50 protein-coding genes (2 of these 50 cut by a window edge) are annotated in these 57,384 nt (G+C 65.8%); 19 read left to right on the top strand and 31 right to left on the bottom strand.

Features of this window, described 5'->3' with window-relative positions; translation table 11 throughout:
• Positions 1 to 108 carry the 5' end (the start) of an LLM class flavin-dependent oxidoreductase gene (locus RBT42_RS04095; RefSeq protein WP_320362585.1) on the bottom strand. Its footprint begins 942 nt before the window's first position, so the window shows 108 of its 1,050 coding nt (coding positions 1-108); the start codon lies at positions 106 to 108; the stop codon falls past the left edge of the window.
• Positions 109 to 244: 136 nt separating this feature from the next.
• Here RBT42_RS04095 and RBT42_RS04090 point away from each other — a divergent pair, with 136 nt between their 5' ends.
• The 7 genes from RBT42_RS04090 to RBT42_RS04060 all read left to right on the top strand — a co-directional run bounded on the left by RBT42_RS04090 (position 245) and on the right by RBT42_RS04060 (position 8,471).
• Positions 245 to 1,054, top strand: coding sequence for a class III extradiol ring-cleavage dioxygenase (locus tag RBT42_RS04090; RefSeq protein WP_320362584.1), 810 nt, complete (start codon positions 245 to 247; stop codon positions 1,052 to 1,054).
• 70 nt (positions 1,055 to 1,124) lie between these two features.
• Positions 1,125 to 1,880, top strand: coding sequence for a TetR/AcrR family transcriptional regulator (locus RBT42_RS04085; RefSeq protein WP_413785848.1), 756 nt, complete (start codon positions 1,125 to 1,127; stop codon positions 1,878 to 1,880).
• A 6-nt stretch (positions 1,881 to 1,886) separates the two neighbouring features.
• Positions 1,887 to 3,494, top strand: a complete 1,608-nt coding sequence (locus RBT42_RS04080; RefSeq protein ID WP_320362582.1) for a carboxyl transferase domain-containing protein — start codon at positions 1,887 to 1,889, stop codon at positions 3,492 to 3,494.
• A gap of 11 nt (positions 3,495 to 3,505) precedes the next feature.
• The gene (locus RBT42_RS04075; RefSeq protein ID WP_320362581.1) at positions 3,506 to 4,288 is read left to right on the top strand and encodes an enoyl-CoA hydratase/isomerase family protein; all 783 of its coding nucleotides are present in this window, start codon (positions 3,506 to 3,508) and stop codon (positions 4,286 to 4,288) included.
• A 4-nt stretch (positions 4,289 to 4,292) separates the two neighbouring features.
• Complete coding sequence (locus tag RBT42_RS04070; protein ID WP_320362580.1) at positions 4,293 to 6,287, top strand: acetyl/propionyl/methylcrotonyl-CoA carboxylase subunit alpha; 1,995 nt, start codon at positions 4,293 to 4,295, stop codon at positions 6,285 to 6,287.
• A gap of 23 nt (positions 6,288 to 6,310) precedes the next feature.
• Positions 6,311 to 7,231, top strand: coding sequence for a hydroxymethylglutaryl-CoA lyase (locus RBT42_RS04065; RefSeq protein ID WP_320362579.1), 921 nt, complete (start codon positions 6,311 to 6,313; stop codon positions 7,229 to 7,231).
• Positions 7,232 to 7,292: 61 nt separating this feature from the next.
• The gene (locus RBT42_RS04060) at positions 7,293 to 8,471 is read left to right on the top strand and encodes an isovaleryl-CoA dehydrogenase (protein ID WP_320362578.1); all 1,179 of its coding nucleotides are present in this window, start codon (positions 7,293 to 7,295) and stop codon (positions 8,469 to 8,471) included.
• 72 nt (positions 8,472 to 8,543) lie between these two features.
• Here the strand turns inward: RBT42_RS04060 and RBT42_RS04055 are convergent, their stop codons facing one another.
• From RBT42_RS04055 to RBT42_RS04040, 4 genes are all read right to left on the bottom strand, one after another.
• On the bottom strand, positions 8,544 to 9,875 hold the full coding sequence (locus RBT42_RS04055) for a diguanylate cyclase (RefSeq protein ID WP_320362577.1): 1,332 nt from the start codon (positions 9,873 to 9,875) through the stop codon (positions 8,544 to 8,546).
• Positions 9,872 to 10,756, bottom strand: a complete 885-nt coding sequence (locus tag RBT42_RS04050; protein WP_320362576.1) for an ABC transporter substrate-binding protein — start codon at positions 10,754 to 10,756, stop codon at positions 9,872 to 9,874. The genes RBT42_RS04055 and RBT42_RS04050 overlap by 4 nt, the downstream gene beginning before the upstream one ends.
• 67 nt (positions 10,757 to 10,823) lie before the next feature.
• Entirely contained in the window at positions 10,824 to 12,812 is a 1,989-nt protein-coding gene (locus tag RBT42_RS04045) for a TonB-dependent receptor plug domain-containing protein (RefSeq protein ID WP_320362575.1), read from the bottom strand.
• 79 nt (positions 12,813 to 12,891) lie between these two features.
• Positions 12,892 to 14,853 (bottom strand): TonB-dependent receptor plug domain-containing protein, encoded by a 1,962-nt coding sequence (locus tag RBT42_RS04040; protein WP_320362574.1) that lies wholly within the window; start codon positions 14,851 to 14,853, stop codon positions 12,892 to 12,894.
• A gap of 281 nt (positions 14,854 to 15,134) precedes the next feature.
• On the opposite strand from RBT42_RS04040, the gene RBT42_RS04035 reads away from it, so the two are divergent.
• Positions 15,135 to 16,718 (top strand): methyl-accepting chemotaxis protein, encoded by a 1,584-nt coding sequence (locus RBT42_RS04035; protein WP_320362573.1) that lies wholly within the window; start codon positions 15,135 to 15,137, stop codon positions 16,716 to 16,718.
• A gap of 22 nt (positions 16,719 to 16,740) precedes the next feature.
• Here RBT42_RS04035 and RBT42_RS04030 read toward each other — a convergent pair whose 3' ends face one another.
• Entirely contained in the window at positions 16,741 to 17,190 is a 450-nt protein-coding gene (locus RBT42_RS04030) for an SH3 domain-containing protein (protein WP_320362572.1), read from the bottom strand.
• Positions 17,191 to 17,338: 148 nt separating this feature from the next.
• On the opposite strand from RBT42_RS04030, the gene rpoH reads away from it, so the two are divergent.
• Positions 17,339 to 18,265 carry an RNA polymerase sigma factor RpoH gene (rpoH, locus tag RBT42_RS04025; protein ID WP_320362571.1) on the top strand — a complete coding sequence of 309 codons (927 nt, stop codon included), beginning with the start codon at positions 17,339 to 17,341 and terminating at the stop codon, positions 18,263 to 18,265.
• 64 nt (positions 18,266 to 18,329) lie between these two features.
• On the opposite strand, the gene pgi is transcribed toward rpoH, so the two are convergent.
• Together pgi and tal are read right to left on the bottom strand one after the other, a co-directional pair.
• The gene (pgi, locus tag RBT42_RS04020) at positions 18,330 to 19,976 is read right to left on the bottom strand and encodes a glucose-6-phosphate isomerase (protein WP_320362653.1); all 1,647 of its coding nucleotides are present in this window, start codon (positions 19,974 to 19,976) and stop codon (positions 18,330 to 18,332) included.
• A 13-nt stretch (positions 19,977 to 19,989) separates the two neighbouring features.
• The gene (gene tal, locus RBT42_RS04015; RefSeq protein ID WP_320362570.1) at positions 19,990 to 20,937 is read right to left on the bottom strand and encodes a transaldolase; all 948 of its coding nucleotides are present in this window, start codon (positions 20,935 to 20,937) and stop codon (positions 19,990 to 19,992) included.
• Positions 20,938 to 21,102: 165 nt separating this feature from the next.
• Between tal and zwf the strand changes: the two genes are divergently transcribed.
• Positions 21,103 to 22,575 carry a glucose-6-phosphate dehydrogenase gene (gene zwf, locus RBT42_RS04010; protein WP_320362569.1) on the top strand — a complete coding sequence of 491 codons (1,473 nt, stop codon included), beginning with the start codon at positions 21,103 to 21,105 and terminating at the stop codon, positions 22,573 to 22,575.
• Positions 22,576 to 22,635: 60 nt separating this feature from the next.
• On the opposite strand, the gene RBT42_RS04005 is transcribed toward zwf, so the two are convergent.
• The 9 genes from RBT42_RS04005 to RBT42_RS03965 all read right to left on the bottom strand — a co-directional run bounded on the left by RBT42_RS04005 (position 22,636) and on the right by RBT42_RS03965 (position 33,867).
• Complete coding sequence (locus RBT42_RS04005) at positions 22,636 to 22,923, bottom strand: STAS domain-containing protein (RefSeq protein ID WP_320362568.1); 288 nt, start codon at positions 22,921 to 22,923, stop codon at positions 22,636 to 22,638.
• A gap of 3 nt (positions 22,924 to 22,926) precedes the next feature.
• A complete protein-coding gene (locus RBT42_RS04000; protein WP_413785847.1) occupies positions 22,927 to 23,562 on the bottom strand; it encodes a phospholipid-binding protein MlaC in 636 nt (211 codons plus the stop codon).
• A 140-nt stretch (positions 23,563 to 23,702) separates the two neighbouring features.
• Positions 23,703 to 24,530, bottom strand: a complete 828-nt coding sequence (locus tag RBT42_RS03995; RefSeq protein WP_320362566.1) for a VacJ family lipoprotein — start codon at positions 24,528 to 24,530, stop codon at positions 23,703 to 23,705.
• On the bottom strand, positions 24,527 to 25,003 hold the full coding sequence (mlaD, locus tag RBT42_RS03990) for an outer membrane lipid asymmetry maintenance protein MlaD (protein WP_320362565.1): 477 nt from the start codon (positions 25,001 to 25,003) through the stop codon (positions 24,527 to 24,529). The genes RBT42_RS03995 and mlaD overlap by 4 nt, the downstream gene beginning before the upstream one ends.
• Before the next feature lie 27 nt (positions 25,004 to 25,030).
• Positions 25,031 to 25,813 carry a lipid asymmetry maintenance ABC transporter permease subunit MlaE gene (gene mlaE, locus RBT42_RS03985; protein WP_320362652.1) on the bottom strand — a complete coding sequence of 261 codons (783 nt, stop codon included), beginning with the start codon at positions 25,811 to 25,813 and terminating at the stop codon, positions 25,031 to 25,033.
• Positions 25,813 to 26,658 (bottom strand): ABC transporter ATP-binding protein, encoded by an 846-nt coding sequence (locus tag RBT42_RS03980; protein ID WP_320362651.1) that lies wholly within the window; start codon positions 26,656 to 26,658, stop codon positions 25,813 to 25,815. Before RBT42_RS03980 ends, mlaE begins: the two co-directional genes overlap by 1 nt.
• Before the next feature lie 104 nt (positions 26,659 to 26,762).
• On the bottom strand, positions 26,763 to 28,226 hold the full coding sequence (locus RBT42_RS03975; protein ID WP_320362564.1) for a glutamate synthase subunit beta: 1,464 nt from the start codon (positions 28,224 to 28,226) through the stop codon (positions 26,763 to 26,765).
• Positions 28,227 to 28,248: 22 nt separating this feature from the next.
• Entirely contained in the window at positions 28,249 to 32,907 is a 4,659-nt protein-coding gene (locus RBT42_RS03970) for a glutamate synthase-related protein (protein ID WP_320362650.1), read from the bottom strand.
• A gap of 255 nt (positions 32,908 to 33,162) precedes the next feature.
• The gene (locus RBT42_RS03965) at positions 33,163 to 33,867 is read right to left on the bottom strand and encodes a transposase (protein WP_320362563.1); all 705 of its coding nucleotides are present in this window, start codon (positions 33,865 to 33,867) and stop codon (positions 33,163 to 33,165) included.
• Positions 33,868 to 34,113: 246 nt separating this feature from the next.
• Here RBT42_RS03965 and motA point away from each other — a divergent pair, with 246 nt between their 5' ends.
• The 4 genes from motA to RBT42_RS03945 are packed head-to-tail and all read left to right on the top strand — an operon-like array spanning position 34,114 to position 37,067.
• The gene (gene motA, locus RBT42_RS03960; protein ID WP_320362562.1) at positions 34,114 to 34,971 is read left to right on the top strand and encodes a flagellar motor stator protein MotA; all 858 of its coding nucleotides are present in this window, start codon (positions 34,114 to 34,116) and stop codon (positions 34,969 to 34,971) included.
• A gap of 3 nt (positions 34,972 to 34,974) precedes the next feature.
• Positions 34,975 to 35,940 (top strand): flagellar motor protein MotB, encoded by a 966-nt coding sequence (gene motB, locus RBT42_RS03955; RefSeq protein ID WP_320362561.1) that lies wholly within the window; start codon positions 34,975 to 34,977, stop codon positions 35,938 to 35,940.
• 57 nt (positions 35,941 to 35,997) lie between these two features.
• Complete coding sequence (cheY, locus tag RBT42_RS03950; protein ID WP_320362560.1) at positions 35,998 to 36,396, top strand: chemotaxis response regulator CheY; 399 nt, start codon at positions 35,998 to 36,000, stop codon at positions 36,394 to 36,396.
• A 38-nt stretch (positions 36,397 to 36,434) separates the two neighbouring features.
• The gene (locus tag RBT42_RS03945; RefSeq protein ID WP_320362649.1) at positions 36,435 to 37,067 is read left to right on the top strand and encodes a protein phosphatase CheZ; all 633 of its coding nucleotides are present in this window, start codon (positions 36,435 to 36,437) and stop codon (positions 37,065 to 37,067) included.
• Between the two features lie 18 nt (positions 37,068 to 37,085).
• On the opposite strand, the gene RBT42_RS03940 is transcribed toward RBT42_RS03945, so the two are convergent.
• A complete protein-coding gene (locus tag RBT42_RS03940; protein ID WP_320362559.1) occupies positions 37,086 to 37,853 on the bottom strand; it encodes a LytTR family DNA-binding domain-containing protein in 768 nt (255 codons plus the stop codon).
• Entirely contained in the window at positions 37,850 to 38,935 is a 1,086-nt protein-coding gene (locus RBT42_RS03935) for a sensor histidine kinase (RefSeq protein ID WP_320362558.1), read from the bottom strand. The genes RBT42_RS03940 and RBT42_RS03935 overlap by 4 nt, the downstream gene beginning before the upstream one ends.
• Positions 38,936 to 38,978: 43 nt before the next feature.
• Between RBT42_RS03935 and argH the strand changes: the two genes are divergently transcribed.
• Both argH and RBT42_RS03925 read left to right on the top strand, forming a co-directional pair.
• Positions 38,979 to 40,376 carry an argininosuccinate lyase gene (argH, locus tag RBT42_RS03930; RefSeq protein WP_320362557.1) on the top strand — a complete coding sequence of 466 codons (1,398 nt, stop codon included), beginning with the start codon at positions 38,979 to 38,981 and terminating at the stop codon, positions 40,374 to 40,376.
• A 157-nt stretch (positions 40,377 to 40,533) separates the two neighbouring features.
• The gene (locus RBT42_RS03925) at positions 40,534 to 41,013 is read left to right on the top strand and encodes a hemerythrin domain-containing protein (protein ID WP_320362556.1); all 480 of its coding nucleotides are present in this window, start codon (positions 40,534 to 40,536) and stop codon (positions 41,011 to 41,013) included.
• Positions 41,014 to 41,037: 24 nt separating this feature from the next.
• Here the strand turns inward: RBT42_RS03925 and RBT42_RS03920 are convergent, their stop codons facing one another.
• From RBT42_RS03920 to RBT42_RS03900, 5 genes are all read right to left on the bottom strand, one after another.
• Positions 41,038 to 41,967 carry a cytochrome-c peroxidase gene (locus RBT42_RS03920; protein WP_320362555.1) on the bottom strand — a complete coding sequence of 310 codons (930 nt, stop codon included), beginning with the start codon at positions 41,965 to 41,967 and terminating at the stop codon, positions 41,038 to 41,040.
• A 245-nt stretch (positions 41,968 to 42,212) separates the two neighbouring features.
• Positions 42,213 to 44,804 carry a TonB-dependent receptor plug domain-containing protein gene (locus RBT42_RS03915; protein WP_320362554.1) on the bottom strand — a complete coding sequence of 864 codons (2,592 nt, stop codon included), beginning with the start codon at positions 44,802 to 44,804 and terminating at the stop codon, positions 42,213 to 42,215.
• A 118-nt stretch (positions 44,805 to 44,922) separates the two neighbouring features.
• Complete coding sequence (dxs, locus tag RBT42_RS03910; protein ID WP_320362553.1) at positions 44,923 to 46,821, bottom strand: 1-deoxy-D-xylulose-5-phosphate synthase; 1,899 nt, start codon at positions 46,819 to 46,821, stop codon at positions 44,923 to 44,925.
• Between the two features lie 35 nt (positions 46,822 to 46,856).
• Positions 46,857 to 47,783, bottom strand: a complete 927-nt coding sequence (locus tag RBT42_RS03905; RefSeq protein WP_320362552.1) for a farnesyl diphosphate synthase — start codon at positions 47,781 to 47,783, stop codon at positions 46,857 to 46,859.
• Entirely contained in the window at positions 47,780 to 48,034 is a 255-nt protein-coding gene (locus tag RBT42_RS03900) for an exodeoxyribonuclease VII small subunit (RefSeq protein ID WP_320362551.1), read from the bottom strand. The genes RBT42_RS03905 and RBT42_RS03900 overlap by 4 nt, the downstream gene beginning before the upstream one ends.
• 400 nt (positions 48,035 to 48,434) lie before the next feature.
• Here RBT42_RS03900 and RBT42_RS03895 point away from each other — a divergent pair, with 400 nt between their 5' ends.
• Positions 48,435 to 49,559 carry an aromatic ring-hydroxylating dioxygenase subunit alpha gene (locus RBT42_RS03895; RefSeq protein ID WP_320362550.1) on the top strand — a complete coding sequence of 375 codons (1,125 nt, stop codon included), beginning with the start codon at positions 48,435 to 48,437 and terminating at the stop codon, positions 49,557 to 49,559.
• A 52-nt stretch (positions 49,560 to 49,611) separates the two neighbouring features.
• Positions 49,612 to 50,535, top strand: coding sequence for a DMT family transporter (locus RBT42_RS03890; protein ID WP_320362549.1), 924 nt, complete (start codon positions 49,612 to 49,614; stop codon positions 50,533 to 50,535).
• A gap of 71 nt (positions 50,536 to 50,606) precedes the next feature.
• On the opposite strand, the gene RBT42_RS03885 is transcribed toward RBT42_RS03890, so the two are convergent.
• Positions 50,607 to 51,470 (bottom strand): ZIP family metal transporter, encoded by an 864-nt coding sequence (locus tag RBT42_RS03885; protein WP_320362548.1) that lies wholly within the window; start codon positions 51,468 to 51,470, stop codon positions 50,607 to 50,609.
• Between the two features lie 79 nt (positions 51,471 to 51,549).
• Here RBT42_RS03885 and RBT42_RS03880 point away from each other — a divergent pair, with 79 nt between their 5' ends.
• Positions 51,550 to 53,112 (top strand): Ppx/GppA phosphatase family protein, encoded by a 1,563-nt coding sequence (locus tag RBT42_RS03880; RefSeq protein ID WP_320362547.1) that lies wholly within the window; start codon positions 51,550 to 51,552, stop codon positions 53,110 to 53,112.
• Between the two features lie 19 nt (positions 53,113 to 53,131).
• On the opposite strand, the gene RBT42_RS03875 is transcribed toward RBT42_RS03880, so the two are convergent.
• From RBT42_RS03875 to ribD, 6 genes are all read right to left on the bottom strand, one after another.
• Entirely contained in the window at positions 53,132 to 54,280 is a 1,149-nt protein-coding gene (locus RBT42_RS03875; protein ID WP_320362546.1) for a serine/threonine-protein kinase, read from the bottom strand.
• A gap of 23 nt (positions 54,281 to 54,303) precedes the next feature.
• Complete coding sequence (gene nusB / locus RBT42_RS03870) at positions 54,304 to 54,828, bottom strand: transcription antitermination factor NusB (RefSeq protein WP_413785844.1); 525 nt, start codon at positions 54,826 to 54,828, stop codon at positions 54,304 to 54,306.
• Complete coding sequence (ribH, locus tag RBT42_RS03865) at positions 54,825 to 55,289, bottom strand: 6,7-dimethyl-8-ribityllumazine synthase (RefSeq protein ID WP_320362545.1); 465 nt, start codon at positions 55,287 to 55,289, stop codon at positions 54,825 to 54,827. The genes nusB and ribH overlap by 4 nt, the downstream gene beginning before the upstream one ends.
• A gap of 84 nt (positions 55,290 to 55,373) precedes the next feature.
• Positions 55,374 to 56,489, bottom strand: a complete 1,116-nt coding sequence (gene ribBA / locus RBT42_RS03860; RefSeq protein WP_320362544.1) for a bifunctional 3,4-dihydroxy-2-butanone-4-phosphate synthase/GTP cyclohydrolase II — start codon at positions 56,487 to 56,489, stop codon at positions 55,374 to 55,376.
• Between the two features lie 115 nt (positions 56,490 to 56,604).
• Positions 56,605 to 57,240, bottom strand: a complete 636-nt coding sequence (locus RBT42_RS03855) for a riboflavin synthase (RefSeq protein WP_320362543.1) — start codon at positions 57,238 to 57,240, stop codon at positions 56,605 to 56,607.
• A 38-nt stretch (positions 57,241 to 57,278) separates the two neighbouring features.
• A protein-coding gene (ribD, locus tag RBT42_RS03850; RefSeq protein ID WP_320362542.1) for a bifunctional diaminohydroxyphosphoribosylaminopyrimidine deaminase/5-amino-6-(5-phosphoribosylamino)uracil reductase RibD crosses the window boundary here: on the bottom strand, positions 57,279 to 57,384 show its 3' portion. The gene runs 1,046 nt beyond the window's last position; the window shows 106 of its 1,152 coding nt (coding positions 1,047-1,152); its start codon lies off the right edge, out of view; it ends in the stop codon at positions 57,279 to 57,281.

Below are 57,384 nucleotides of genomic sequence, written 5' to 3'. Positions count from 1 at the left end.
CTGCTGGGCGGTGCGCAGGGCGATCGCGAGGGCCTCGGCCACCGTGCCGCCTTCGCGCACGGCCACCAGGTCCAGCATGGACAGGGCAATGTCTTGGAGCGCTTTCATCAAACCATTCTGCGGCACCTGGGTTTCCCCCTGCAGCCCTCGGTCTATTCGCCCTTGGCCGATACTGAATGACTGACACCCCAGACAGTGGCCGTGTCCACCGTCTCGACCTCCAAGCCGTCACGAAAGACCCGCCATGTCCACGCCCTCCCGCATGCCCACCTACTTCATCCCACATGGCGCTGGGCCCTGTTTCTTCATGGACTGGAACCCGCCCACCACCTGGCACCACATGCGCGACTTCCTGATGGGCATCGCCGCCACCCTGCCTGCGCGCCCCACGGCCATCGTGCTGGTGTCGGGGCACTGGCTCACGGGCGGCTTCAACGTCACCAGCGGCGCCCAGCCCGAGCTGATCTACGACTACGGCGGCTTCCCGCCCCACACCTACGAGCTGCGCTACCCGGCGCCGGGCCAGCCCCAACTGGCCGAGCGCATGACGCAACTGCTGCACGCCGCCGGCCAACCCTCGCAGGCCGACGCGCAACGGGGCTTCGACCACGGCATGTTCATCCCGCTGAAACTGATGTTCCCCGACGCCGACGTGCCCGTGGTGCAGCTGTCCCTGCGGCACGACTTGGACGCACAGGCCCACCTGCAAGCCGGCCAGGCGCTGACATCCCTGCGGGACGAGGGCGTGCTGATCGTGGGCAGCGGCATGAGCTTTCACAACATGCGCGGCTATGGCGACCCACGCTTTGGCCCGATCTCCGACACCTTCGACGCCTGGCTGACCACCACGGTGGAGGCCGACCCGGCCACGCGCGCGCAGGGTCTGGCGCACTGGGACCAGGCCCCTGCTGCCCGCCTGTGTCATCCCCTCCGCGCCGAAGAGCACCTGCTACCCCTGATGGTGGTGGCCGGCGCCGCCAGTGAGGGACGTGGCCAGCGGGTGTTCAGCGATCGCGTGCTGGAAACCACCTTGTCGGCCTACCGCTTCGACTGACACACGGGCACCCTGACCGGGTTTTCCCGGGGGATGGAGAGGGGCTGCAGCGCTGGCCCCACGCTCATTTCTGAGTCATACTCAAAAAATGAGCTCCAGCACCCTGGCCCGCACCGTCCCCAAAAGCAGCAAATCGCAGCACCGCCTGCAAGATTTGTTGAGCGCCGCTCAAACCGTGTTCACGCAGCACGGCTACCAGCGCACCACCATGGCCCAGATCGCCGAGACCGCCGGGGTCTCCGAGGCCACGGTCTTCACCTACTTCGCCAGCAAGCGCGAGCTGTGCATCCAGGTCATCACCCGCTGGTATGACGAAATCAGCGGCGAGCTGGAGCGCGACGTGCCCCGCCTGAGCGGCGTGCACGCCAAGCTCAGCCATGTCGTGCGCGCCCACCTCCTCACCCTGCTAGCCGACGGCTCGGGCATGTGCGCCCTGGTGCTGGGCGAAGGCCGCGCCGCCGGTTCGGCCGAGCCCGAGCTCGCCGAGGTCATCGCCGCCTGCAAGCGCCGCTACACCGCGCCCCTGATGGACGCGCTGGCCGAGGCGCAAGCCCAGGGGCAAATCCGCCAGGACATGCCCCTGCGCCTGCTGCGCGAGCTGGTCTACGGCTCGATGGAGCATGTGCTGTGGGACGCCATCACCTCGGCCAAGCGCCCCGACATCGACACCACGGCCACCCAGCTGACCGAACTGATATGGAGTGCGCTCGTACCCCGTGAGGCCGCCTTGGCCTCGCTCGCAGCACTCAGCCGTTTCCGCGACGAGGTCCACGATGCCCTGCATCGCGCCTCCCCTCTTCCTTCCATGCCGCCGCTCAAGGCCTGACCGACCATGCCCGTCATCGAGACCCAACTCAATCCGCGCAGCGAGGCCTTCAAGGACAGCGCCCGCGCCATGCAGGCCCTGGTGGCCGACCTCGAAGCGCAGCTCGCCCAGATCGCCCTGGGCGGCGGCGAAGGCCCGCGCGCCAAGCACCTCGCCCGCGGCAAACTGCTGCCGCGTGACCGCGTGGAACAGCTGCTCGACGCCGGGTCGCCCTTCCTGGAAGTGGGCGCCCTGGCCGCGCTGAACGTGTACGACAACGCCGCCCCCGGCGCCGGCATCATCACCGGCATCGGCCGTGTGTCCGGCGTCGAATGCATGATCGTGTGCAACGACGCCACCGTGAAAGGCGGCACCTACTACCCGCTCACCGTCAAGAAGCACCTGCGCGCGCAAGAAATCGCCGCGCAGAACCGCTTGCCCTGCATCTACCTGGTGGACTCGGGCGGTGCCAACCTGCCCAACCAGGACGATGTCTTCCCCGACCGCGACCACTTCGGCCGCATCTTCTACAACCAGGCCAACCTGAGCGCCGCCGGCATCCCGCAGATCGCCGTCGTGATGGGCTCCTGCACCGCCGGTGGTGCCTACGTGCCGGCCATGAGCGACGAGACCATCATCGTCGCCAACCAGGGCACGATCTTTCTGGGCGGCCCGCCGCTGGTCAAAGCCGCCACCGGCGAAGTCGTGACGGCCGAAGACCTGGGCGGTGGCGATGTGCACACCCGCCTGTCGGGCGTGGCCGACCACCTGGCCCGCGATGACGTGCACGCGCTGGCCTTGGCGCGTCAGGCCGTCGCCCGCCTGAACTGGCGCAAGACGCCCGAGCTGGCCCTGGTCACCCCGCGTGCCCCGCTGTACGACGAGGCCGAGCTCAACGGCATCATCCCCACCGACACCCGCAAGCCCTTCGACGTGCGCGAGGTCATAGCCCGCCTGGTCGATGGCTCCGAGTTCGACGAATTCAAGGCCCGCTACGGCACCACCCTGGTCACCGGCTTCGCCCACATCGAAGGCATGCCGGTGGGCATCGTGGCCAACAACGGCATCCTGTTTGCCGAAAGCGCCAACAAGGGCGCCCACTTCATCGAGCTGTGCTGCCAGCGCAAGATCCCGCTGGTCTTCCTGCAGAACATCACCGGCTTCATGGTGGGCCGCAAGTACGAAAACGAGGGCATTGCCCGCGCCGGCGCCAAGATGGTGACGGCCGTGTCCTGCGCCCAGGTGCCCAAGTTCACCGTCATCATCGGCGGCTCGTTTGGCGCCGGCAACTACGGCATGTGCGGCCGCGCCTTCAACCCGCGCCTGCTGTGGATGTGGCCCAACGCGCGCATCAGCGTGATGGGCGGCGAGCAGGCCGCCAGCGTGCTGGCCACCGTCAAGCGCGACGGCGTCGAGGCCAAAGGCGGCAGCTGGTCGGCCGACGAGGAAGAAGCCTTCAAGGCACCCGTGCGCGATCAGTACGAGGCGCAAGGCCACCCCTACTACGCCAGCGCCCGCCTCTGGGACGACGGCGTGATCCGCCCCACCGACACCCGCCGCGTGCTGAGCCTGGCCCTGAGCGCCGCGCTCAACGCCCCGATCCCCGAGACGCGTTACGGCGTCTTCCGCATGTGAGGACGCCCGCCATGTCGAACCTGGAGATCCGTCATGAAGGCCCCGTCAGCCATGTGTGGCTGAACCGCCCGACGCTGCGCAACGCCTTCGATGCCACCACGATTGCCGAGCTGATGCACACCTTCACCGAACTGGCCAGCCGAGACGGCCTGCGCGTGGTGGTGCTGGGCGCCCACGGCAAGGCCTTTTGCGCCGGCGCCGACCTGAACTGGATGCGCGAGATGGCCGGCTACAGCTGGGATGAAAACCATGCCGACGCCACCGGCCTGGCCGACATGCTGTGGGCCATTGCCAGCTGCCCGGTGCCGGTGATTGCCCGCGTGCAAGGCGACGGCTATGGCGGTGGCGTGGGCCTGGTCGCCGCCTGCGACATCGCGGTCGGCACGCCCACCGTGGGCTTCAGCCTGTCGGAAGTGAAGCTGGGCCTGACACCGGCCACCATCAGTCCCTATGTTCTGCGCGCCATCGGCGAACGTGCCGCGCGCCGCTACATCGTCACCGCCGAACGCTTCGATGCCACACAGGCTCACCACCTGGGCCTGTTGCACGAGGTGGTCGAGCCCGAGGCGCTGGACGCCACCGTGGACCGACTGGTGCAAGCCATCGTCGCCAACGGCCCGCAGGCCGTGCGCGCGGGCAAGCGCCTGATCCAGGAAGTGGCCGGACAGGAGATCACCCCTGCCCTGCGCGACCACACCGCGCGCCACATTGCCGACATCCGCGCCAGCGACGAAGGCCGTGCCGGCCTGCACGCCTTCCTGAACAAAACCGTGCCCGCGTGGCAGCAAGGCTGAGCCCATGTTCACCAAAATTCTGATTGCCAACCGCGGAGAGATCGCCTGCCGTGTGGCCAGCACCGCACGCCGCCTGGGCATCCGCACCGTGGCGGTTTACTCCGATGCCGACGCCCACGCTCGCCACGTGCAACTGTGTGACGAAGCCGTGCACATCGGTGGCGCCAGCCCGCGCGAGAGCTATCTGTGCGCCGACCGCATCCTCGCGGCTGCCCAGGCCACCGGCGCCCAGGCCGTCCACCCCGGCTACGGTTTCTTGAGCGAAAACGAAACCTTCGCCCAGGCCTGTGTCGACGCCGGCATCGCCTTCATCGGCCCGCCCCCCTCGGCCATCGCTGCCATGGGCAGCAAGTCGGCCGCCAAGGCCCTGATGGCGCAAGCTCAGGTACCCCTGGTGCCCGGCTACCACGGCCACAACCAGGACCCCGCCTTCCTGCAGGCCCAGGCCGACGAGATCGGCTACCCCGTGCTGATCAAGGCCAGCGCGGGTGGCGGTGGCAAGGGCATGCGCCTGGTGCAGCAGTCAGCCGACTTCGCCGCTGCCCTGGCCTCGTGTCAACGCGAAGCGCAAGCCAGCTTTGGCGACGCCCATGTGCTGATCGAGCGCTACGTCACCCGCCCACGCCACATCGAGATCCAGGTGTTCGGCGACACCCACGGCCACTACGTGCACCTGGGCGAGCGGGACTGCTCAGTGCAGCGCCGCCACCAGAAGGTACTGGAAGAAGCCCCAGCCCCCGGCATGACGCCCGAGCGCCGCGCCCAGATGGGCGACGCTGCCATCGCAGCCGCACGCAGCGTGGGTTATGTGGGCGCCGGCACGGTCGAGTTCATCTGCGAGCAGGACGGGCGGTTCTACTTCATGGAGATGAACACCCGCCTGCAGGTCGAACACCCTGTGACCGAGGCCATCACCGGCCAGGACCTGGTCGAGTGGCAACTGCGCGTGGCCGCCGGCGAGCCCCTGCCCCTCACGCAAGAGCAGATCACCTTCACCGGCCACGCCATCGAAGCGCGCATCTGTGCAGAGAACCCGGCTCAGCAGTTCCTGCCCGCCACCGGCACGCTGCAGGTGCTGCGCACCCCGGCGTGCAGCACCTTCTCGGTGGCCCCGGTGCGCATCGACAGCGGCGTGCGCGAGGGCGATGCCATCACCCCGCACTACGACTCGATGATCGCCAAGCTCATCGTGCACGGCGACAGCCGCGCCGCTGCCCTGGCCCGCCTCGACACCGCCCTGTCCGAGCTGCACATCACCGGCCTGAGCCACAACGTCAGCTTCCTGCGCCGCGTGGCCGCCACCACTTCGTTCGCCCAGGCCGATCTGGACACCGCCCTGATCGAGCGCGAACACAGCGCCCTGTTCGAGGCGCCCGCCTTGCGCACCGAACACGCCGTGGCCGGCGCCCTGCTGCGTCTGCAAGCCGACGAGCAGCACCACGCCCACCGCGACCCCTGGTCGCGCACCGACCACTGGCGCCTGCACGGCGATGCGCGTCGCCTCGTCAAGCTCCACATCGATGGGCAGACGCTCGCCGTCACCCTCGACATCCAGCGCGACGGCAGCTGGCAACTCAGCTGGGACGCCGTGACCGTGGGCGTACGCCCCCTGAGCCACACCGACCGCGGCGGCGAACAGTTCGAAGCCGATGTGCAAGGCCAACGCCTGCGCCTGAGCGTGTACCGCCACGGCGATGAGCTGGACGTCTTCACCCCCGAGGGTCACGCCCGGGTGCAGCACGTCGACCCGCTGCGCCAGGTGGACGAGCGCGCATCCGGCGGCCGCCTCACCGCCCTGATGCCCGGCAAGGTCGTCGCCATGCTGGTCAGCGAAGGCCAGCAGGTCAAGCAAGGCGACGCGCTGGCCGTCACCGAAGCCATGAAAATGGAGCACACCCTGACCGCCCCGCACGACGGTGTCGTCTCCGCCATCCTCTGCGCCGTGGGCGACCAGCTGGCCGAAGGCGTCGAACTGCTGCGCCTGGACGCCACGGCCTGAGCATCGCCACACAGGATCACACCATGAGCCATCCCACCTTTCCCACCCACGTCACCCTGGTCGATGTCGGCCCGCGTGACGGCCTGCAAAACGAAGCGCAGCCCGTGGCGGCTGCCGACAAGATCGAACTCGTGCACTGCCTGCAAGGCGCAGGCCTGCGCGAAATCGAGGTCACCAGCTACGTCAGCCCGAAGTGGGTACCGCAGATGGCCGACAACGCCGAGGTCATGGCCGGCATCCAGCGCCAGCCCGGCGTGCGCTACAGCGTACTCACCCCGAACATGAAAGGCTTTGAAGGCGCCCTCGCCTCGCAGGCCGACGAGGTGGTCATCTTTGCCGCCGCCAGCGAAGCCTTCAGCCAGCGCAACATCAACTGCTCCATCGCCGAGTCCATCGAGCGCTTCCGCCCGGTGGCCGAAGCCGCCAAGGCCCACGGCATGAAGGTGCGCGCCGCCGTCTCGTGCGCCCTGGGCTGCCCCTACCAGGGCGAGGTCTCACTCGACGCCGTCGAAAACGTGGTGCAACGCCTGCTCGACATCGGCTCGGACCACATCGGCATCGCCGACACCATCGGTGTGGGCACCGCCGGCCGCGTCACCGCCGTGATGGAGCGCGCCTTGAAGCACGTGCCCCTGGCCGAACTCAGCGGCCACTTCCACGACACCTACGGCCAAGCGCTCACCAACATCTACGCCAGCCTGGCACTGGGTATCCACACCTTCGACACCAGCATCGCCGGCCTGGGTGGCTGCCCCTATGCCAAGGGGGCCACTGGCAACGTCGCCACCGAAGACGTCGTCTACCTGCTGCACGGCCTGGGCATCTCCACCGGCATCAATCTCGACAAGCTGGTGGACGCCGGCGCCTTCATCTCCGGCGTGCTGGGCCGCAAGCCCGTCTCGCGCGTCAGCAACGCCCTGTTGGCCAAGCGCGCCCACGCCTGACCCCATTCCTGCGACACGATTCCTTTTTGACCCTGACCCCACGATCCCGAGGAGCTTTCTCATGACCCTGCCCGGCCTGAATCACCAACTCGGTGAGGACATCGACGCCCTGCGCGACAGCGTGCGTGCCTTCGTGGACAAGGAGCTCGCGCCCCGCGCCGCCGACATCGACCGCGACAACCTCTTCCCTGCCGACATGTGGAAGAAGCTGGGCGACCTGGGCGTGCACGGCCTGACCGTCTCCGAAGAGTACGGCGGCACCAACCTGGGCTACCTCGCCCACATGGTCGCCATGGAAGAAGTCAGCCGCGGCAGCGCCTCGGTCGGTCTGAGCTACGGCGCACACTCCAACCTGTGCATCAACCAGATCCACCGCAACGGCAGCGAAGCCCAGAAGCAGAAATACCTGCCCAAGCTCATCAGCGGTGACTTCGTCGGTGCCCTGGCCATGAGCGAGCCCAACGCCGGCTCCGACGTCGTCAGCATGAAGCTGCGCGCCGAGAAGAAGGGCGACCGCTACGTGCTCAACGGCAGCAAGATGTGGATCACCAACGGAGGTGATGCCGACGTGCTCGTGGTATATGCCAAGACCAACCCCGAAGCCGGCGCCAAGGGCATGACCGCCTTCCTGATCGAAAAGGGCATGAAGGGCTTCAGCAAGGGCCAGCACCTCGACAAGCTCGGCATGCGCGGCTCCAACACCTTCCCGCTGTTCTTTGAAGACTGCGAAGTGCCGGCCGAGAACGTGCTGGGCGGCGAAGGCAACGGCACCAAGGTGCTGATGAGCGGGCTGGACTACGAGCGTGCCGTGCTGTCGGGCGGCCCGCTGGGCATCATGCAGGCGGTGATGGACAACGTCGTCCCCTACATCCACGAGCGCAAGCAGTTCGGCCAGGCCATCGGCGAGTTCCAACTCGTGCAAGGCAAGGTCGCCGACATGTACACCGTGCAGCAGGCCGCCCGCTCACTGGCCTACACCGTGGCCAAGAACCTCGACGCCCTGGGCGCCCAACACGCCCGCCATGTGCGCAAGGACTGCGCCGCACTCATCCTGTGGACCGCCGAAAAAGCCACCTGGATGGCCGGCGAGGGCATCCAGATCTTCGGTGGCAACGGCTACATCAACGACTACCCGCTGGGCCGCCTGTGGCGCGACGCCAAGCTGTACGAGATCGGTGCCGGCACCAGCGAGATCCGCCGCATGCTGATCGGCCGCGAACTGTTTGCCGAAACGGCCTGATCGGCTGCACCACCGCCGCCGGATGCGTCCGGTGGCGCCCACACGGGCTCAGGTGGCACACCGGCGTGCCACTCACACCTCGGTCGTTTCCAGCACCACCCGGTTACGACCCTGGGCCTTGGCCTGGTACAGCGCGGCATCGGCCCGTGCCAACCAGCCCGTCAGGCTCAGCTCACGGCGATCGAACTGCGCCACCCCGATGCTGACGCTGAACTGCAGCGGCTTGCCCTCCACCAGCAAGTGGCTGTTCTGCACCGCCTCACGGATGCGCTCGGCCAAAGCCGTGGCCTGTTCCGCCGTGATGTTGGGCAAAAGCACCACAAACTCTTCTCCACCCAGACGCGCCACCAAGTCGACCTTGCGCACCAGTTGCTGCACCGTCTGCGCAAAGCTCACCAACACCGCATCCCCCGTCACGTGGCCATGGATGTCGTTGACCACCTTGAAGTGGTCCAGGTCCATCATCAGCAAGGACAGCTCGGTGCGATAGCGCAACGCCCGCTGCATCTCGGCCTCGGCGGCTTCCGAGAACGCACGCCGGCTGGCCACCCCTGTCAGTGAGTCCGTGCGCGCAGCCAGTTCTGCGGCCTCCTTCTGGTCTCGCAACTCCTGTGTGGCATGGGTGATCTGCTGCTGCAACTCTTCCTGCGTGGTCGCAATGCGCGCCACCATGGCATTGATGCCCACGGCCAGCGGGCGCAAGATGCCGCTGCTTGCCACGTCCACGCGCTCGCTCAACTGCCCCTCGCCCACCAACTCCACCACGCGGTTGATGCGACCAATCTGTGACGACACCAGATCGGCCAGCACCGAGGCCATCACCCCGGCGAGCATCAAGCCCCCCACAGCGGTCGCCAGCGACCAGATCAGCAAATCGCGTCGCTGCTGCGCCAGGGCCTGCAGCGACATCTCCACCACGGCATAGCCCAGCAAGCGGCTCTCGGTGGCACGGATGGGCGACGAGACATCGGGGACAGGCGCGTAAACATCGTCCTGTAGCGCCGACTCGGTGCTGTAGATGGGCTGGGCCACCACCAGAGATGCCTTCGTCTGCACGATCTGGATGGCGCCATCCAGGCGCGGCGAAGGCGCGCTCATGCGCCCCGCTTGAGCCGTCACCCGGCCCTGGGCGTTGTACAGGATCACCCCCCGCAACTGATCATCGCTGCGCAAGGTCGCCTCGGCCAGGCGCGTCAGCGACTCGCGGTCCCCCGCAAACAAACTGAACTCTGCCGCACTGCCCAACTGCCGTGCCGAGGCCACTCCACGGTCCATCAAGGCTTCGGCCATGCGCCCGCCGTACTGCGAGGCAAAACCCACCACCAGCAAGGCAATCACCAGCATGGCCGGCAAAGCCGTTGCCAGCCACAGGCGCACCCGCACACCACCCAATCGGAGTTTCACCGCATGCCCTCCTCACGCCGCACGGCATCGGTCAACACCGCCACATCGGGCACATCCAGCCCCAACGATCGGCACACTTGTTCATTGATGGCGATGGTGAACCCATCGGCCACACGCGGAGTCGGCCAAGCCGCTCCGACAGCAGGGGCGCTCAGCGCCCCCTTCAACATCGCCGCCACCTGACGCCCGGCTTGCGCCGGACTGGCATACAACCCCAAGGCCGCCCCCGCCTTGACCACGGCCGGCGAATAGCTCACCACCGGCACACGCTGCCGATAGGCCGTCATCAACATGTGCTGCAGCGCCGACACATCGGCCACCGCGCTGTCCGGCAAGATGAGCAGCACGTCGGCCTCCGACAGCACGGCCCGCAACGCGGCCGACAGGGTGTCGGGGCCCTTCACAGTGCCCACGACCAGGCTCAGTCCCTTGTCCTGCGCGGCCTTGAGCAGCGCCTGGCGCTGCGCGAGCGCATCTTCGTGCACCAGCACCCCCACCTTGCTCAGGCTGGGCAGGGCTCGGCGAATCAAGGTCAGATAGCGCCCCACCGGCTGATCCAGATACGCCGCCGACACCCAGGCGGGCGGGCGGCTCCAGATCGCCATGAACCCGTCGCGAGGCACCAGGGCGCTCAAGACCGGGACGCGGGCCCATTCAGGCTGGGCCGCGGCCCGCTCCATGACCATGCGCAAGGCCGTCGCGCCCAAGGTGACCACGGCTGCGGGTGGAGGCCCGGCTGGCAAATCGCGCGCTGCCAGCAGCTTCAGTTCACGCCCGCGCCCCACCTGCCGCCACTCGGCCTGCAAGGCCGCGGCCGACTCGGTGTAGGCCCACGAGGCATCCGAAGGCAAGACCCACACAGCCTCACTCGCGGCCTGCACCAGCCCCGTCCTGAACATCAGGGGGGCGCCGGCGGTCAGGGCAAGCGATTGGCGGCGCGTGATCAGATCACATCTCCATGCGCAGGGTCAGGAAGCTTTTGCGGGCGAGTTGGAAATTGCGACGGACCAGGAAGAACGGCCGGTCGCCCTCGGCCGACTGTACCGTGAAAGCGAGTTCGGCCTTGGTCAAGCCCACACGGAAAGGATAGGCCAGACGGACATCGGTGCGATGCGAAAACGGCATCCAGTCACGTTTATCACGAAAGGTCATGCCTCCCAGTCGCTCGTGGATGACGCTGAGTTGCACGTCCCCCGGCAGTCTCTGGAACAGGCCGATCAAGGTGGCATGAGCCGGCGGGCGACGCTCGTCCCGGCCATCGATGACTGGGTCATCCCACCGCAGGTCGGAAAAGCTCTGGTTGAGCCAGAGCTCCGTGGTGCCAAACGGCTTCCAGCGCACCTGATACTCCAGGCCCACCATCGTCAGGCCGGTCAGGTTGACGTAGTCCCGGGTCTTGGACTTGAGGCTGGGGTTGAGCGGACTCGGATACGTGCTCACCTTGATCAGCTCATCCATGCGCTCGTGGTACAGCCTCGCATCCAGTGTCAGGCTCTGATTGGGGAAGCGCCCCACATAACCGATCTCGGTGCTGCGCAACTCCTCGGGCTTGACCCGTCCGGTGGCCCCGAACTCATGGGTCAGCAAGGTGCCTTGCGCGTCGTAGATCCGCACGTCGGCGTCCAGCTCCGACAGGTTGGGCGCGCGAATGGACTCGGTGACCCCCACCCGGAAAGTGTGGGCCGCGCTCGGCATCCAGTTGACCATGAACCTCGGCGCCGTGTAGGTGCCGACGCGGCTGTGGTGCCCCACGAACAGCCCCGTGTTGACCAGCCATTGCGGCGTGGCCCGCCATTCCACGGTGCCAAACACCCGGCTTTCCTGGAAGGCCGGCCAGTCGTGGGTTGCGTACAGCGGGAAGGACTGCGCCTTCTCGTCCTTGTGGCCCGTGCCGATCACCGCCCGCACATGGTCTGACAAGGTCACCTTGTACTGCAACTCGACGTTGGTGCGGCGGCCCTTGCCGCTGTAGTCCATGACCGCGCCCGGCAGACCGGGCACATCGGCGACATCCACCAGGCGGTCTTCCATGTAGTTGGCCGACACCTTCAGCTCATTGCGCTCACTCACCTGCCGGCGCCACTCGGCCTGCCAATGGGTATTCCGCGTATGAACCGTGTGAAAGGGGTTGCCCTGATCTGTGGCGGAATACCCCTCCCCACCCTCCAGGTACGACACCCCCATCGCCACCATCACGTCATCGGCCAGCGAGGGTTTGAAGTCGGCACGCAGGTTCGCCTGGCCGAGGCGTCGGTCATCGTAGGCGTTGAGGTAACCCGTGTCGCGCTGCTCGCCGACCGACAGGCGCACACTGGCCGTCTCGTCGCCCACCCCGATGCGGGCGCGGCGGTCCTGAATGCCGTGATCGCCGCTGCTGACCGTCAACTCTCCCCCCACCGTGTCGGCGCTGTGGCGGGTGATGATGTTGATGACCCCGAACATCGCGTTGGCGCCATAGGCGGCCGAATTGGCGCCGCGCAGCACCTCGATGCGCTCGATGTCCTCGAGCATCACGTCCATCATGCCGCGGTGGGTGTCCCCCAGATAGCTGCTGGCGTACACCGAGCGGCCATCGATCAGCACCAGGTTGCGCGTGCCATAGTCATCGATCGGAATGTGATACGAGGCCAGCGGGTTGGCCCCGTTCCAGCCCCCTGCCAGGTAACCGGGCACCAGGCGCATCACTTCGACCAGCGTGCGTGCGCCTGACAGGCGAATCGTGTGCCGGTCGATGACGGTGATGGCCCCCGGTGCCTCGTTGAGCGGCTGATCCAGCCGACTGGCAGTCAGCACCACCGGCACCTGGGCGAAGTAGTCTTCTTCCGTGGGTGCGCGTTCGGCCGCCTGCGTGCTCACGACGGTCAACCCAGCCCAGGCCAAGCCCAGCACCAGATGGCGGCACGCCCTTCGAACACACAACACAGACAACGGCCCCATCTCACACCCATTCACCAAACGTCCGCAATTATGAGCTTGATGACCTCTGACTCACACCAGGAATGGCGAGAACGATTGCTCACATTTCCAGCTGCAAGGTCAAGAAGCCCTGACGGCCACGTCGGTAGTTGCGCTGGGGGTCAAAGAACAGCTGATCACCTTCCACGGACTGCACCGTGAAGGCCGCCTCGGCTTTGTAGCCACCCCATCGGAAGGTGCGTCCGAGGCGCAGGTCCGTGCGGTGCGTCGTCGCCATCCAACTGGACTTCGCGCGCAAGGTCATCGAGCCCACGCGTTCGTGCAACAGGCTGATCTGCCAGTTGTCAGGCAGCTGCTGGAACAACGCGACCGTGGTGGCATGCCGTGGCGGACGACGCTCCTCTTTGGCCTCATAGTCGGGAGCATCCCACTTCAAGCGCGAGAAATTCTGGTTCAGCCACAGCTCGGTGCGGGGCGTGGCCTTCCAGCGCAACTGATACTCCAGCCCCACCAGCGTCAGCGCAAGGCGATTGACGAAGTCCCGGGTCTTGCCCAGCTGGTAAGGCAACGGGGCGGTCCCGTCACCGTTGTCGTCCACCACCACATCGCGCATGCGCTCACGGTACAGGCGCGCATCCAAGGTCACCTGCGCCTCGGGCCAGCGCCCCAGATACCCGATTTCCTGGCTGAGCAAGGTCTCGGGCTGCACCGCCCCACTGGCGGCGTAGGCGCGCGAGAAATAGGGGGTGCCGGGCAGATTGACGCGGACGTCGCTCTTGTACTCGGACAAACTGGGGGCACGGATCGATTCAGTCACGCCCAGGCGCCAGGTCTGGTGAGGGGTCGCCAGCCAATTGACCATCAGACGCGGCGCGGTGTAGGTCCCCGCCAGCGTGTGGTCTCCCATGAACAGGCCCGCATTGAGCAACCACGCGGGGTCCACGCGCCATTCCGCCGTGCCAAACAGACGGGTCTCGCCCATCGAAACCCAGCCCTGACCGTAATACATCGTGTCCGAGAGCGCCCGCTCATCCTTGTAGCCCACCCCTACCAGGGTGCGCCAGGTCGGGCTCCAGACAGTGCGCTGTTGCACCTCCACATTGTGGCGCTGTCCCCAGGTGCCGTAGTCCACATCCAAGGAGATCGGTGGGAAGGGTGACACGTGCACCTGCACGGACATCGGCTCCCGCTGGCGGTCTTCCATGTAGCTGAGAGACACCTGCAACTCGTTGCGCTCATCGAGTTGCCGTCGCCATTCGAACTGCCCATGTGTCGTGCGGGAACGCAGTTGATGGTAAGGACTGCTCGGGTCCGTGGGCCCATACCCTTGTCCGGCCAGCAACTCCGATGCTGCCAGCGCCACCATCACCTCATCGGCCAGCGTGGGCTGGAAGTCGGCACGCAGGTGCACCTGGCCCAGGCGCTTGTCATCGAATGCGTTCAGGTAACCCCGGTCGCGCTGCTCGCCCACCGACAACCGCACGTTGTTGCCTCCTGTGCCCACGCCCAGGCGAGCATAGGTGTCGCGGATACCGTTGTCTCCCACGGACAGCGCCACCGCGCCGCCCACGGTGTCCACACTGTGCCGGGTGATGATGTTGACGACCCCGAACATCGCGTTGGCCCCGTAGGCCGCGGAATTGGCGCCACGCAGCACCTCGATGCGTTCGATGTCCGGCAAGAGCACGTCCATCATGCCGCGATGGGTGTCCCCCAGATAGCTGCTGGCATACACCGACCGACCATCGATCAGCACCAGGTTACGCCCGCCGTAATCATCCAGGGCCACGTGGTAAGACGCCAGCGGATTGGCCCCGTTCCACCCACCCAGCACGTAACCGGGCACCAGGCGCAGCAGCTCGGCCACGGTGCGCGCGCCCGACTGGCGGATGGTGTCACGGTCGATCACCGTCATGGCGCCAGGCGCTTCGTTGAGCGGCTGATCGAGCCGGCTGGCGGTCAGCACCACCGGCAACTGGGCAAAATAGTCTTCCTCTGTGGGGGCTCGCTCGTCGGCATGCGCGCCCAAGCCTGCCAGGCCTGCCATTGACAAGCCCAGCATCACGCCCTGGCACACCTTCCGAATCCGCAATCCTCGCAACGCAACCATCACACACCCGTGTACTGCATGGCTGTCATTATGCGCACGGGGATATCACCGCCTCATGACGATGGCCACCGAGAACGCGCGGGCAGGACATGCCCTCGTGACAGTGTGAAGATTGACACGCTTCACCTCAGGCAATCCAGATTCAAAACGGCGTCACCACGAATTCATCGACGTTTCAAATGGAAACACAGCTAACGTTCGCCGAATTCAATCCCTCCACAGTGAGCAGTACCATGAATCTTCAGCAGTTGTCCGTGGGCAAGCGCCTGAGCCTGGGCTTTGGCCTGGTGCTGGCCATCCTGGTCGTCGTCACTTTGATCGCTCTGGTCAAGGTGAGTGTCATCAACACCGCCCTGCACGCCAACAGCGACGAACACACCGACCTCCAACGCTACGCCATCAACTTTCGCGGCTCGGCGCACGACCGCGCCATCGCCATCCGCGACGTGGTGCTGAGCACCAGCGAAGCCGAGCAGCAAAAAGAGGTCGCCACCATCGAGGCCCTGGCGCGCTTTTATGCCGAATCTGCCAAGCCGCTGGAGACCCTGATAGCCCAGTCAGCCGACCAGGCCGATTTGAAGCGCCTGTATGGCGCAGTCCAGACCATCGAGGCGCAGGCCGTCGCCACCACCCAATCCATCGTGAACATGGTGCGCGCGGGCGATGCCGCCGGTGCCCAGACCCTGCTGTGGTCGCAGGCCAAGCCGCAGTATGTGCAATGGCTGGCCGCCATCAACCAGCTGATCGATTATGAAGAACAGCGCATCCAGACCGAAAACAAGATCGCCCTGGAAGAAGCCGAAGGCTTCCTCACCGTCATGCTCACAGCCCTGACCCTGGCGCTGCTGTGTGGCGCCGCGCTCGCCTGGACGCTGTCGCGCAGCATCGTGCAGCAACTGGGCGCCGAGCCCCAGGCCCTTGGGGATGCCGCCCGACGCGTTGCCGCCGGTGACCTCAATCCGATTCCCGGTGCAGACCAGGCCCCAGCCGACAGCGTGCTTGCCTCCCTGGGCGCCATGCGCACCAGCCTGGCCAGCATCGTGGCCCAGGTTCGTCAGGCGTCCGACTCGATTGACACCGGATCAGCCGAGATCGCCACCGGCAACGCCGACCTGTCGGTGCGCACCGAACAACAGGCGTCCAACCTGCAGCAAACCGCCTCGTCGATGATGCAGATGAACACCGCCGTCAAGGCCAATGCCGACACCGCCCGCCACGCCACCCAACTGGCCTCATCGGCCAGTGCGGCCGCCACCAAGGGCGGCGAGGTGGTCGGCCAGGTGGTGGCGACCATGGACGACATCAGCGCCAGCTCACGCAAGATCGCCGACATCATCGGCGTGATCGACGGCATCGCCTTCCAGACCAACATCCTGGCGCTCAACGCCGCAGTGGAGGCCGCGCGGGCGGGCGAACAGGGCCGTGGCTTCGCCGTGGTCGCTTCCGAGGTGCGCAGCCTCGCCCAACGCAGCGCCGAGGCCGCTCGCGAAATCAAGTCCCTGATCGGCGACAGCGTCACCAAGGTCGAACTGGGCACGCAACTGGTCAACGACGCCGGCGCGACCATGGACGACATCGTCGCCCGGGTGAAAAACGTGTCCGACCTGATCCACGAGATCGGCGCCTCCACGCAGGAGCAGACCGACGGCATCGACCGGGTCAGCCACGCCGTCAGCGAACTCGACCGCAGCACGCAGCAGAACGCCGCCCTGGTGGAAGAAAGTGCCGCCGCGGCCGAAAGCCTGCAGCATCAGGCCCGCCGCCTGGCGGAACTGGTGCGGCTGTTCCAGTTGACGGCCTCGGACACGGGGCGGTGAGCCGCGCCTGATCCCGCCCGCCTCACCACCCCCACACGAGGCTGCGCGCCACCCAGCCCTGCACGCCAGCGTCGGTGCGCACCTGCACCCATTTGGACTGCGTCTTCACGGTGCGCACCACCTCACCGCGCGCCAACTTGGCGATCAGCTTGTGATGGGTGCCTGGCCCGCGGCGCAGATTGGCCACCGACGCCTTGACGATGTGATGGCGCGTCGCGCCCGTCAAGGGCTGATAGACCCAGCCAGTGTCGTTTTCAAAGTCTTGCACCTTGAGCCACTTGCCCGAGGCGCCGGTCACCCGCAGCGGGTAGCCCTGGCTCAGCGTCCACTGCGCGGCGTGGTGCGTGCCGGGCCCCGCACGCATCATCACCGACTCACGGGCAATGCTGACATGATCGGGCTGCGCCACCGCACCGGTGGTCCACACGGCGAGCGCCACAGCCACGGCGGCGAAGGGTCGGTCAAACTTCATGGGTCTGCTGAAAGTAATCACGTTTTCATCATAAAACATTTGCACAAATGCAAAATACCCCACTGAGCCTGGGAACTTTGACACGCTTTAGCACTCTGACCCTGCGAGTGCTAACATTGCCCGAGAAGGATCCACGAAAGGACCAGCCATGACCCTGACGACCGCCCTTGCGACCCGTGACCCCTGGAGTGTGGTGCCCTCATTGGGCAATCTGGACGCGTACATCCGTTCCGTTCAGGCCATCCCCATGCTGGAGGCCGACGAGGAGCAGTCCCTGGCGCGTCGTTTGCGTGACCAGCAGGACCTGCAAGCCGCCTCCCGCCTGGTGCTCTCGCACCTGCGTCTGGTCGTGTCCATCTCCCGCCAGTACCTGGGCTACGGCCTGCCGCAAGGCGACCTGATCCAGGAAGGCAACGTCGGCCTGATGAAAGCCGTCAAGCGCTTCGACCCCGATCAGGGCGTGCGCTTGGTGAGCTACGCCATGCACTGGATCAAGGCCGAGATCCACGAATACATCCTGAAGAACTGGCGCATGGTCAAGGTGGCCACCACCAAGGCCCAGCGCAAGCTGTTCTTCAACCTGCGCTCGCTCAAGCACCAGTTCAAGGGCGAAGAAGGCGCAGAACATCTGGGCCGCGCCTGCCTGTCCGAGGCCGACATCCATCGCGTGGCCACCGAGCTCAATGTGCGCCCGGAAGACGTCATCGAGATGGAAACCCGCATGGCTGGCGGTGACGTGGCCCTGGAAGCCCCCACCGACGACGACGGGGATGCCCCCGTGGCCCCGCTGGCCTACCTGGCCGACGAGGTGCACGAGCCGACCCGCGTGATCGAAGCCCACCGTCGTGACTGGCTGGCCAGCGATGGCATTGCCCTGGCGCTCGACCAGCTGGACGCCCGCAGCCGCCGCATCGTCGAAGAGCGCTGGTTGCAGGTCAATGACGATGGCTCGGGCGGCATGACGCTGCACGAGCTGGCCGCCGAATATGGCGTCAGCGCCGAGCGCATCCGTCAGATCGAGGTGGCCGCCATGAAGAAAATGCGCAAGGCCCTCACCGAGGTCGTCGACGCCTGATCCAGCGCAGCAGCGCCAGCCCACGGGTTGGCGCGCTTGCTGTCACGGTTGGCGGGCGTCTGATTCAGGCGCCGCGCAGCCGCGCGATCATCGCCGCCGTGGCCGGATCCAGGCCACTCACATCACCGCTGTCCAGGCGCGGCAGCAGGTCATTGCTCATGGCCTTGCCCAGCTCCACGCCCCACTGGTCGAAGGAGTTGATGCCCCACAGGGCGCCGCTCACCAGCACCCGGTGTTCGTGCAGCGCGATCAGGGCGCCCAGCGAGCGCGGAGTCAGCGCGTCGATCACCATCGTCAGGCTGGGGCGGTTGCCGGGGAAGGTGCGGTGGCGTGCAATGATCTCCGGCGGCACGTCTTTCGAGGCGGTCGGCGCCACCTCGTGGACAGCCTGCTCGGTGGTCTTGCCCCACATCAGCGCCTGCGCCTGGGCCAGGCCATTGGCCAGCAGCATCCGGTGCTGACGGTGCAGCATCTCCTGCACGGCGGGTGACAGCTGCTCGGCATCGCGCAGAGGCAAGCCCTTGAACAGGATGAACTCCACCGGAATCACGTCGCTGCCCTGGTGCAGCATCTGGAAAAACGCGTGCTGGCCATTGACGCCCGGCTCGCCCCACACCACCTCGCTGGTCGCGTAGGGCAACGGTTGACCATCACGGTCGACGCCCTTGCCATTGCTCTCCATGACGAGTTGCTGCAAATAGGCCGGCAAACGCCGCAAGCCGTGGTGATACGGCGCCACGCAACGGCTGGTGTAGCCCTTGAAGTTGCGATTCCAGACGTCCATCAGGCCCAGCCACAGCGGCAGGTTCGCCTCTGAGGGTGCCGAAGCAAAGTGCCGGTCCATGGCATGTGCGCCGTCGAGCAAGGCGCGGAAATGCCGGCTGCCCAGCGCCAGCGCAATCGGCAAACCAATGGCCGACCACAGCGAAAACCGTCCACCCACCCAGTCCCAGAAACCAAAGGTACGGGTGATGCCAAAGGCGGCCGCTCCCTCCACATTCGAGGTCGTGGCCACAAAGTGGCGGGCGATGTCCGTGCCACCCTGGTCCAGGAACCACTGGCGTGCCGTGCGGGCGTTCACCATGGTTTCCTGGGTCGTGAACGTCTTCGACGCCACGATGAACAGGGTGTGCTTCGGGTCCACCTGGCGCAGCACGCCGGCCAGGTCCTGCCCGTCGATGTTCGAGACGAAGTGGCAGCGCAGGCGCGGGTTCGCAAAGGCCTCCAGCGCCATCACCACCATCTGCGGCCCCAGGTCAGAGCCGCCAATACCGATGTTCACCACATCGTGGATGTCACCCGGGTTCGGCCCCCCGGCACTGGCCGTCACCTCGTCGGCAAAGGCCAGCATCTGGTCGAGCACCGCGTGCACTTCGTCGCTGAAGGGCGCTTGGCCACGTGGCGCACGCAAGGCGGTGTGCAGCACCGCCCGCCCTTCCGAGCCATTGACCAGTTCACCGCGCAGCATCGCATCGCGCCGCTCGGTCAGGCGACACTCCCGGGACAGGTCCAGCAGGTGGCGGCGCGTGGCCACGTCCCAATGCACCCGTGACAGGTCCACCACCACCTCGGGCGCCTCGAAGGTCAGGGCCTCGACGCGGTGAGGGTCCTCGGCAAACAGGGTGCGCAGATCCAGGTCGGCGCCATGGGCGTGGTAGTGCCCGCTCAGGGCCGCCCAGGCCACCGTCTGGTCACAGCGGGGAGACGACATCATGCCCCCCTCCTCAGCGCTGGGCTTCGATCAGGGTGTCCAGCTTGCCGGCCTCCACGGCAAACGCGCGGATGCCCTCGGCCAGCTTCTCGGTGGCCATGGCGTCCTCGTTGAGGGCGTAGCGGAAGGCAGCCTCGCTCAGAGGCGCCTCGGGCGCCTGCGTGCTCGACGGCGGTGTCAGGTGACGCGGCACCGGCGCCTCACTGGCCTGCAGTTGCGCCAGCAACTCAGGGCTGATGGTCAGGAGGTCACAGCCGGCCAGAGCCAGGATCTGCCCCACATTGCGGAAGCTCGCGCCCATCACCTCAGTGTGCACACCGTGGGCCTTGTAGTACTGGTAGATGCGGGTGACGGACTGCACGCCCGGATCGTTGACGCCGGCCTGTGCGGCCTCGTCCCAAGCGGCGCCGGCCGACTTCTTGTACCAATCGTAAATGCGCCCCACGAAGGGCGAGATCAGCTGAACGCCGGCGTCGCCACAGGCCCGCGCCTGCGCAAAAGCGAACAGCAGCGTCAGGTTGCAGTGGATGCCTTCCTGCTCGAGCACGCGGGCGGCCTGGATGCCTTCCCAGGTGGCGGCGATCTTGATCAGCACGCGAGACCGCGCCGCACCAGCGGCCTCATACAGGGCGATCAGGCGCCGCGCACGCACCAGCGTGGCCTCGGTATCGAAGCTCAGGCGAGCATCCACCTCGGTCGACACGCGACCTGGCACCACCTTGAGGATCTCCAGACCAAAGCGCACCAGCACCTGGTCGACGATCACCTCCAGCGCTTCGCTCCGGTGCGCGGCCACCACCTCAGCCAGCAAGGGCACGTACTCGGGCTTTTGCACCGCTTTGAGGATCAACGACGGGTTGGTCGTGGCGTCTTGCGGGGTGAACTGGGCCAGTTGCTTGAAGTCACCGGTATCGGCGACCACCGTGGTGCAGGCCTTGAGTTGATCGAGTTGCGAGGTCATGGGCAAACAAGGAAAAAGGGGCTGACTTGGATCCCATATCGCAACGAGATCGGCCAGCATCCTGAATTTGACTTATCGTGAAGCCACATTCTGTCTCCAAAATCATGACAGGGGCCCGCTCAGGCCCCTCAATGGGCCGCATCCCCCCCTTATTGGGTCTCCTCCATGTCCTTTGATCTGGTTTTTTTCGGCGGCACGGGCGATCTGACCTGGCGCAAGCTCATGCCGGCGCTGTTCCAGGCCTGGCGCCACGGCAAGCTGCCCACACACGGTCGTATCCTCGCCGTCGCCCGCGACGAGCGCACGGACGCCAGCTACCGCCAGTGGCTCCAAGACAAGCTCGCCTCGGGCGACGACCTCGCCAAGCGCCCCACCGAAGACGAGTTCGAGCGCTTCGCGGCCCTGGTGCACTACCTGTGCATGGACCTGTCACGGCCCGGGGACTACAGCTCGCTGCGCCAGTGGCTGGCGGCACGCCAGGCCGACACCGTGGTGATGTACCTGGCCACCAGCCCTCACCTCTTCCCCATCATCTGCGAGCAGCTTGGCGCCGCCGGCCTCAACCACCCCGGGGTGCGCGTGGTGCTGGAAAAGCCCCTGGGCCACGACCTCGCCTCAGCCCAGGCCATCAACCGAGCCGTGGGCGCGGTGTTCAGCGAACGCCAGGCCCTGCGCATCGACCACTACCTGGGCAAGCCTTCGGTGCAGAACCTGATGGCCCTGCGCTTCGGCAACGTGCTGTTCGAGCCCCTGTGGCGCCGCGAGAGCATCGCCAACATCCAGATCACGCTGGCCGAGAGCCTGGGCGTGGGCACCCGGGGCGACTTCTACGACCGCACCGGCGCCCTGCGCGACATGATCCAGAACCACGCGCTGCAGTTGCTCACCATGGTCGCGATGGAACCCCCGTCCAGCGCCGATGCCGACGCCATCCGTGACGAAAAGCTCAAGGTCCTGCGCTCGCTCAAACCCTTCGACGCCGCCTCGGTGGCGCGCGACGTGGTGCGCGGCCAGTACCGCGCCGGCACCGTGGGCGGGGTGAGCGTGCCCGGCTACCTGGACGAGGCCAAGGTGCCACCCGGCAGCAGCACCGAAACCTTCGTGGCGCTGCGCTGCGAAATCCAGAACTGGCGCTGGGCCGGCGTGCCCTTCTACCTGCGCACGGGCAAACGCCTGGCGCGCCGCCATGCCGAGATCGTGGTGAACTTCCGCCCCACGCCGCACTCGATCTTCCCTGGCGCGCAGTCGCCCAACCAGTTGGTGATCAAGCTCCAACCCGATGATGGTCTGCAGTTGCACCTGCTGGCGGCCAAAGGCGCCCTGGGCCCCGACCCGGCGGCGGGCCATCAGGCCGAGCACCTGTCACCCGTGTCCCTCGATCTGGATTTCGACAAGGCCTTCCCCACCGACCGGGTGGGCGCCTATGAGCGCATGCTGCTCGATGCCCTGGCGGGCCGCTTGAACCTGTTCGTGCGCTCGGACGAGCAAGAGCAGGCCTGGCGCTGGGTGGAGCCCATTCTGGAAGCCTGGCGACACGATGCCAGCGGCCTGAAGACCTACAGCGCGGGCACCTGGGGACCGGCTGCCGCGAGTGCGCTGGTGGCACGCGACGGCTTCGCCTGGGCCGAAGAAAGCTGACACCCCCAGCACGCACGGCAGGGCGCACCATCACTGGCGCGCCAGCTGCCGAGGCGACGCTCAGGCCGACTGCAGGAGCCCGTCTACGCCGTACAGGCGGGCCAGCTCGGTCAGCTTCGGGGGCAGGTGCTGCACCGCGAACGCGCGCCCATTGGCCCGCGCCATGCGCTGGCATTCCAGCAGCACCGCCAGCGCGCTAGAGTCAAACTGCTGCAAGGCCGCGCCGTCCACGGTCAGCATGGCCGCCTCCGTGCCGCCTTGGACGGCGGCCTGGTCCAGCGTCTGGCGGAACAGACGCAGCACGTGCGGTACTTCAGCGTGCGTGATGACGGCTGGCAGCAGCAACATGGTTCAGCCCGCGTTCTTCGTCACCAACTGGCGGTTGCGCTCGGCCAGCTTGGAGATCAGGCCGTCGATGCCCGAGGCGTTGATCTCCTGGGCAAAGCTGCTCTGGTGGGTCTGCACCAGCCAGGCGCCCAGCACGTTCACGTCATACACCTTCCAGGTGCTGCCCGACTTCTCCAGACGGTAATTCAACTGGATCGGGTCGCCCTTGCCCTTGACCACGGTGCGCACGATCACGTCCGTGTCGGTGGGACGCGCGCGTGAGGGCAGGTACTCGATGACCTGGTCCTTGACCTGGGAGGCCGCCCCCGCATAGGTGTGCACCAGCAGGGTCTTGAACTCGTTTTGCAGGCGCTGACGCTGATCCGGCGTGGCGCGACGCCAGGCGGGGCCGACGGCGGCGGCGGTCATGCGCACGAAGTTCACGTTCGGCATGATCTTGGCATCGACAACGGCAGTGATCTTGCGCAGGTCACCGGACTGGATGGCCTTGTCGGCCTTGACCGTGGCCATCACCTCGTTGGTGATGGACTGGATGAAAGCTTCCGGCGTCTGGGCGGGCACGGCGGCCTGTGCCGGAGCGGCTTGCGCCCACACCGGGGCCGTGGCCAGCGCCGACACGGCCAGCACGGCCGAACTCATCACACGGGCAGCGAACAAACGAGAATGCAACACAAGGGTCCTTTCTGTGATCCTCATGCCTTCCTGAACGCCTCAGGGGCTGCCCAGGATGACGGGATCATCTGATTTTGTGCGGAAAAAGCGGGCGAGCAGCCACCCTGTCAGGGTGCGCTGGCAACGGAAGCCGCGGACGCGGCCGCCTCAGCCGCTTCGGCCTCTTCCTCGGTCTCAGGCAGGTCGTAGCGGGGTTGAGGCGCCTCGTCCTCCTCCTCGAGCAGAGGCTGCGGGCGGCCGGCGTCAATCAGGCTTTGGCGCCGCTGCAGGTAGGCGTCCCGGGTGAAGGCGTACTTGTCCAACGCCACGCCGTCGAGCAAGTCGGTGGCCTGCAGGTAGGCGGCCCGGGTGCTGACGCCGTTGAGCAGGCGAATGAGGTTGTCCTCACGGGCCCCATCGATCAAGGTGGTGGCCGAGAAGGTCATGCTGGTGGCGATGTTGGCCGAGTCACGCACCGACGAGGGGCCCATGATCGGCCAGACGATGTAGGCCCCCGAAGGTGCGCCCCACACGCCCAGCGTCTGCCCCAGGTCCTCGTTGAAACGGTCCAGGCGCATCGGCGTGGCCAGGTCGATCAAGCCGCCCAGGCCCAGCGTCGAGTTCACCGCCACCCGCATGGTGCTGGCGGCGCCGTCCTTGAAGCGACCTTGCAGGAACAGGTTCACCGACGACCAGACGTCACCGATGTTGCCAAAGAAGTTGCGCACCCCGGTGCGCACGGGCGAAGGCGTGACCTTCACATAGCCCTCGGCCATGGGCTTGAGCACATGCACGTCCACCGCATCGTTGAACGAGAACACGCCCCGATTCCACGACTCCAGCGGATCATGCGGATGCTGGGTGGCACAACCGGACAGCGCCAGCACGAGCGGCAGGCTCACCGCACACGCCAGGGCGCGGGCGCGACGCCCCAGATCGGAAGACACCCGACTCATTTGCCACCGTCCTTGCCGCCCTCGGCGGCCTTGCTGTAGAGGAACTGACTGATCAGGTTTTCCAGCACGATGGCCGACTGCGTGCTCTTGATGACATCACCAGCCACCAGATTGGTCTCCCCGTAACCGGGCTCCAGGCCAATGTACTGCTCGCCCAGCAGACCGGCCGTCAGGATCTTGGCCGAGCTGTCCTTGGGGAAGGCGGCGCCCTTGTTCATCTCGATCTCGACCTTCGCCTGGAAGGTCTCGTTGTCGAACGTGATGGCCGTGACACGGCCGACGACCACGCCCGCGCTCTTGACCGCCGCCTTGGGCTTGAGGCCACCGATGTTGTCGAACAGGGCCGCGACCTTGTAGCCCGACTCGAACGACAAGGTCAGCAGGTTGCCAGCCTTGAGGGCCAGAAAGACGATTGCCGCCGCCCCCAGCATCACGAAGATGCCGACCCACACGTCATGTTTTGATTTCTGCATATCGTTCGTCCTTGCGACCAAGCTCGATCAGATCGAGAACATCATGGCCGTCAACACAAAATCCAGCCCCAGCACGGCCAGGGAAGCCATCACCACGGTGCGGGTGGTCGCCAGCGACACGCCCTCGGGCGTCGGCTCGCACTCATGCCCTTGCAGCAGCGCCACGAAGGTGACCGTGAAACCGAAGACCAGGCTCTTGAGCATGCCGTTGCCCACGTCGGCCCACACTTCGACGCCGTTTTGCATCTGCGACCAGAAGGCCCCGTCGTCCACACCGATCATGGCCACGCCAACGACCCAGCCGCCCAGCACGCCCACGGCAGAGAACACCGCGGCCAGCAGCGGCATCGCGATCACCCCGCCCCAAAAGCGCGGCGCCAGCACCCGCTGGATGGGGTCCACCCCCATCATTTCCATGGCCGACAACTGCTCGCCCGCCTTCATGAGGCCGATGCCCGCCGTCAGCGCGGTGCCGGCGCGGCCGGCAAACAGCAAGGCGGCCACCACCGGGCCCAGTTCGCGCACCAGGGACAGCGCCACCATCAGACCCAGCGCCTCGCTGGAGCCATAGCTTTGGAGGATGTAGTAGCCCTGCAGCCCGAGCACGAAGCCCACAAAGGCCCCGGACACCGTGATGATCGCCAGCGAATAGTTGCCCAGGAAAAAGATCTGCTCGGTGAGCAGGCGCGGGCGCTTGAGGGTGGGCCCCAGCGACAGCAACAGGCGCAGGAACAGGCGCGCGCCATAGCCCACGTCGTTCAATTTGAGGCGTACGGCCCGCCCGACGCGGACCGGATTGAGCCAGGACATCATCCGCGCACTCCGAAATCATGGCCTGCATCGACGGCCGGGTGGTGGAAGCGCACCGGCCCATCGGGCGCAGCGTCCACGAACTGGCGCACCAGCGGGTCGCTGCTGGCGCGCATCTCGGCCGGGGTGCCCTGGGCCACGATGCGGCCATTGGCCAGCAGCACCACGTGGTCGGCAATCAGGAAGGTTTCTTCGACATCGTGGGACACCAGCACGCTGGTGAGTCCCATCGTGTCATTGAGCTCGCGGATCAGGCGGGCCGACACCCCCATGGAGATCGGGTCCAGGCCTGCGAAGGGCTCGTCGTACAGCATCAGTTCCGGGTCCAGCGCCATCGCCCGCGCCAGGGCCACGCGCCGCGCCATGCCGCCCGAAATTTCACTGGGCATCAGGTCGCGCGCACCGCGCAGGCCCACGGCGTTGAGCTTCATCAGCACCAGGTCACGCAAGATGGACTCGGGCAGCTTGGTGTGCTCACGCAGCGGGAAGGCGACGTTCTCGAACACCGACAGGTCGGTGAACAGCGCGCCGAACTGGAACAACATGCCCATGCGCCGGCGGGCGGCCATCAAGCCACTCGCATCCAGACGGGCCATGTCCTGCCCATCGAACAAGACCTGGCCGGACATGGGGGTCAATTGACGACCAATCAGGCGCAGCACTGTGGTTTTGCCGCCACCCGAGGTGCCCATCAGGGCCACCACCTGGCCACGCGGCACGACGAGGTTGATGTCCGACAGGATCACCCGGTCGCCGTAACCACAGGTGACCGCGCGCAGGGCCACCAGCGGCTCGGGGGCCACAGCGGCGACAGACGGGGAAGGCGTGGTTTCAACTTCTGACATGGACATGAAAAAAAGGGCCAGTGAAGGTCACTGGCCCCTGGATCATAGGGGATTCACGCATCCCCGCTGAGCGCCTCGTGGCAAAGGCGCAATGCACTGTGGGGTCAACGCGGCAGCGTGGTCGAACCCATCAGGAAGGCGTCGACCTCGCGGGCAGCCTGACGGCCTTCGCGGATCGCCCACACCACCAGCGACTGACCACGGCGCACGTCACCGGCGGCGAACACCTTGTCGGCATTGGTCTGGTAGCCGCCGATGTCGGTCGAGGCCTTGGCGTTGCCTCGGGCATCCTTCTCGACGCCAAAGCCTTCGAGCAAGGTGTTCACCGGGTTCACGAAGCCCATGGCCAGCAGCACCAGGTCGGCCTGGAGGATCTGCTCGGAACCAGCGACTTCTTCGAACTTGCCGTTCTTGAACTCGACGCGCACCGTCTTGACCGCCGTGACCTTGCCCTTTTCGCCGATGAATTCCTTCGTGGCGATGGCGAACTCGCGCTCGCAGCCCTCTTCGTGGCTGGAAGACGTGCGCAGCTTGATCGGCCAGTAGGGCCAGGTCAGCTCCTTGTTCTCCTGCTCGGGCGGCTGAGGCATCAGCTCGAACTGGATCACGCTCTTGGCGCCATGGCGGTTGGAGGTGCCCACGCAGTCGGAGCCGGTGTCACCACCGCCGATCACGATCACGTTCTTGCCCGTGGCCATGATCTGGTCCTTGACCTTGCCACCGGCGTTGACGCGGTTCTGCTGAGGCAGGAACTCCATCGCGAAGTGGATACCGGCCAGGTCGCGCCCCGGCACCGGCAGGTCACGCGACTGCTCGGAACCGCCGGCCAGCAACACGGCGTCGAAGTCCTGCTTCAGCTGCTCGGGCGACACAGTGTCCTTGGCCCAGTTGGTGACCTTGGAACCCTTGGGCATCTCGCCGACGATGGTGTTGGTCTTGAAGACCACGCCTTCGGCTTCCATCTGCTTGACACGACGGTCGATGTGCGACTTGTCGAACTTGAAATCGGGGATGCCGAAACGCAGCAGACCACCGATGGTGTCGTTCTTCTCGAACACGGTCACGTCGTGGCCGGCGCGGGCCAGCTGCTGAGCCGCGGCCATGCCAGCGGGGCCGGAGCCCACGATGGCGACCTTCTTGCCGGTCTTGACGGCAGCCGGCTGCGGCTTGACCCAACCTTCTGCCCAGGCACGGTCGATGATGGCGTGCTCGATGGACTTGATGCCGACGGCGTCGTTGTTGATGTTCAGCACGCAAGCGGCTTCACACGGTGCCGGGCAGACCCGACCGGTGAAGTCGGGGAAGTTGTTGGTCGAGTGCAGCACCTCGATGGCGTTCTGCCAGTCGCCGCGATACACCAGATCGTTGAAGTCCGGGATGATGTTGTTGACCGGGCAGCCGTTGTTGCAAAACGGGGTGCCGCAGTCCATGCAACGTGCGCCCTGGATCTTGGCCTCTTCAGGCTTCAGACCAATGACGAACTCCTTGTAGTTCTTGACGCGCTTCTCGACGGGCTCATAGCCCTCTTCCAGACGCTCGAATTCCAGAAAGCCAGTGACTTTTCCCATTTCAAACTCCTGATCGTGCGCTTCAGGCCTTGGCCTTGGCGGACTTGGCCTTGGCGACGGCGGCCGTTGCTTCTTGCTGGGCACCCTTCTCGGTCAGGGCGCGGCGGTACTCGGTCGGGAAGACCTTGACGAACTTGGCGCGCGAAGCGGCCCAGTTGTCCAGAATCTCGCGGGCCCGCAGCGAGCCGGTCCAGCGGTGATGGTCTTCAACCAGTTTGCGCAGCAGGGCCTCGTCGGCCTGATCCTTGTGCATCGGGATGCCGGCGGCGGCCTGCTCTTCCACGGTCAGCACCTTGTCCAGCGAGACCTGGGCGGTGTTGACGCGGGAGGCGAACTGGCCGTCTTCGTCGTAGACGTAGGCCACACCACCGGACATGCCGGCAGCGAAGTTACGACCGGTCTTGCCCAGCACCACCACGGTGCCGCCGGTCATGTATTCGCAACCGTGGTCCCCCGTGCCCTCGACCACCGCCGTGGCACCCGACAGACGCACGCCGAAACGCTCGCCGCCGACACCGCGGAAGAAGGCCTCACCGCTGGTGGCACCGTACAGCACGGTGTTGCCCACGATGATGTTGTCGGTGGCGTTGCCGCGGAACTCGATGCTCGGACGCACGATCACGCGGCCACCAGACAGACCCTTGCCGGTGTAGTCGTTCGCTTCACCGATCAGGTACAGCGTGATGCCCTTGGCCAGGAAGGCGCCGAAGGACTGGCCGCCCGTGCCTTCCATCTGGATGAACACGGTGTCGTCAGGCAGGCCATCGGGGTGATGCTTGATCAGCTCGCCCGACAGCATGGCGCCGACGGTGCGGTTGACGTTCTTGGCCGCCTCCATGAACTTGACGGCTTCGCCTCGCTCAATGGCGGGCTTGGCCTTCTCGATCAGGCGCACATCCAGCGCCTTGTCCAGACCGTGGTCTTGCGTGCTGACATGCAGGCGCGGCACATCGGCGGGCACCGGCGGCAGTGCGAACACGCGGCTGAAGTCCAGGCCCTGGGCCTTCCAGTGTTCGATGCCCTTGCGGGTGTCGAGCAGGTCGGCACGGCCGATCAGCTCGTCGAACTTGCGGATCCCCAACTGGGCCATGATCTGGCGCGCTTCTTCGGCGACGAAGAAGAAGTAGTTCACGACGTGCTCGGGCTTGCCGGAGAACTTCTGGCGCAGGACCGGGTCTTGCGTGGCCACACCCACCGGGCAGGTGTTCAGGTGGCACTTGCGCATCATGATGCAGCCTTCGACGACCAACGGTGCGGTCGCGAAGCCGAATTCGTCAGCGCCCAGCAGGCCGCCGATGACCACGTCACGGCCGGTCTTGATCTGACCGTCGGTCTGCACGCGCACACGGCCACGCAGGCGGTTCAGCACCAGGGTCTGCTGGGTTTCAGCCAGACCCAGCTCCCACGGCGTACCGCAGTGCTTGATGGACGACCAGGGCGAGGCGCCCGTGCCGCCGTCGTGACCAGCGATCACGATGTGGTCGGCCTTGGCCTTGGCCACGCCGGTCGCCACCGTGCCGACGCCCACTTCGGACACCAGCTTGACCGACACGTCGGCCTTGGGGTTCACGTTCTTCAGATCGTGGATCAGCTGAGCCAGGTCTTCGATCGAGTAGATGTCGTGGTGCGGCGGGGGCGAGATCAGGCCCACACCCGGCACGGAGTGACGCAGCTTGCCGATGTACTCGGAGACCTTGCCACCAGGCAGCTGACCGCCTTCACCGGGCTTGGCGCCCTGGGCCATCTTGATCTGGATCTGGTCGGCGGACACCAGGTACTCGGTGGTCACACCGAAGCGACCCGAGGCCACCTGCTTGATCTTCGAGCGCAGGCTGTCGCCGTCTTGCATCTCGTAGTCGGCTTCGACGCGCGAAGAGCCAATCACGTCCGACACCTTGGTGCCCTTGACGATCTTGATGCCCTTGAGCTCGTTGCGATAACGGTTCTCGTCTTCGCCGCCTTCACCGGTGTTCGACTTGCCGCCGATGCGGTTCATGGCCAGGGCCAGGGTCGAGTGGGCTTCGGTGGAGATCGAGCCCAGCGACATGGCGCCGGTGGCGAAACGCTTGACGATTTCCGAGGCGGGTTCGACTTCCTCGACCGGGATGGCCTTGGCCGGATCGATCTTGAACTCGAACAGGCCACGCAGGGTCAGGTGGCGCTTGCTCTGGTCGTTGATGATCTGAGCGTATTCCTTGTAGGTGTCGAACTTGCCCGAGCGCGTGGAGTGCTGCAGCTTGGCGATCGCGTCCGGCGTCCACATGTGCTCTTCACCGCGGGCACGCCAGGCGTATTCACCACCGGTTTCCAGCATGTTGGCCAGCACGGGGTCGGTACCGAACGCGGCCTTGTGGTTGCGGATGGCTTCTTCGGCCACTTCGAACACGCCGATGCCGCCGACTTGCGTGGGAGTCCCACGGAAGTACTTGTCGATCAGCTCCTTGTTCAGACCGATGGCTTCGAAGATCTGGGCGCCGCAGTACGACATGTACGTGCTGATGCCCATCTTGGACATGATCTTCGAGAGACCCTTGCCGATGGCCTTGGTGTAGTTGTAGATCGCCTTGTCGGCCGACAGGTCGCCCGGCAGGTCCTTGGCCATGTCGACCAGGGTTTCCATGGCGAGGTAGGGGTGCACGGCTTCGGCACCGTAGCCGGCCAGCACGGCGAAGTGGTGCACTTCGCGGGCGGTACCGGTTTCCACGACCAGACCGGTCGAGGTGCGCAGACCCTTGCGGACCAGGTGATGGTGGATGGCAGACAGGGCCAGCAGCGCCGGAATGGCGATGTTGGCGCGGTCCATCTTGCGGTCGGTGATGATCAGGATGTTGTGACCGGACTGGATGGCTTCCACGGCTTCGGCGCACAGCGAGGCCAGGCGCGCTTCGACACCTTCATGACCCCAGGCGGCCGGATAGGTGATGTCCACCTCGTAGGGCTTGAACTTGCCACCGGTGTGCTTTTCGATGTTGCGCAGGCGCGCCATGTCGTTGAAGTCCAGCACAGGCTGCGAGACTTCCAGACGCATCGGCGGGTTCACGGCGTTGATGTCGAGCAGGTTGGGCTTGGGGCCCACAAAGGACACCAGCGACATCACGACCGCTTCGCGGATCGGGTCGATGGGCGGGTTGGTCACCTGGGCGAACAACTGCTTGAAGTAGTTGTACAGCGGCTTGTTCTTGTCCGACAGCACGGCCAGGGGCGAGTCGTTGCCCATGGAGCCAGTGGCTTCTTCGCCGTTGGTGGCCATCGGGGCCATCAGGAACTTGATGTCTTCCTGTGTGAAACCGAAGGCTTGCTGACGGTCGAGCAGCGTTTCGCTGAACTCGCCGACCCCACCGGCCACGTCGATGCTGCCCAGCTTGATGCGGACGTTCTCGATCCATTGGCGATAGGGCTTGGCCGAGGCGTACTGGGCCTTGAGCTCTTCGTCCTCGATGATGCGACCTTGTTCAAAGTCGATCAGGAACATCTTGCCCGGCTGCAGACGCCATTTCTTGACGATCTTGTTTTCGGGGATGGGCAGGACGCCGGACTCGGAGGCCAGCACCACCAGGTCGTCATCGGTGATGATGAAACGGGCGGGGCGCAGGCCGTTGCGGTCCAGCGTGGCGCCGATCTGGCGGCCGTCGGTGAAGACCATGGCGGCGGGGCCGTCCCACGGCTCCATCATGGCGGCGTGGTACTCATAGAAGGCGCGGCGGCGCTCGTCCATGGTGCTGTGCTGTTCCCAGGCTTCCGGGATCATCATCATCGCGGCCTGCGCCAGCGGGTAGCCGGACATCGTCAGCAGTTCGAGCGCGTTGTCGAACGTGGCGGTGTCGGACTGACCGTCCAGGCTGATCGGGTACAGCTTCTTGAGGTCGTCGCCCAGCACGGGGGACTTCATCACGCCTTCGCGAGCGCGCATCCAGTTGAAGTTGCCCTTGACGGTGTTGATTTCACCGTTGTGGGCCACCATGCGGTACGGGTGAGCCAGAGGCCACTCGGGGAAGGTGTTGGTCGAGAAGCGCTGGTGCACCAGAGCCAGAGCCGAGACCACGCGCTCGTCGCGCAGGTCGAGGTAGTACTTGCCCACCTGGTCGGCCAGCAGCAGACCCTTGTAGATGATGGTACGGCACGACATGCTGGGCACGTAGTACTCGTGGCTGTGCGTCAGGTTCAGGCTCTGGATCTTGCTGGAAGCCGTCTTGCGGATGACGTAGAGCTTGCGCTCCAGGGCATCGGGCACCAGGATGTCGTGGCCGCGGCCGATGAAGACCTGACGGATGACCGGCTCTTTGGCGCGCACCGTGGGCGACATGGGCATGTCGCGGTCGACCGGCACATCACGCCAGCCCAGCAGCACCTGGCCTTCGGCCTTGATGGCGCGCTCGAGCTCTTGCTCACAAGCCTGACGCGAAGCGCTTTCCTTGGGCAGGAAGATCATGCCGACGCCGTACTCGCCGGGCGGAGGCAGCTCGACACCCTGCTTGGCCATCTCGGCGCGGTAGAACTCGTCGGGAATCTGGATCAGCAGACCGGCACCGTCCCCCATCAGCGGGTCGGCACCCACGGCACCACGGTGGTCGATGTTTTCCAGGATCTTCAGCCCCTGCTGCACGATGTGGTGCGCCTTCAGACCCTTGATGTGAGCGACGAAGCCCACGCCGCACGCGTCGTGCTCGGCATTGGCGTACATGCCCAGTTCGGCTGCGGCTTTGATTTCCTGCGCGGTGGCCACGGAAGTGGCGGCTGCGTCAGACACGGGGAGGACAGGGAACGAGGTTCCCGAAGTCGCCTGGGTCATGGGGGGCGCTCCAGAGTAAGTGTGGAAAAACAACGCGGTGAACGGCGAGGATACTCTGGTTTCCCCCGGGCTTCAAGAATTTATAAATGGGGTCAGACCATTAATAATGAGGCGCACATCTTTGGTGCATCAACAATTGGGGCCAGATCAATTCTGACCGACCTGAGCCCCTTTGCGGGGACGGCCGCGGGGGCGCGGCGCCAGGCGGCGCCCGGCAGCGGCTTCGACGACCGGCAGCGCGTCCGGCGGCAGCAAGGCCCAGCCCTTGTGCATGGCCTCGGCCAAGGTGCGCACCTGCTGCGCCGACAGCCCCTCTTCCAGGCGCCGCCGCCACGCCAACTCCCGCTCAAAGGGCGTGTTACCCAGGGACCAGAACACTGCCGGGTCACTGACCAAGGGGTCGGAACAACGCCCGAGGTGATGGCGGACGCTGGACCATGCATCGTCTACCACCGGGGAGACGCCGCCCGCGCGTTGGCCGTGGGTCTCCACCCAGACCATGGCATCGAGCAAATACTGCGCCGGATCCAGCACCGTGGCGCGGTAACGCCCGGCCCACAATCCCCCCCGCCGGCCGTGGCGGCGGTTGTAGGCGCTGACATAACGACGCCCCACCGCTTGCATGAACAGGCTCAGCGAGGTGCCCTGCTCGGGCGTGAGCAACAGGTGAAAGTGATCGGGGGCCAGGCAATAGGCATGGATGCTGACGCCGCAGGCGCGCGCCGCCTCGCGCAGCGCCTGGTACAGCAGGGCGCGATCCACATCGTCACGGGCCAGCAACTGGCCATCGTGGACGCGCTGCACCACGAGATGCGGCCAAGCCGCCACTTCCAGTCTGGGCAATCGGGCCATGATGTCTTTCAAATAATTGATCCGACCCTGATTATGCGATGCAGGCACCACTCCGGTGCACCAGCAGTCCACACACACGTCAGCCTGCGTCCCCCATGCCAACTCAAGTTCGCCGCGCCCCCGCCGATATGTTGAGAACGAGGGTTTTGCCTGCTGGGCAGACCCCTGTCGGTCCGTTTCGCCGGCGCATGCGCGGGCACAGAACGGTTAGGATGCCAAGCAACACACGCGCGCGCCACCACCTCCATGATTGTTCTCATTGGTTACCTCCTCTGCCTGGGCTGCATCTTTGGCGCCTTCATCATCCACGGAGGCAACATCTCGGTGATCCTGCACGCCATGCCCACCGAAATGATGGCCATCGGCGGCGGGGCCATCGGTGCCTTTCTGGTGAACAACCAGCCCAAGGTGATCAAGGCCGTACTGGGCAATTTCGGGCCGCTGCTCAAGGGGTCGAAGTACACCAAGGACCGCTACATGGAGCTCATGGCCATGCTCTATGAGATCCTGCAGAAGGTGCGCAAGGAGGGCCTGATGTCCATCGAAAAGGATGTCGATGACCCCGAGAACTCTCCCCTGTTCAAGAAATACCCGATCGTCGGCAGCGACCACCACGTCATCGAATTTGTCACCGACTACCTGCGCATGATGGTCTCGGGCAACCTCAACTCGCACGAGATCGAGGCCCTGATGGACAACGAGATCGAAACCCACCACAACGAGGGTCACCAGCCCGTGGCAGCCATCGCGCGCCTCGCCGGCGCCCTGCCCGCTTTCGGCATCGTCGCCGCCGTGCTGGGGGTGGTCAACACCATGGGTTCGGTAGGGCAGCCGCCAGCCGTGCTGGGGGCCATGATCGGCTCGGCCCTGGTGGGCACGTTCCTGGGGATTTTGCTGGCCTACGGTGTGGTTGAGCCGATTGGTGGCCTGATGGAGCAAAAGCTCGACGAGGCCACCAAGGAGTTGCAGGTCATCAAGACCGTGCTGCTGGCCAGCATGCAGGGCTATGCGCCGCAGGTTGCCATCGAGTTCGGGCGCAAGGTGCTCTTCTCGACCGAGCGGCCCAGCTTCGTCGAGCTCGAAGCCCACGTGAAGAAGAAGTAAGCCATGGCCGGTGATTCGAAGAAGGTCCAGCCGATCATCATCAAGCGCGTCAAGAAGGGCGGCCATGTCGCCCATGGCGGCGCCTGGAAGATCGCTTACGCCGACTTCGTGACGGCCATGATGGCCTTCTTCCTCCTGATGTGGCTGCTCGGCTCCACCACCGAGGGCGACCGCAAAGGCATCGCCGACTACTTCAGCAACCCGGTCAAGGTCTCGATGATGGGCGGCTCGGGTGCTGGTGATGCCACCTCCATCATCCAGGGCGGTGGCAACAGCCTGACCGAGACCACCGGCCAGCAGAACAAGGGCCGCTCCGAAACGGTGGACGAGAAACTGCGCCAGAAAGCCCTGAAGGCGGAGCAGATGCGTGCGGAGCAGGCGCGCCTCAACGCCCTCAAGGCCCGGGTGCAAGAGGTGATCGCCAACGACAGCCGACTGTCGAAATACCAGTCCCAGTTGCGACTGGACCTGACGGCCGAGGGCCTGCGCATCCAGATCGTCGACGACCAGAACCGGCCAATGTTCGCCAGTGGCTCGGAGACGGTGGAAGGCTATATGCGCGACGTGCTGCGCGCCATCGGCTTTGTGCTGGCCGATGTCCCCAACCGCCTGACGATCGAGGGGCACACCGACGCCAAGCCCTTTGTGGGCGGCGAGGCCGGCTACAGCAACTGGGAGCTGTCGGCCGACCGCGCCAACGCCTCCCGTCGCGAGCTGATCAGCGGTGGACTCAAGGGCGATCGGGTGCTGCGCGTCCAGGGTCTGGCCGCCAGCATGCTGTTCGACGCCCAGAACCCGGAAAGCCCCTTGAACCGCCGCATCAGCATCATCGTGATGAACCGCGAGGCCGAAGAGCGCTTCTACGAGGCCGCGCGCACGGCCTCGGGCACCCCCACAAGTGCCGAAGACGAGACAGAAGCCACACCTGACGGGCCCATTCCCTCCGGCAACGGCGCGCCGAACCGATAAACTCTTCTCCCGAAGGCATCCGCAGAGAGATGCCGGCGTTTGACACAAGGACGAGCCATGAGCAACCCCGCCGATTTCAAGTTTCTGATCGTGGACGATTTCTCGACCATGCGCCGCATCGTCCGCGGCTTGCTCAAGGAAAGCGGATACGTCAATGCCGACGAAGCCGAAGACGGCGTGGTCGCGCTGAACATGCTCAAGAACAACAAGTTCGACTTCGTGGTCAGCGACATCAACATGCCCAACATGAATGGCTTCGAGTTGCTCAAGGCCATCAAGGCCGATGACGCGCTCAAGCACATCCCGGTGCTGATGGTGACGGCCGAAGCGCGCAAGGAAGACATCGTGCTGGCCGCCCAGACGGGTGCCGCCGGCTACATCGTCAAGCCCTTCACCAAGGCCACGCTGGAAGAAAAAGTCCAGAAGATCCTGCAAAAGATGGCCACCACGGCTTGAGGGAGCGCCACGTGCAGACCATTGACTTGCCCGACAACATGACGATGCCCGCGGCATCGCCCGAGATCTTCCAGCAACTGGGCACCCTGACCCGCCAGTTGCACGACACGCTGAACATGCTGGGCGTGCTGCCCAACCTGAAGAACACGGTGGACAACCTGCCGGACGCGCGCAGCCGCCTGAACTACATCGCCACCAAGACCGCCGACGCCGCCGAGAAGGTGCTCAACCTGGTGGACACGGCCAAGGCCGACCAGGAACACATTGCCCAGGAAACGCGCAAGCTGGCGCAGCTGATCACGGCCGACCCGGTGAAGGCGGTGGCCAGCGGGGCGGTGTTCAACTTCGTGCAGGATGTCGAGGTCACGACCCGACGGGTGGACGCCCACCTCACCGACATCATGATGGCGCAGGACTTCCATGACCTGACCGGCCAGGTGGTGGCCAAGGTCGTGAACCTGGCCAACGACCTGGAGACGCAGCTGGTCAAGCTGCTGGTGCAGGCCGCGCCGCCCGAGCAGGCCCACAAGGTGGAAGCCGCGCTGACGCACAGCCACGAGCCCGCAGGCGAGCCCAAGCTCGACGGCCCGGTCGTCAACGCCGAAGGGCGCACCGATGTGGTGGCCAACCAGAGCGAGGTCGACGACCTGCTGGCCAGCCTGGGTTTCTGACCCGCCCCGGGGACGCCCTCAGTGGCAGTCCCCCATGGCTTCGCGCACCGCCGTCACCTGACGGCGTGACACCGCCAGCCAGACTTGGGTGGGCATGATCTGCACGGCCCAGGTTTCGCCGCCCTCTTCGTCCTCCCCGTCGGGACGGCGCTGCAGCGCCTTCATGGCGCGACGGGCCACCAGCGCGTTGCGGTGCACCCGGATGAAGCGCTCCCCCACACGGGACTCCAGCTCGGTCAGCGACTCACCCACCGGATGCACTTCCGTGGCGGTGTGCAGTGTCACGGCCTTTTGCTCGGCCTTGAAATACAACACGTCGGCCATCGGGATGCGCAGCAGGCGCCCCCGGTCATGCACCACGATCACGTCCGCATCGAGCGCCTGCAGGCGCGGCTGCGCCTGGCGCCAGCGCTGCACACGCGCCAGCGAGGCCTGCAGACGCTCCAGCCTCACGGGCTTGGTGAGGTAGTCAAGCGCGGCCACGTCGAAGGCGCGCACCGCATGCTCGGCATGCGCGGTCACAAACACCACGGCCGGGGGGTCGCGCAGCTCGCGCAGGCGGGCGGCCAGCACCATGCCGTCCAGCCCGGGCATCTGGATGTCCAGCAGGATCATGTCCGGCCCCTGCCCCACGGCGTCCTGCTCGCGCAACCACAGCAAGGCCGACACCGATTCGCCGAACTCGCCGACCACCTCGCACGCCGGCTCGGTCTGCGCCAGCAGCGTGCGCAAGCGCACTCGCGCCAGGGGTTCGTCATCGATCAGGGCCACGGTCAGCGTCGTCATGCGGAGGCTTTCTCGGGCAAGGGCACCCTCACCCTGACTTCGTAGAGGGCAGGCTCGCCCGGTATGGCAGCGGGCTTGAGGCCCGCCGCAAAACCCAGTTGCACATCGTGCATCAGTCGCAGGCGCTGGCGCACATTGCGCAAGGCCATGCCGTGCCCTGGCGCAAACGGCAAGGCGCCTTGCTGGGGCACGCTGTTGCGCACTGTGAGCACCAGGTGGCCGGCCTGCGCCTGCGTCTGCACCGAGACCCAGCCACCCTCGGCACTGGGCTCCACGCCATGGCGCACGGCGTTCTCGACCAGGGGCTGCAGGATCAGGGGCGGCAAGACGGTGGCATCGGCCGCCGGGTCAAGCTGCCAGTGCACCCGCAGGCGCTCGCCAAAGCGCAGCTGTTCGATGTCCAGGTAGCGGCGCGACAGCGCGATCTCGTCGGCCAGGGTGCTGCGCCCCTGCGGTGCCGCCAGGGCCTGACGGAAAAGCTCGGCCAGGTCCTCCAGCACCCGCTCGGCGCGCGGCGGATCGACCTGCACCAGCGCGATGGCGGTGTTGAGCGTGTTGAACAGGAAATGCGGCCGGATGCGCGCCTGCAACTCGGCCAGTCGCGCCGCCGCATGGGCCGGCAACACGCTGCGAGCACGGTGCTTCAACCAGGCCAGGCAAGCGGCGCCCATCAAGCCCCCCGTCAAGCCGGCCGGCACCTGCGGCCAGCCCCACTGCACCGGCTGGTCGGTCAGCACCTGCGCCAGCCAGGCCAGCTCCCATTGGGCCAGCACCGCGACCCCGGCCCCCAGGCCAGTGGCAAACAGCCACTGCACGCTCTCACGGGCGCGCCGCAACGGGCGCCGTGCGGCACAGGCCAGCACCAGCCACAGCAAGCTGGCCGGCAAGGTGGCCACCGTGGTCTGCGACCAGCGGTTGAAGGCTTCCGCCGCATCGGGCGCCGGAAAGGCGAGCGCCAGCGCCATCACAAGCTGCACCGTCAGCACGACGCGCAGCACCACGCCGACGTGGCAAACGTCGAAGACCGAAGGGGGTTGAGACGTCGGACTGGCGCCCGAGGCTGCAGGCTCATTAAAATCCATGGTTTGCACATTCTGCGCCAAGCGCGCGCTGCCGGATCCCCTCATGAGCACCAACCAACTCGACAAGAAGTCCCAGGCCTGGTCAGCCCTGTTTTCCGAGCCGATGAGCGAGCTGGTCAAGCGCTACACCGCCAGCGTGTTCTTCGACAAGCGCCTGTGGGCCGCCGACATCCAGGGCTCGCTGGCCCACGCCGACATGCTGGCTGCGCAAGGCCTGATCTCGGCAGATGATCTGGCATCGATCCAGAAGGGCATGGCCCAGATCCGCGCCGAGATCGAAGGCGGCACCTTCGAGTGGAAGCTCGACCTGGAAGACGTGCACCTGAACATCGAGGCGCGCCTGACCCAGCTGGTGGGCGACGCCGGCAAGCGCCTGCACACGGGCCGCTCGCGCAACGACCAGGTCGCCACCGACGTGCGCCTGTGGCTGCGCGGCGAGATCGACGAGATCGGTGTGCTGCTGACCGAGCTGCAAAAGGCCCTGGTGGACGTGGCCGAACAGAATGCCGACGTGATCCTGCCGGGCTTCACCCACCTGCAGGTGGCCCAGCCCGTCGCCTTTGGTCACCACCTGCTGGCTTATGTGGAGATGTTCGCGCGTGACGCCGAGCGCATGATCGACCTGCGCAAGCGCGTCAACCGTTTGCCGCTGGGCTCGGCCGCGCTGGCCGGCACGAGCTACCCGCTCGACCGTGAGCGCGTGGCCCGCACCCTGGGCTTCGAGGCCGTGTGCCAGAACAGCCTGGACGGTGTCTCCGACCGCGACTTCGCCATCGAGTTCACCGCCGCCGCCTCGCTGCTGATGGTGCACGTTTCGCGCCTGAGCGAAGAGCTGATCCTGTGGATGAGCCAGTCCTTCGGCTTCATCGACCTGGCCGACCGCTTCTGCACCGGCTCGTCGATCATGCCGCAGAAAAAGAACCCTGACGTGCCCGAACTGGCGCGCGGCAAGACCGGCCGCGTGGTCGGTCACCTGATGGGTCTGATCACCCTGATGAAGGGCCAGCCCCTGGCCTACAACAAGGACAACCAGGAAGACAAGGAGCCGCTGTTCGACACGGTGGACACCTTGAAGGACACGCTGCGCATCTTCGCCGAGATGGCCGCTGGCATCACCGTCAAGCCCGAAGCGATGGAGCGCGCAGCCAAGAAGGGCTACGCCACTGCCACCGACCTGGCCGACTACCTGGTCAAGAAGGGCCTGCCCTTCCGCGATGCCCACGAGGTGGTGGCCCACGCGGTGAAGGACGCCATTGCCGCCGGCGTGGACCTGTCGGAGTTGCCGCTGGAGAAACTGAAGGCCTACAACCCGGCCATCGAGCAGGATGTGTACGAGGTGCTGAGCCTGCGCGGCTCGCTCAACGCCCGCAACATCCTGGGCGGCACAGCGCCCGAGCAGGTGCGTGCCCAGGTGGCCCGCCACCGCGCACGGCTGGCCTGACTGATCGCCAGAAACATCACGGGCGATGCCGACTCCCGCATACGGGGGTCCGGTATCGCCCGATTTCTTTGAGCCAGCTCAAACTTAGCCCCGCACGGCCCGGCTACCCTCGCCGCCGTGTTGGATGTTGGCCGATGGGCCATACGAGGGAGTACCCATGTCAAGTTTCACCTGGTCGCCGGAGATGTCTCTGGACATGCCCGCCTTGGACACCCTGCACACCGAGTGCACCGATCTGATCGCTACCGTGCTCGATGCCAGCGATGACGCCCTGCTGGCTCAGTGGGACCGGCTCATCGCGCACACCGCCGAACACTTCGCCCAGGAAGACCGCTGGATGCAGGCCACCGGCTTCGCGCCGAACAATTGCCACAGCTCGCAGCACGCCACGGTGCTGCAGATCATGCGGGAAGGCGCCGAGAAAGGCGCCCAGGGCGACCTGGCCATCGTGCGCCAGATGGCGCATGAGCTGACCGTCTGGCTGCCACATCACATCGATGCGATGGATGCGGGCCTGGCCCAGCACCTTAGCGAGGTGGGCTACGACACGGTCACTGGCCACATCGGCAAGCCGGAGATGCTGCCCCAGAACACGGTGAGCAGCTGCAGCGTCGAGCCCTGCAACTCACACGGCTAGCGCCCAGCGGACGCTCAGATCAACTCACAAGGTTGACAACCAGGCCGCCAGCGCTTGGAGTTCGGCCTCACTCATCCCCAGCTTTTGAATGTGTGGCGACTTGCGGGGCACATAGGGGTCATTGGGGGCCCCAGTGACTGTGCCCATGCCGTTGTTGTACATGCGCAGGGTACCAATCAGCGTCGGGAAGATGCCGTTGTGCATGTAAGGCGCGGCTTGGCTCACGCCTCGCAAAGATGGTGTCTTGAACTGGCCCAGGTGAGCCTTGTCACGCGTCACTTCAAAACGTCCCAGGTCCTGATTGCGACGCCCGTAGAAGGACAGGCCCAGGTCATGAAACTGGAAGTCCGTCATCAAGGGACCGCTGTGGCAGTTCATGCAACGCGCTTTGGTCCGAAACAGGTGCAAGCCCAGCACCTCCTTATCGGAGAGGGCCTGGGACTGGCCTTTCAGGAAATCATCGAAGCGCGACGGCTCAGGCCGAATCGTGCGCACGAAGCTGGCCAAGGCCTTGGCCACATCTTCTGAACGGGGCTCACGAGCACCGAAAGCGGCTTCGTACATCAGCCGATAGTCAGGCAGCTTGCGCAGGCTGGCCGTCACCTGGTCGAGCGAGTGGTTGAGCTCGAAGGTGTTGCCGATCGGCATGAGCACCTGTTGCTCCAGCGTGGCCGCGCGACCATCCCAGAACAGACCGCGGGACGCAAACGGTGCGGCGAACAAGGTCTGGCTGCGGCGGCGCCCCTGCATGCGCTCATCGCCCACGGCCAGCGCCTTGCCATCGGTGAAGGCCTTGGCAGGTTGATGACAGGTCACACAGGCGGCCTCACCCTTGCGCGAAATGCGGGTGTCGAAGAACAACTTTCGGCCCAGGTCCACCTTGGCTGGCGTCAAAGGGTTGTCTGCGGGTTCGGGCGCCTGAGCAGGCACAAGAGCCAGCTCCTGCCAGCTCACGCCAGCGTCGATGGCAGGAGCTGGCCAAGTGGCCGGGGGCCCAGCGTAGAGCTGGCGCAGGCAAGCGTGTTGCCATTGCCTCTCCGAGGACTGACACAACAAACCTTCCGCCGTGGCCGCACTCACCGGAGCGACCGTCACCAGCCCCCCTACCACTGCCGTCCCCACCCACGCCGCACGTGTGGTGGCACATCGCCACGCTCGCAGGCCCATTTCACTCAGGTATCGCCACATGCTGCCCACGCTCAAAACTGGTAGCCTACCCGCACCCAGAGTTGGCGGCCTTTTTCGTAGTCGGCGGTATCCGCGCTGGCCTCAATCAGGTTGCGACGATCCAACAGGTTCTCGAGGGTCAAACTGACATACGCAGACTGCCCCGCCACCGTCGGCACGGTGTAGTTGACACGCATGTCCCAGGTCATGGCCTTGCTGAAAGTGGTCTTTTCCCACACCTCCACCGGAGTCCCCTCATACGTGGCCGTCTTGCCGCTTACTTTGGCGACTTTTTCGTAGCTGTCACGCAGACGCAGCACATTGTCCACTGTCAGCCCCCACCGTGGCACGCTGGTGGACAGCATCAAACGGGCCGTCCACGGGCGGTTGTAGTTGTTGGCCGGACGGTCCACGTAGCGGATGAACTGTCCCTCGTAGAAGATGTATGTGTCCGGCTTGTAAGTCAGATTGAAGCTGCCCAGGTCGTAGCTCGGGTGAGAGGTGGTCGTGTCCGTGAAGTCGACTGCGGCGCTCACATGCGTCTGCGTGCCCACCCAGGATACCGGCCGCTGGGTCGCAGCACTCAGGGTCAGGATGGTCGAGTCCGTCTTCCCGACGTTGTCCCACCAGTAATTGCCGGCACTGCGCAAACGCAAGGCCACTTCATCGCGACTCTGACGCACCACGTACTTCGCCGACCACAGCGCGTGGAAGGCCGACTGGCTGATGCCCAGCACCTGCTCATCGGTGTGCGGCGTTTTCAGCTCGCCTTCGTTATACATGGTGGCGGTGGCACCGAACACCGGCGTCGGCCAGTCGGTCAGCTTGCCCCCCACCAGATTGCGTACCTGCGATCCACTTTGCAAGGACAGGCGCCCTTTGTAACTGTTGTAGATGTGAAAATTGCGCCCGTGATAACGGTTCATCCCCACTTCCACTTGCGTGCGACCGTTGCCCAGCACATCCCAGAACGCAGCCAGACGAGGCGACCAGCTGTCTTGTGGTGACAACTGGTCATGCTCATAGCGCAGACCGGCGCGCAGTCGCACACGTTCGCGACTCAGTTCATCTTGAAGGAAAAACGCATAGCTCTCGTTCTTGACATCGAACTCGCCTGCTTTGTAAACGCTCCGGCTCTTGAGGTACTGTCCCGTCCATGTCGGCTTCACGGAAGGCGTCGACAACGAGCAGGTTTCAGTGTCGGTGCCACCACTTGCCAGCGCGCAGGTGGTGGTCGCCGTTCCCGCCGTGTACATGGTGTACGGCGTCAGACGACGATAGGTGTAGTCCATGCGTTCATACTCGAGCCCACTCTGGAGTGCATGTCGCCAGCCAAGGGCCTGGAAGGCTCGCCATTCGCCCTTGAGCTGGTAGCCCAGCTTCTTCTCCACCTGTTCAACGTCCCCATAGCCGCCTTCATACGCATAGCCTGTGCCTGTGGTCGCCCCCCAGCTTTTGTCGGATGACGTGAACCAATTTTTCGAGCTGTCGGCGTCGGCATCCCGCGACCCCTCGGCCTGCGTTGCCGTGAGGCGATGGTTCAGCGTCAATGTGTCACCCAGGGGATGGCTGACCCCGACGTTGAGGCCCGTGCCCCCCTGACGGTTCTCGTAGTAAGAGTTGCGCGCGTTCTCGATGAAGCCACGTGATGACGAAGGCGCATGTGTCACAGCGGCGTCCACATGGACGTCGGCCACCGGGTTCCAGAATGCCTTGAGGTACAGATTGTCAGATTGCCGAGTCTGGGTCTTCGTGTCCCCGCCAGCCTCACCGGTCCGGTTGGCGCTGTAGCCACGCAGCGGGATTTCGGAAGTTTTGCGGATCACGCTGCCAATCAGGCTCAGGCGATCGCTGACCTTGCCCTGCAACGCCAACCGGTATGTCCACTTATCGAACCTGGGTTGCGCCGACTCGGTCGTGGATTCGTCGAAGACTTGCTCTTGCCCTGGTGCGTACTTGTAATGCACCCAACCAGAGTTGGAGTGCTCCACCGACACATCTCCGGCAAACGCCTTGGTTGGAGCACAGGTCTCGGCCGAGATCACGCCCCCGGTGAAGCGCCCGAACTCAGCGCCCACGTTCGCATCGCGCACCGTGATATTGCACAGCAGGCTGGTGTCGATCGCCAAGCCCTGCCCCGGGGAAGATGGCGAGTTTTGCTCCGAGCCCGCTCCAGCCGGATTGATGTCACTGTTGAAGGACATCCCGTCCATCAAGAACAGGTTGTCGTAATACTTGGCGCCGTTGATGCTGATGTCCGCGGGGGCGATTTCCCCCAGGGTCGAGGTGCGAAGTTGAGAGGAGCCGAACTGCACGTTCGGGTGGGTCACCAGCAAGCTGGTGATGTCGCCATTGCCCCCAGGCGTCCCATCAATCACCTTTTTATTGAGCACCGTGGTCCCCAACGATTCCGGTCGGGCTTGTACGCTCACCGTGGGCAACTCCGATGTCACACCATCCCCGGCCGCCAGGGCCAACCGCTGGTCACGCGGCGGGGTGTCGGCGCCCACTGCGGCTGTCGAGGACTGGGCGGCCACCGCCGTGTGCAGTGTCAGCATGACGACGGCAACCGAAATCGGGGAGAGACAGAAGGAAGCCAAACTGGCGCTGGAAGAGGCAAACATCACAACAAACGCAAACAATAGTTATTCTCATTTGCATTCATTGTGACACAACCCGCAACGAAAAAGGGCCACTCTTGCATGCGCAGAGGGTGGCCCTTTTGTGGGGATGTCAACTCACTCAGGCATCAGACAGCACCGCACGGCGCTCCCGCACCGCCTGCTCGATCCCTTCGGCATCCAGCCCGCACAGCGCCAGCAGCTTGACCGGGTCGCCGTGCTCGACGAACTCATCGGGCAGGCCCAGCATCATCAGGGGTGTGTTCACACCCGCTGCCGACAAGGCCTCGGCGACGGCGCTGCCCGCGCCACCTTGCACACAGCCCTCTTCCACCGTCACCAGCAGGTCGTGGCTGCCCGCCATCTCCAGCAGCAGTTCGGTGTCGAGCGGCTTGACAAAACGCATGTTGACAACGCTTGCGTCCAGCGCCTCGCCGGCCTGCAGTGCCGGGTACAGCAAGGTGCCAAAGGCCAGGATGGCAACACGCTTGCCAGCCACCGGCGCGTGCACCTGACGGCGCACCTCGGCCTTGCCCCAGGGCAGCGGTGTGAGGTCGGTCGGCACCGGCACCCCGGCGCCTGCGCCACGCGGGTAGCGCACGCACACCGGGTGGTTTTGCGCGTGCGCGGCGCTCAAGGCCTGACGGCATTCGGCCTCATCGGCCGGCGCGATCATGCTCATGTTCGGGATGCAGCGCACGAAGGCGATGTCGAAGGCGCCCATGTGGGTCGCACCATCGGCGCCGACGATGCCGGCGCGGTCGAGCGCGAACACCATGGGCAGGTTCTGCAGGGCCACGTCGTGGATCATCTGGTCGTAGCCACGCTGCAGGAAGGTGGAGTAGATCGCCACCACGGGCTTGAGCCCTTCACAGGCCAGGCCGGCGGCAAAGGTCACCGCGTGCTGCTCGGCAATGCCCACGTCGAAGTAACGCGAGGGGAACTTCTTGTGGAACTCGACCATGCCCGAGCCCTCGCGCATGGCCGGGGTGATGGCCACCAGACGGGGGTCATGGGTGGCCATGTCGCACAGCCACTGGCCAAACACCTGCGTGAACGTGGGCTTGGGCGGCGTGGCGGGCGCGACTTTCACCAGGCCCACGGCTGGATCGAATTTGCCGGGGCCGTGGTAGGCAATCGGATCGGCCTCGGCCAGCTTGTAGCCATAGCCCTTCTTGGTCACCACATGCAGGAACTGCGGGCCACCGCGGTCACGCAGGTTCTCCAGCGTCGGGATCAGCGAGTCCAGGTCGTGCCCGTCAATCGGGCCGACGTAGTTGAAGCCGAACTCCTCGAAAATGGTGGCGGGCACCACCATGCCCTTGGCGTGCACTTCCAGCTTCTTGGCCAGCTCGAACAGCGGCGGCGCGTGGCGCAGCACTTCTTTGGCGCTTTCGCGCGCGGCGGCGTAGAAGCGCCCCGACATCAGGCGGGCCAGATGGCGGTTGAGCGCGCCCACCGGCGGCGAGATCGACATGTCGTTGTCGTTGAGCACCACCAGCATGTCGGGCATCTTGCCGTCGTGCGGCACGCCGGCGTTGTTCATGGCCTCGAAAGCCATGCCGGCGGTCATCGCGCCGTCGCCAATGATGGCGACCGACTTGCGCTTCTCGCCCTTGAGTTGGGCGCCCAGGGCCATGCCCAGCGCCGCCGAAATCGAGGTGGACGAGTGGGCGGTGCCGAAGGTGTCGTACACGCTCTCGTCGCGACGCGGGAAACCGCTCATGCCGCCGTACTGGCGCAAGGACGGCATGCGGTCACGGCGACCGGTGAGGATCTTGTGCGGATAGGTCTGATGACCCACGTCCCAGACCAGGCGGTCGTCGGGCGTGTGGAACACGTAATGCAATGCGATGGTGAGCTCGACCGTGCCCAGGTTGGACGACAGGTGGCCACCCGTGCGAGAGACGCTGTGGAGCAGAAAGTCCCGTAGTTCGTGGGCCAGTTGCTTGAGCTCGGAACGAGACAGGTGCCGGATGTCGGCGGGCTGGTCGATCCTGGACAGCAGGGGGTAGCTCATGGTGTGCACATCCTCGAAGGATTGTTCGGTGTGAGTCAGTGGTCGCGGTGAACGATGCGCTCGGCCAGGCCCCGCAAGGGGGCCGTGGCGGCGTCGCCCAGACCACTGCGCGTCAGTGCCGCCAGGGCTTCGGTCAGCAGGGTAGCGGCTTCCTGGCGCGCGCCTTCAAGGCCGAGCAGGCGCACATAGGTCGGCTTGTTGGCATCGGCATCCTTGCCTGCCGTCTTGCCCAGGGTCTCCGAGCCCTGAGTCTCGTCCAGCACGTCGTCCACGATCTGGAAGGCCAGACCGATGGCGTGCCCGTAGTCCGTCAAGGCCTGCCAGGCGGGGCTGTCCGCCGCCACGCCACCACAGGCCGCGCCCATCTGCACGCTGGCGCGCAGCAAGGCCCCCGTCTTGCGCTGGTGCATGTCGCGCAAGGTGGCCTCGTCCAGCGACTGGCCGACGTTGGCCAAGTCGATCGCCTGCCCACCAGCCATGCCGGCCTGACCGGACGCGCGGGCCAGCACCCGCACCAGACGCGCCTGCAAGGCGGGCGACATGCCCGCGCCCTCTCCCTCGTCCGGGGTCAGCACTTCAAAAGCCAGCGCCTGCATGGCATCGCCCGCCAGCATGGCCTGCGCCTCGCCAAACTGCACGTGCACCGTGGGCTTGCCACGGCGCAGCACGTCGTTGTCCATGCAGGGCATGTCGTCGTGCACCAGCGAGTAGGCGTGGATCAGTTCCACCGCCGCCGCTGCGCGCAGAGCGGCCTCGGCGCCGATCACGTCTGCACCCGCGCCCGTGGCCTCGGCCGCCGCCTGCACCAGCAGGGCACGCAGGCGCTTGCCGCCATCGAGCACGCCATAGCGCATGGCCTCGCCCAAACCGGCGGGCGCCGACGCGGGCACCCAGTTCGACAAGGCCGTCTCGACACGGCTCAGCACAGCCTCCGACCATGCCTGAAAATCCAGCGCGTTCATTCGGCATCCCAGGACTTGAGTTGCCCGTCTTCCAGCAGCTTGACCTGCTCTTCCACGGCCTGGAGGCGGCCACGGCAGAACTTCAGCAGCTCGGCGCCACGCTGATAGCTGTTCAGCAATTGCTCCAGCGGCAAGGCCCCCGATTCCATCTGCCCCACCAGTTGCTCCAGCTCGGCCAGGGCGGCTTCGTAGGTGGGCGGCACAGAAGACGCTGCCGCGTTGGTGCTGGATGTCGAAGAGGATCTGGCCATGGACTCGCCGGTCGGCGCCGGTTGGGGGCAAACGTGTATTCTATTTCGGACGTGCGGGCCCGGCCTGCCAATCCTGCACGCGGCCGCAGGCCTTTGCCCACACATCGGGGGGCCTGACTGGCACCAGCCCACCCGCGCCGTCTTTGACCTCCCTCAGGGTGCGGACATGGCGCAGATCCCCCGGAAAACCCCCTAGCGGGTACAATCGCCCCCTCCCGCGCTGCCCGACCTGCCGTCCTGCCAACCCCGTTGCCAGCAGGACCAGCCTGATTTTGGCTGTCAGGACGGCCTCGCGGACCTTTCGCCCCCTGGCACCGCCAGGGATGTTTCAAGCCTCGGATCGCCTTTGTTTGCTGGCACCGAGGTGGGTTGACATTGGTTTTTGGAGATCCTGGGGATCATGTCTGACCTGAGTCCTGCGCTCAACGCCCTTCACCGCAGCCGCACGCAGCTGCCCGTGTCCGTCTATTTCGACGAATCACTGTACAAGGAGGAGCTTGCACGCATCTTTCAGTCCGGTCCTCGCTACCTGGGCCACGCCTTGAGCGTGCCCGAGGTGGGCGACTATCATGCACTGGCTCAGGAAGGCGAAGGCCGCGCGCTCGTGCGCACCCCCGAGGGCATCGAGCTGATCTCCAACGTCTGCCGCCACCGGCAGGCCGTCATGCTCAAGGGCCGCGGCAACAGCCGGCACAACATCGTGTGCCCGCTGCACCGCTGGACCTACAGCCACAAGGGCGAGCTGATCGGTGCGCCGCACTTCGATCATGACCCCTGCCTGAACCTGAACAACTACAAGATCCGCAACTGGAACGGCCTGCTGTTCGAGGACAACGGCCGCGACATCGCCGCCGACCTCGCCGGCATCGATGCCCGCTTCAAACCCGGTGGCGATCTGGACTTCAGTGGCTTTGTGCTCGACCGGGTGGAACTGCACGAGTGCAACTACAACTGGAAGACCTTCATCGAGGTCTATCTGGAGGACTACCACGTCGGCCCCTTCCACCCCGGACTGGGCAACTTCGTGACCTGCGACGACCTGCGCTGGGACATGGCCAAGGAGTACTCGGTGCAAACCGTGGGCGTGGCCAGCACCTTCGACAAGCCGGGCTCGGACGTCTACAAGAAGTGGCACGACGTGGTCATGCGCTACCGCAACGGCGAAAAGCCCACGCAAGGCGCCGTGTGGCTGACCTACTACCCCACGATGATGGTGGAGTGGTACCCGCACGTGCTGGTCGTATCCAACATGTACCCGCAAGGCCCGCAGAAGACCCTCAACGTGGTGGAGTTCTACTACCCCGAAGAGATCGCGGCCTTCGAGCGCGAGTTCGTCGAAGCCCAGCAGGCCGCCTACATGGAGACCTGCATCGAGGACGACGAGATCGCGGAGCGCATGGACGCCGGCCGCAAGGCCCTGTTCGAGCGCGGCGACAACGAAGTCGGCCCTTACCAAAGCCCGATGGAAGACGGCATGCAGCACTTCCACGAGTGGTACCGACGCGCGATGGACTTCAAGGACTGAAGCCTGCTGTACTGACCCAAGCCGCCTTCGGGCGGCTTTTTCCTTCACCACGATGCCTCCACGCGCCTCCCCTTACGTCCAGATGGTGCTGGCCACCTTGCTGTTCGCCGCCATGGGGGTGTGCGTCAAGTTCGCCTCGCACGACTTCGGCACCGCCGCCGTCGTGAGCGCGCGCGGCACCGTGGGCGCCGTGATCATGCTGATCGTGGCCCGCACCACCGCCACCAGCCTGCGCACCCGCGTGCCCATGCTGCATGTGCGCCGCGGCCTGGCCGGCGTGTTCGCCCTGTCGATGTGGTTCTACAGCATGGCCCAGTTGCCGCTGGCGACCTCGGTCACGCTGAACTACATGTCCTCGGTGTGGATGGCCGTGTTCCTGCTCGTGCAGGCGACCTTTCTGGGTGGCCCCCGCATCGATCGCCGCCTGATCGCGGCCATCGCGGTGGGCTTTGGCGGTGTGGCCCTGGTGCTGCACCCCACCTTGAACCAGGACCAGATCTGGGCGGGCCTCATCGGTCTGGCGTCCGGCATGCTGTCGGCCACGGCTTACCTGCAGGTGACCGCGCTGGGCCGCGCGGGCGAGCCGGAGGTCCGCGTGGTGTTTTACTTCTCGCTGATGGGTTCGGTGCTGGGCGCCTTGTTCTGGCTGCTGCCCGGCCAGGTCAACCCGACCCCGCTGTCTGACATCCCGCCTCGCTCCTGGCTGGCCCTGTTCGGCGTGGGCGCCTTTGCCACCATCGCGCAACTGCTGATGACGCGGGCCTATGCGCGCGGCAGCACCCTGGTCAATGCCAACCTGCAGTATCTGGGCATCGTCCATGCCGGGCTGCTGGGCACCGTGCTGTTTGGCGAAACCCTGGGGCTGGATGCGCTGCTGGGCATGGCCCTCATCGTGGGTTCGGGCATGGTGGCCGCCCGGCTCAAACCGGCAGGCAAGCCCAGCGCCACGTCACCCCAAGCCGCCGACAAGCCCTGAGCCACCGGGATGGCAAAGCCAGCCAGGGCGGCTCTCCATCAGCGCGCCACCGCTGCGCGAACGGCCCGCCTTCAGTGATCGTCGTGGTCGTGATGCGCCCCCGACGCCGCGTCGGCATGGGGCGCCGCCTCATGGGCATGCCCTGCGTGCTCATGCTCATGCGAGCCGTGGAGCACGCTGACGATGCTGCCAATCAACAGCAAGCCTGCGCCCATCCACACGATCTGCATGACGGTGTCCCGCCCGCTCAGGCGTTTTTGCAACTGCGGGATCAGGTCGGCCACCGCCACGTACACAAAGCTGCTGGCCGCCACCACCATCATGTAAGGCAGGTACTCTTGCCACGGACCAATGAGGAAGTAGCCCAGCACCCCACCGGCCACGGCCGCCAGGCCTGACAGGGCGTTGTAAGCAAGCGCCCGCATGCGAGAAAAACCGGCGTTGATCAGCACTATGTAGTCGCCCACCTCCTGCGGGATCTCGTGCGCGATGATGGCCAGCGCCGTGACGATGCCCAGTTGCGGATCGGCCAGGAACGCCGCCGCAATCAGCACGCCATCGCAGAAGTTGTGGATGCTGTCACCCACCAGCACGCTCCAGCCACCGCGCCCCGCCTGTTCGGCATCGAAACCATGGTGGTGATCGTGATGGTCGTGCTCATGGTGGTGACCATGTCGATAGAGCTCCGCCTTCTCCAGCAAGAAGAAAAACAGCAAGCCCCCCAGCAGCGTGAGAAACAGAGCCTGTGGCGGCACGCCCGAGCCAAACGCCTCGGGCAGCACGTGCAACAAGGCCGTCCCCAGCAGCACGCCGGTCGACAGGCTCACGAGGTGGCGAACAATCAAGCCCAGCAGGGGCGCAGACAGTGCCGCAGCGAGCAGCACCGAGATCAGACCGCCCAGAAAGGTGGCGGTCACGATGTAAGTCAAGGTCATGAGAACATCTTATCAATGCTGTCAACAGGCTTTGATGCACTGCAGCGATCCGCCCGACAAAGCAGCGACAATATCGTCCATGGACAAGATGCTGACCGCCAAGACGAGCAAAGCCCCCGCCACCAGCCTGGAGCAGAGCCGTTACCCCGACCTGCTGGCTGCCATCGACATGGGCTCCAACAGCTTCCGACTCGAAATTGGCCAGCTGGTCAAGGGTCGCTACAAGCGCATCGAGTACCTCAAGGAAACGGTGCGGCTGGGCGGCGGACTCGACAGCCACGGCATGCTGACCGAAGAGGCCACCCAACGCGGGCTGTCCTGCCTGGCCGGCTTTGCTCAGCGTCTCAAAGGCTTCGCCCCCTGGCAGGTGCGCGCCGTCGCCACCCAGACCTTGCGCGAAGCCCGCAACCGCGACGCCTTCCTGCAGCGCGCCGACCGCGTGCTCGGGCACCGCATCGAGGTGATCGCCGGCCGCGAGGAAGCGCGCCTGATCTACCTGGGTGTGTCGCGGCTGCAGCCCAGCGAGCTGCCGCGCCTGGTCATCGACATCGGTGGGCGCTCCACCGAGATGATCCTGGGCCACGGTCGCACCCCGATCCGCAAGGAGTCCTTCGGCATCGGCAGCGTGAGCCTGTCGATGCAGCACTTCCCGCAGGGCCAGTACACCGCCGAGAACTTCCGCGCCGCCCAAATCGCGGCCGGCGCCGAGCTGGAGGAAGCGCTCACCCTGTTCGAGCGCCAGCACTGGCAGGAGGCCCTGGGTTCGTCCGGCACAGTGGGGGCGGTGTCGCAGATCCTCGCGGCCAACGGCATCACCGATGGCAGCATCACGCCCGAGGGCCTGCGCTGGTGCATCGAACGCTGCATCGAATCCGGCTCGGCCGAGCTGCTCGCCCTGCCCGGCCACAAATCCGAGCGCAAGCCCGTGCTGGCAGGTGGCCAGTGCATCCTCAACACCCAGGCCTCGCACTTCGACAACGAGGCGCTCAAGCCCGCCAAGGGCGCCCTGCGCCAGGGCGTGATCTTCGACCTGGAAGAGCGGGTCGAGGCGGCGCGCAACCACCGCCTGCTGGACCCGCGTGACACCTCCGTGCGCGAGCTGCAGCAGCGCTTCCGGGTGGACCCGACCCAGGCCCAGCGCGTGCGCCAGCGTGCCCTGAGCCTGTGGCAGGAGCTGGCCGAACCCCTGGCCAGTTCCGATGGCGAACATGCCCGCGAACTGGGCTGGGCCAGTGCCCTGCATGAAATCGGCATGATGGTCTCGCACCATGACCACCACCGCCACAGCGCCTACCTGCTGGGCCATGTGGACGCGTCCAGTTTCTCGCAGTCACAGCTGCGGCGCCTGGCGACGCTGGTGCTGGGTCAGCGTGGTGAGCTGATCAAGCTGGTGGAACATTTCCAGGATCAGGCGCTGATGTCGCAGGTGCTGTGCCTGCGTCTGGCCATCATCCTGCACCACGCCCGCGTCGACCTGCCGCCCCGGGTGGTCAGTCTGCAGCGCGGTCGCGGCAAGATCAAGCTGATGGTCAACAAGCGCTGGTCCGTCCAGCACCCGCGGACCCTGCACCTGCTCGACGAAGAAATGCGCCGCTGGGGCGCGCAAGGGCGCCGTCAGCTGGAAGTGGCCCTGGTGGCCTGAGCCGGGCGTGGGCGGGCGCTCAGCGCCAGATCGCCCAGCCGATGCCGGCCAGCGCCAGCCCCCAACCCAAGGCGGCCAAGGGCAGCAACCAGCGCCTGACGCCGCTGCCCCGCTCTGGCCGTGTCGCGCTGCGTCCCTCGGCAGGCGTTTCGGGCTCATCGGTGCGCTCAATCCAGTCCCGCAAGGCTTGCGACAGGCGACGGGCCGAGCGGGTGCGCTGATCGCGCTCGCGGTGCATGGCCTGTGCCACGATCTCGGAGAGCGCGCGAGGCACTTCGGGGTTGACCTCATGCGCCAAGGGCACGGGCTGGCGCAACACCGCCTCGGCGATCTCTTCCAGGCTGTTGCCGGCAAAGGGGCGCTGTCCGGTCAGCAACTCGTACAAGACCACGCCCAGCGCGTACACATCCACCCGGCGGTCCACCGGCAGGCGGCGCACCTGTTCGGGCGACATGTAATACGGCGAGCCGCCCACCAGCTCGTGGAAGCGGCTTTGCGGGTCTTCGCGCTGCGCCAGCGACTCGGCCTGGCGGATGCGGGCGATGCCGAAGTCCAGCACACGCGGCTGGGTGCGCCCTGTCATGAAGATGTTGGCCGGCTTGATGTCGCGGTGGATCACGCCCTTGTGATGGGCGTAGGACAGCGCATCGGCCACGCGCCGCACGATGAGGGCGGCCTGAGAAGGCGTCGGGCGCCAGCCCTGGGCCAACAGCTGGCGCAGGTCCTTGCCGCGCAGCAACTCCATCGCAATGTAAGGCCCCTGCTCGCTTGTGCCGGCGTCATAGACGGTCACGATCTGCGGATGACTGAGCCCGCCGGCCGCGCGCGCCTCGTTCAGGAACAGGGCGTTGAAGCGCTCGGGATCCGTCATCGACGGGTCCACATGCAGGGTCTTGATCGCCACCGCCCGCGACAACAGCGGATCGTGCGCGGCATACACCGTGCCCAGCCCCCCCTCACCGAGCGTGTACTTCAGCGCGTAGCGCGAGATGTGCCCGATGGTGGGCAGGTTCTCCGTGCGCCCCCGGCGTGCCTCGATCGCGGCCTCGTCGGCATCCGGGAACGGGCGGGTCAGGATGACCGTGTCCTGGTTGTCCGGCACCAGGCGATCGACATCGACCTGGTTGGGCTGGGTGTCAGCCAGAGAAGGGGCGGGCCGCTGCGTCACGGATCGGAGCCCTCCTGGGTGCGTCAGCGCGATGCCGGCCGAGCGGCCTTGACTTCATCCGGACGCAGCTGAGGCGCCAGATGATCGAGCACGCCGTTGACGTACTTGTGACCATCGGTGCCGCCAAAGCTCTTGGCCAGCTCCACCGCCTCGTTGATGGCGACCTTGTAGGGCACGTCCAGGCAATGGGTCAGCTCGTAGACGCCGATCCACAGCACCGCGTGCTCCACGGGCGAGAGCTCTTCGACCGGGCGATCGAGGAACTGCAGCAACTGGGCGTCGAGTTGCGCGCATTGCTCGATGCAGCCATGCAGTAAGGCGTCGTAGTGACCACGGTCACAGCGTGCGAAGTCTTCCTGCTCGCGGATGTGGGCATCGACCGAGCCCCCATCGCGGGTGTTCAGCTGCCATTCGTACAGGCCTTGCAAGGCGAACTCGCGCGCACGGCGGCGCGACGACTTGGCGCGAGGCGCACCGGGCGCACCCGGCTTGCGGGCGGGACGGCCTTGCAGCGGCGCGGACTTGGGGGTGTCGCTCGCGTCGCTCACAGCAGTTCGTCCAGCAGGTTGGCCATCTCGACGGCCACACGGGCGGCGTCGCGGCTCTTTTCTTCCACGCGGGCCTCGGCCTGAGCCTGGTTTTCCACGGTCAGGATGGCATTGGCGATGGGCACATGGTGGTCCAGGCTGACGCGGGTCACGCCCGCACCGCTTTCGTTGGACACCAACTCGAAGTGGTAGGTCTCGCCGCGGATGATGCAACCCAGGGCCACCAGGGCGTCAAAGCGCTCGCTGTCGGCCATGGCCTGCAAAGCCACCGGCACTTCCAGGGCACCCGGCACGGTCACGTGCTGGATGTGCTTGGCCTGCACACCGAGTGCTGTCAGCTCCTCAATGCACAGCGCCGCCATCCGGGAAGTCAGTTCGTCATTGAAACGGGCTTGCACGATGCCGACACGCAGATCGTGTCCATCGAGTCGGCCGGCTTGTCCTTTGTCAGCGCCTTGCATAGTGTGTGATCCAGAAAAAAGAGCGAAAAATCAGAAAGTAAAGAGCGGGAGGTCAGGGCAGGCGGTGCGCCAGGTGTGCCCTCTTCAGTTGGACGGATCCAGACGTGTCCCGTCGGCCGTCAGGAAGCCGACGACCTCCAGCTCGTAGCCGACCATGCTGGGCATGCGACGCTGGTTGCCCATCAGGCGCATGCGCTGCACACCGAGGGTGCGCAGGATCTGGGCACCCACGCCATAGGTGCGCAGGTCCACTGGTTGCTTGGCCGGCGTTTGCGGCTCCGTCGGCAAGGCACGCTCCAGCAGGCGCTCGGCCTCGTCACCGGCGTTGAGCAGCACCACCACGCCACGGCCGGCTTCGCGCACGGCGGCCAGCGCCTTGGGCAGGGGCCAGGCGTGCGCGCTGTTGCCCGCATCCAGCCAGTCCATCACCGACAGGGGCTCGTGCACGCGCACCAGCACCTCGTCGTCAGGGGTCCAGTTGCCCACGGTCAGCGCCAGGTGCACGGCACCGGTGCGGTCGCGGAACACCGAGGTCTCGAACGCACCCTCGGGCGTCTGCATGGTGCGCTCGCCCAGACGTTCGATCAGCGACTCGTTGCGGCTGCGGTACTGGATCAGGTCGGCGATAGTGCCAATCTTGAGGTTGTGTTCCTTGGCGAACACTTCCAGATCCGGGAGACGAGCCATGGTGCCGTCGTCGTTCATGATCTCGCAGATCACCGACGAGGGCGTCAGCCCAGCCATGCGCGCCATGTCGCAACCGGCTTCGGTGTGGCCGGCGCGCATCAGCACACCACCGTCTTGCGCCTGCAGCGGGAAGATGTGCCCAGGTTGCACCAAGTCAGTCGGCTTGGCGTCACGGGCCACGGCGGCCTGCACGGTGCGAGCGCGGTCGGCGGCCGAGATGCCGGTGGTCACGCCTTCGGTCGCCTCGATGGACACGGTGAAGGCCGTGCCATGCTTGGTGCCGTTGCGGGTGGCCATCGGGGGCAGTTGCAGCCGCTCGCAGCGCTCGCGCGTCAGCGTCAGGCAGATCAGGCCGCGGCCGTACTTGGCCATGAAGTTGATCGCCTCGGGCGTGACGTGCTCGGAGGCAATGACGAGATCGCCCTCGTTTTCGCGGTCTTCTTCATCCACCAGGATGACCATGCGACCGGCGGCGAGTTCGGCAATCAGCTCAGGAATAGGAGAAATGGGCATGGCAGGATTGTAGGCTTCTCAGACCCGGATCAGAGGACAAGACGGGGGCGTCCCCATCGAAAACAGGCCTTCCGAAGCGCCAAGACGGCGCTTCTTCACATCTGAGGGATGGCGGTCAGGCGCCCAGCTTGCCTTCGGCGCCGAGCATGCGTTCCACATAGCGGGCGATCAGGTCCACTTCCAGGTTCACCTTGCCGCCCACCTTCAGGGTGCCCAGCGCGGTGTTCTCGATGGTGTGCGGGATCAGGTTGATGCTGAACACGGTACTGCCGTCGGCGGCGTCCTGCACGCTGTTGACCGTCAGGCTCACGCCGTTGACGGTGATCGAACCCTTGTAGGCCAGGAAACGCGCCAGGGTGCGCGGTGCGCGAATCTGCAGCAGCCACGATTCGCCCACCGGCTCGAACACCACCACCTCACCCACGTCATCGACGTGGCCGGTGACGATGTGGCCGCCCAGGCGGTCGTGCGAGCGCAAGGCTTGCTCCATGTTGACGGTGCCCCGCTGATCCAGGCCCACGGTGCGCGCCAGGCTTTCGGCCGACACGTCAATGGTGAAGCGACCGGCGGCCACGTCGAACGAGGTCACGGTCATGCAGGCGCCGTTGATGGCGATGCTGTCACCCAGGCCCACGCCGTCGAGGTAGCCCGCGGGCGCCTGCAGGGTCAGGCGGCGGCCGTGGCTGGCGTCAGCGCCCAACGGTTGCGAGTCGACGATCTGGCCCACGCCAGTGATGATGCCGGTGAACATGGTGCAAAACCCATCCAGAAAAATTGAAGAAGACGTGATCAGAATTCGGCCCGGCCTGCGGGTCGCGCAAGGATACGCAGATCCTCGCCCACCTGCTCGACGGCGTGGAATGTCAGGGTGCGCGCATCTGCCATGCGGTTCAGC

Source organism: Aquabacterium sp., assembly GCF_034003525.1.
In the GTDB taxonomy this organism is placed as follows: domain Bacteria; phylum Pseudomonadota; class Gammaproteobacteria; order Burkholderiales; family Burkholderiaceae_C; genus Aquabacterium.
Note: the sequence above shows the minus strand (reverse complement) of the source record. Positions and strands in the feature narration are given on the sequence as shown.

Coding starts and splice junctions, on each gene's coding strand:
- RBT42_RS04090 (WP_320362584.1), top strand. CDS start 245: ATGTCCACGCCCTCCCGCATGCCCACCTACTTCATCCCACATGGCGCT.
- RBT42_RS04080 (WP_320362582.1), top strand. CDS start 1,887: ATGCCCGTCATCGAGACCCAACTCAATCCGCGCAGCGAGGCCTTCAAG.
- RBT42_RS04075 (WP_320362581.1), top strand. CDS start 3,506: ATGTCGAACCTGGAGATCCGTCATGAAGGCCCCGTCAGCCATGTGTGG.
- RBT42_RS04070 (WP_320362580.1), top strand. CDS start 4,293: ATGTTCACCAAAATTCTGATTGCCAACCGCGGAGAGATCGCCTGCCGT.
- RBT42_RS04065 (WP_320362579.1), top strand. CDS start 6,311: ATGAGCCATCCCACCTTTCCCACCCACGTCACCCTGGTCGATGTCGGC.
- RBT42_RS04060 (WP_320362578.1), top strand. CDS start 7,293: ATGACCCTGCCCGGCCTGAATCACCAACTCGGTGAGGACATCGACGCC.
- RBT42_RS04045 (WP_320362575.1), bottom strand. CDS start 12,812: ATGGGGCCGTTGTCTGTGTTGTGTGTTCGAAGGGCGTGCCGCCATCTG.
- RBT42_RS04040 (WP_320362574.1), bottom strand. CDS start 14,853: ATGCTGGGCTTGTCAATGGCAGGCCTGGCAGGCTTGGGCGCGCATGCC.
- RBT42_RS04035 (WP_320362573.1), top strand. CDS start 15,135: ATGAATCTTCAGCAGTTGTCCGTGGGCAAGCGCCTGAGCCTGGGCTTT.
- RBT42_RS04030 (WP_320362572.1), bottom strand. CDS start 17,190: ATGAAGTTTGACCGACCCTTCGCCGCCGTGGCTGTGGCGCTCGCCGTG.
- rpoH (WP_320362571.1), top strand. CDS start 17,339: ATGACCCTGACGACCGCCCTTGCGACCCGTGACCCCTGGAGTGTGGTG.
- pgi (WP_320362653.1), bottom strand. CDS start 19,976: ATGTCGTCTCCCCGCTGTGACCAGACGGTGGCCTGGGCGGCCCTGAGC.
- tal (WP_320362570.1), bottom strand. CDS start 20,937: ATGACCTCGCAACTCGATCAACTCAAGGCCTGCACCACGGTGGTCGCC.
- zwf (WP_320362569.1), top strand. CDS start 21,103: ATGTCCTTTGATCTGGTTTTTTTCGGCGGCACGGGCGATCTGACCTGG.
- RBT42_RS04005 (WP_320362568.1), bottom strand. CDS start 22,923: ATGTTGCTGCTGCCAGCCGTCATCACGCACGCTGAAGTACCGCACGTG.
- RBT42_RS04000 (WP_413785847.1), bottom strand. CDS start 23,562: ATGAGTTCGGCCGTGCTGGCCGTGTCGGCGCTGGCCACGGCCCCGGTG.
- RBT42_RS03995 (WP_320362566.1), bottom strand. CDS start 24,530: ATGAGTCGGGTGTCTTCCGATCTGGGGCGTCGCGCCCGCGCCCTGGCG.
- mlaD (WP_320362565.1), bottom strand. CDS start 25,003: ATGCAGAAATCAAAACATGACGTGTGGGTCGGCATCTTCGTGATGCTG.
- mlaE (WP_320362652.1), bottom strand. CDS start 25,813: ATGTCCTGGCTCAATCCGGTCCGCGTCGGGCGGGCCGTACGCCTCAAA.
- RBT42_RS03980 (WP_320362651.1), bottom strand. CDS start 26,658: ATGTCAGAAGTTGAAACCACGCCTTCCCCGTCTGTCGCCGCTGTGGCC.
- RBT42_RS03975 (WP_320362564.1), bottom strand. CDS start 28,226: ATGGGAAAAGTCACTGGCTTTCTGGAATTCGAGCGTCTGGAAGAGGGC.
- RBT42_RS03970 (WP_320362650.1), bottom strand. CDS start 32,907: ATGTACGCCAATGCCGAGCACGACGCGTGCGGCGTGGGCTTCGTCGCT.
- RBT42_RS03965 (WP_320362563.1), bottom strand. CDS start 33,867: ATGGCCCGATTGCCCAGACTGGAAGTGGCGGCTTGGCCGCATCTCGTG.
- motA (WP_320362562.1), top strand. CDS start 34,114: ATGATTGTTCTCATTGGTTACCTCCTCTGCCTGGGCTGCATCTTTGGC.
- motB (WP_320362561.1), top strand. CDS start 34,975: ATGGCCGGTGATTCGAAGAAGGTCCAGCCGATCATCATCAAGCGCGTC.
- cheY (WP_320362560.1), top strand. CDS start 35,998: ATGAGCAACCCCGCCGATTTCAAGTTTCTGATCGTGGACGATTTCTCG.
- RBT42_RS03945 (WP_320362649.1), top strand. CDS start 36,435: ATGACGATGCCCGCGGCATCGCCCGAGATCTTCCAGCAACTGGGCACC.
- RBT42_RS03940 (WP_320362559.1), bottom strand. CDS start 37,853: ATGACGACGCTGACCGTGGCCCTGATCGATGACGAACCCCTGGCGCGA.
- RBT42_RS03935 (WP_320362558.1), bottom strand. CDS start 38,935: ATGGATTTTAATGAGCCTGCAGCCTCGGGCGCCAGTCCGACGTCTCAA.
- argH (WP_320362557.1), top strand. CDS start 38,979: ATGAGCACCAACCAACTCGACAAGAAGTCCCAGGCCTGGTCAGCCCTG.
- RBT42_RS03925 (WP_320362556.1), top strand. CDS start 40,534: ATGTCAAGTTTCACCTGGTCGCCGGAGATGTCTCTGGACATGCCCGCC.
- RBT42_RS03915 (WP_320362554.1), bottom strand. CDS start 44,804: ATGTTTGCCTCTTCCAGCGCCAGTTTGGCTTCCTTCTGTCTCTCCCCG.
- dxs (WP_320362553.1), bottom strand. CDS start 46,821: ATGAGCTACCCCCTGCTGTCCAGGATCGACCAGCCCGCCGACATCCGG.
- RBT42_RS03905 (WP_320362552.1), bottom strand. CDS start 47,783: ATGAACGCGCTGGATTTTCAGGCATGGTCGGAGGCTGTGCTGAGCCGT.
- RBT42_RS03900 (WP_320362551.1), bottom strand. CDS start 48,034: ATGGCCAGATCCTCTTCGACATCCAGCACCAACGCGGCAGCGTCTTCT.
- RBT42_RS03895 (WP_320362550.1), top strand. CDS start 48,435: ATGTCTGACCTGAGTCCTGCGCTCAACGCCCTTCACCGCAGCCGCACG.
- RBT42_RS03890 (WP_320362549.1), top strand. CDS start 49,612: ATGCCTCCACGCGCCTCCCCTTACGTCCAGATGGTGCTGGCCACCTTG.
- RBT42_RS03885 (WP_320362548.1), bottom strand. CDS start 51,470: ATGACCTTGACTTACATCGTGACCGCCACCTTTCTGGGCGGTCTGATC.
- RBT42_RS03880 (WP_320362547.1), top strand. CDS start 51,550: ATGGACAAGATGCTGACCGCCAAGACGAGCAAAGCCCCCGCCACCAGC.
- ribH (WP_320362545.1), bottom strand. CDS start 55,289: ATGCAAGGCGCTGACAAAGGACAAGCCGGCCGACTCGATGGACACGAT.
- ribBA (WP_320362544.1), bottom strand. CDS start 56,489: ATGCCCATTTCTCCTATTCCTGAGCTGATTGCCGAACTCGCCGCCGGT.
- RBT42_RS03855 (WP_320362543.1), bottom strand. CDS start 57,240: ATGTTCACCGGCATCATCACTGGCGTGGGCCAGATCGTCGACTCGCAA.